At 64.0% G+C, this 55,993-nt stretch carries 54 protein-coding genes (1 of these 54 cut by a window edge); 20 read left to right on the forward strand and 34 right to left on the reverse strand.

Annotation, left to right across the window (positions count from 1 at the left end; genetic code table 11):
• Positions 1 to 480, forward strand: a 480-nt coding sequence (locus tag GJ698_RS30545; protein ID WP_166454935.1) for an anti-sigma factor family protein, incomplete at its 5' end; no start/stop codon positions are given.
• Positions 481 to 492: 12 nt separating this feature from the next.
• Here GJ698_RS30545 and GJ698_RS23310 read toward each other — a convergent pair.
• A complete protein-coding gene (locus GJ698_RS23310) occupies positions 493 to 990 on the reverse strand; it encodes a winged helix-turn-helix transcriptional regulator (RefSeq protein WP_154360261.1) in 498 nt (165 codons plus the stop codon).
• Positions 991 to 1,417: 427 nt separating this feature from the next.
• On the opposite strand from GJ698_RS23310, the gene GJ698_RS23315 reads away from it, so the two are divergent.
• Positions 1,418 to 1,720: a hypothetical protein gene (locus GJ698_RS23315; RefSeq protein ID WP_154360262.1), complete on the forward strand. Its 303-nt coding sequence runs from the start codon at positions 1,418 to 1,420 to the stop codon at positions 1,718 to 1,720.
• Between the two features lie 12 nt (positions 1,721 to 1,732).
• Here the strand turns inward: GJ698_RS23315 and GJ698_RS23320 are convergent, their stop codons facing one another.
• The 3 genes from GJ698_RS23320 to GJ698_RS23330 are packed head-to-tail and all read right to left on the reverse strand — an operon-like array spanning position 1,733 to position 5,775.
• Positions 1,733 to 2,743 (reverse strand): Csu type fimbrial protein, encoded by a 1,011-nt coding sequence (locus GJ698_RS23320; RefSeq protein WP_154360263.1) that lies wholly within the window; start codon positions 2,741 to 2,743, stop codon positions 1,733 to 1,735.
• Positions 2,740 to 5,061, reverse strand: coding sequence for a fimbria/pilus outer membrane usher protein (locus GJ698_RS23325; RefSeq protein ID WP_154360264.1), 2,322 nt, complete (start codon positions 5,059 to 5,061; stop codon positions 2,740 to 2,742). The genes GJ698_RS23320 and GJ698_RS23325 overlap by 4 nt, the downstream gene beginning before the upstream one ends.
• Before the next feature lie 6 nt (positions 5,062 to 5,067).
• Positions 5,068 to 5,775: a fimbrial biogenesis chaperone gene (locus tag GJ698_RS23330; RefSeq protein WP_229260138.1), complete on the reverse strand. Its 708-nt coding sequence runs from the start codon at positions 5,773 to 5,775 to the stop codon at positions 5,068 to 5,070.
• Positions 5,776 to 5,990: 215 nt separating this feature from the next.
• Here GJ698_RS23330 and GJ698_RS23335 point away from each other — a divergent pair, with 215 nt between their 5' ends.
• Positions 5,991 to 6,776 (forward strand): response regulator transcription factor, encoded by a 786-nt coding sequence (locus tag GJ698_RS23335; protein ID WP_154360266.1) that lies wholly within the window; start codon positions 5,991 to 5,993, stop codon positions 6,774 to 6,776.
• On the opposite strand, the gene pnuC is transcribed toward GJ698_RS23335, so the two are convergent.
• The 4 genes from pnuC to GJ698_RS23355 form a co-directional block, all read right to left on the reverse strand.
• Complete coding sequence (pnuC, locus tag GJ698_RS23340) at positions 6,777 to 7,343, reverse strand: nicotinamide riboside transporter PnuC (RefSeq protein ID WP_154360267.1); 567 nt, start codon at positions 7,341 to 7,343, stop codon at positions 6,777 to 6,779.
• Between the two features lie 78 nt (positions 7,344 to 7,421).
• On the reverse strand, positions 7,422 to 9,344 hold the full coding sequence (locus GJ698_RS23345) for a hybrid sensor histidine kinase/response regulator (RefSeq protein WP_166454936.1): 1,923 nt from the start codon (positions 9,342 to 9,344) through the stop codon (positions 7,422 to 7,424).
• A gap of 158 nt (positions 9,345 to 9,502) precedes the next feature.
• On the reverse strand, positions 9,503 to 10,612 hold the full coding sequence (locus GJ698_RS23350; RefSeq protein WP_154360269.1) for a catalase family protein: 1,110 nt from the start codon (positions 10,610 to 10,612) through the stop codon (positions 9,503 to 9,505).
• A gap of 98 nt (positions 10,613 to 10,710) precedes the next feature.
• Entirely contained in the window at positions 10,711 to 11,688 is a 978-nt protein-coding gene (locus GJ698_RS23355) for a DJ-1/PfpI family protein (protein ID WP_166454937.1), read from the reverse strand.
• Between the two features lie 136 nt (positions 11,689 to 11,824).
• Between GJ698_RS23355 and GJ698_RS23360 the strand changes: the two genes are divergently transcribed.
• From GJ698_RS23360 to GJ698_RS23370, 3 genes are all read left to right on the forward strand, one after another.
• Entirely contained in the window at positions 11,825 to 12,880 is a 1,056-nt protein-coding gene (locus tag GJ698_RS23360; protein ID WP_154360271.1) for a sensor histidine kinase, read from the forward strand.
• Positions 12,877 to 13,578 (forward strand): LytR/AlgR family response regulator transcription factor, encoded by a 702-nt coding sequence (locus GJ698_RS23365; protein WP_154360272.1) that lies wholly within the window; start codon positions 12,877 to 12,879, stop codon positions 13,576 to 13,578. The genes GJ698_RS23360 and GJ698_RS23365 overlap by 4 nt, the downstream gene beginning before the upstream one ends.
• Positions 13,579 to 13,665: 87 nt before the next feature.
• Positions 13,666 to 14,892, forward strand: coding sequence for an MFS transporter (locus GJ698_RS23370; protein ID WP_154360273.1), 1,227 nt, complete (start codon positions 13,666 to 13,668; stop codon positions 14,890 to 14,892).
• A gap of 42 nt (positions 14,893 to 14,934) precedes the next feature.
• On the opposite strand, the gene GJ698_RS23375 is transcribed toward GJ698_RS23370, so the two are convergent.
• From GJ698_RS23375 to GJ698_RS23430, 12 genes are all read right to left on the reverse strand, one after another.
• Complete coding sequence (locus GJ698_RS23375) at positions 14,935 to 15,708, reverse strand: enoyl-CoA hydratase (protein WP_154360274.1); 774 nt, start codon at positions 15,706 to 15,708, stop codon at positions 14,935 to 14,937.
• A gap of 56 nt (positions 15,709 to 15,764) precedes the next feature.
• Positions 15,765 to 16,961: an acetyl-CoA C-acyltransferase gene (locus GJ698_RS23380; RefSeq protein WP_154360275.1), complete on the reverse strand. Its 1,197-nt coding sequence runs from the start codon at positions 16,959 to 16,961 to the stop codon at positions 15,765 to 15,767.
• An 11-nt stretch (positions 16,962 to 16,972) separates the two neighbouring features.
• Entirely contained in the window at positions 16,973 to 19,390 is a 2,418-nt protein-coding gene (locus tag GJ698_RS23385) for a 3-hydroxyacyl-CoA dehydrogenase/enoyl-CoA hydratase family protein (RefSeq protein WP_154360276.1), read from the reverse strand.
• Between the two features lie 12 nt (positions 19,391 to 19,402).
• A complete protein-coding gene (locus GJ698_RS23390) occupies positions 19,403 to 21,193 on the reverse strand; it encodes an acyl-CoA dehydrogenase C-terminal domain-containing protein (RefSeq protein ID WP_154360277.1) in 1,791 nt (596 codons plus the stop codon).
• Between the two features lie 37 nt (positions 21,194 to 21,230).
• A complete protein-coding gene (locus GJ698_RS23395; protein WP_154360278.1) occupies positions 21,231 to 21,854 on the reverse strand; it encodes a TetR/AcrR family transcriptional regulator in 624 nt (207 codons plus the stop codon).
• A 217-nt stretch (positions 21,855 to 22,071) separates the two neighbouring features.
• Positions 22,072 to 22,443 (reverse strand): RNA-binding S4 domain-containing protein, encoded by a 372-nt coding sequence (locus tag GJ698_RS23400; RefSeq protein WP_371865425.1) that lies wholly within the window; start codon positions 22,441 to 22,443, stop codon positions 22,072 to 22,074.
• Positions 22,440 to 23,603 carry a cardiolipin synthase ClsB gene (clsB, locus tag GJ698_RS23405; protein ID WP_154360279.1) on the reverse strand — a complete coding sequence of 388 codons (1,164 nt, stop codon included), beginning with the start codon at positions 23,601 to 23,603 and terminating at the stop codon, positions 22,440 to 22,442. Before clsB ends, GJ698_RS23400 begins: the two co-directional genes overlap by 4 nt.
• A gap of 10 nt (positions 23,604 to 23,613) precedes the next feature.
• A complete protein-coding gene (locus GJ698_RS23410) occupies positions 23,614 to 24,429 on the reverse strand; it encodes an endonuclease/exonuclease/phosphatase family protein (protein WP_154360280.1) in 816 nt (271 codons plus the stop codon).
• A 61-nt stretch (positions 24,430 to 24,490) separates the two neighbouring features.
• Positions 24,491 to 24,943, reverse strand: a complete 453-nt coding sequence (nudB, locus tag GJ698_RS23415; RefSeq protein WP_154360281.1) for a dihydroneopterin triphosphate diphosphatase — start codon at positions 24,941 to 24,943, stop codon at positions 24,491 to 24,493.
• 50 nt (positions 24,944 to 24,993) lie between these two features.
• On the reverse strand, positions 24,994 to 26,793 hold the full coding sequence (aspS, locus tag GJ698_RS23420) for an aspartate--tRNA ligase (RefSeq protein ID WP_208023874.1): 1,800 nt from the start codon (positions 26,791 to 26,793) through the stop codon (positions 24,994 to 24,996).
• Positions 26,794 to 26,830: 37 nt separating this feature from the next.
• The gene (locus GJ698_RS23425; RefSeq protein WP_154360283.1) at positions 26,831 to 27,460 is read right to left on the reverse strand and encodes a DUF502 domain-containing protein; all 630 of its coding nucleotides are present in this window, start codon (positions 27,458 to 27,460) and stop codon (positions 26,831 to 26,833) included.
• Between the two features lie 19 nt (positions 27,461 to 27,479).
• Complete coding sequence (locus GJ698_RS23430) at positions 27,480 to 27,767, reverse strand: FmdB family zinc ribbon protein (protein WP_154360284.1); 288 nt, start codon at positions 27,765 to 27,767, stop codon at positions 27,480 to 27,482.
• A 242-nt stretch (positions 27,768 to 28,009) separates the two neighbouring features.
• On the opposite strand from GJ698_RS23430, the gene GJ698_RS23435 reads away from it, so the two are divergent.
• The 3 genes from GJ698_RS23435 to GJ698_RS23445 all read left to right on the forward strand — a co-directional run bounded on the left by GJ698_RS23435 (position 28,010) and on the right by GJ698_RS23445 (position 29,037).
• Positions 28,010 to 28,216: a hypothetical protein gene (locus GJ698_RS23435; protein WP_154360285.1), complete on the forward strand. Its 207-nt coding sequence runs from the start codon at positions 28,010 to 28,012 to the stop codon at positions 28,214 to 28,216.
• Between the two features lie 65 nt (positions 28,217 to 28,281).
• Positions 28,282 to 28,578, forward strand: a complete 297-nt coding sequence (locus tag GJ698_RS23440; protein WP_166454938.1) for a PEP-CTERM sorting domain-containing protein — start codon at positions 28,282 to 28,284, stop codon at positions 28,576 to 28,578.
• Between the two features lie 93 nt (positions 28,579 to 28,671).
• On the forward strand, positions 28,672 to 29,037 hold the full coding sequence (locus GJ698_RS23445; protein WP_307766668.1) for a YXWGXW repeat-containing protein: 366 nt from the start codon (positions 28,672 to 28,674) through the stop codon (positions 29,035 to 29,037).
• Between the two features lie 6 nt (positions 29,038 to 29,043).
• Here the strand turns inward: GJ698_RS23445 and GJ698_RS23450 are convergent, their stop codons facing one another.
• The 8 genes from GJ698_RS23450 to GJ698_RS23485 form a co-directional block, all read right to left on the reverse strand.
• Positions 29,044 to 29,637, reverse strand: coding sequence for a methyltransferase domain-containing protein (locus GJ698_RS23450; protein WP_371865426.1), 594 nt, complete (start codon positions 29,635 to 29,637; stop codon positions 29,044 to 29,046).
• A 5-nt stretch (positions 29,638 to 29,642) separates the two neighbouring features.
• Positions 29,643 to 31,211, reverse strand: a complete 1,569-nt coding sequence (gene ubiB, locus GJ698_RS23455) for a ubiquinone biosynthesis regulatory protein kinase UbiB (protein ID WP_154360287.1) — start codon at positions 31,209 to 31,211, stop codon at positions 29,643 to 29,645.
• A complete protein-coding gene (locus tag GJ698_RS23460) occupies positions 31,208 to 31,816 on the reverse strand; it encodes a ubiquinone biosynthesis accessory factor UbiJ (protein WP_154360288.1) in 609 nt (202 codons plus the stop codon). The genes ubiB and GJ698_RS23460 overlap by 4 nt, the downstream gene beginning before the upstream one ends.
• 78 nt (positions 31,817 to 31,894) lie before the next feature.
• Positions 31,895 to 32,797, reverse strand: coding sequence for a Tim44 domain-containing protein (locus GJ698_RS23465; RefSeq protein ID WP_154360289.1), 903 nt, complete (start codon positions 32,795 to 32,797; stop codon positions 31,895 to 31,897).
• Between the two features lie 14 nt (positions 32,798 to 32,811).
• The gene (ubiE, locus tag GJ698_RS23470; protein WP_154360290.1) at positions 32,812 to 33,546 is read right to left on the reverse strand and encodes a bifunctional demethylmenaquinone methyltransferase/2-methoxy-6-polyprenyl-1,4-benzoquinol methylase UbiE; all 735 of its coding nucleotides are present in this window, start codon (positions 33,544 to 33,546) and stop codon (positions 32,812 to 32,814) included.
• Between the two features lie 41 nt (positions 33,547 to 33,587).
• The gene (locus GJ698_RS23475) at positions 33,588 to 34,868 is read right to left on the reverse strand and encodes an alpha/beta hydrolase family protein (protein ID WP_154360291.1); all 1,281 of its coding nucleotides are present in this window, start codon (positions 34,866 to 34,868) and stop codon (positions 33,588 to 33,590) included.
• A gap of 8 nt (positions 34,869 to 34,876) precedes the next feature.
• Positions 34,877 to 36,142, reverse strand: a complete 1,266-nt coding sequence (locus tag GJ698_RS23480) for an LLM class flavin-dependent oxidoreductase (protein ID WP_154360292.1) — start codon at positions 36,140 to 36,142, stop codon at positions 34,877 to 34,879.
• A complete protein-coding gene (locus GJ698_RS23485) occupies positions 36,142 to 38,376 on the reverse strand; it encodes a TonB-dependent receptor (protein WP_154360293.1) in 2,235 nt (744 codons plus the stop codon). Before GJ698_RS23485 ends, GJ698_RS23480 begins: the two co-directional genes overlap by 1 nt.
• Before the next feature lie 210 nt (positions 38,377 to 38,586).
• Here GJ698_RS23485 and GJ698_RS23490 point away from each other — a divergent pair, with 210 nt between their 5' ends.
• The 4 genes from GJ698_RS23490 (at position 38,587) to GJ698_RS23505 (ending at position 41,371) form a co-directional block, all read left to right on the forward strand.
• Positions 38,587 to 39,639: a LacI family DNA-binding transcriptional regulator gene (locus tag GJ698_RS23490; protein ID WP_154360294.1), complete on the forward strand. Its 1,053-nt coding sequence runs from the start codon at positions 38,587 to 38,589 to the stop codon at positions 39,637 to 39,639.
• Positions 39,640 to 39,647: 8 nt separating this feature from the next.
• Positions 39,648 to 40,553, forward strand: a complete 906-nt coding sequence (locus tag GJ698_RS23495; RefSeq protein ID WP_154360350.1) for a sulfonate ABC transporter substrate-binding protein — start codon at positions 39,648 to 39,650, stop codon at positions 40,551 to 40,553.
• A gap of 67 nt (positions 40,554 to 40,620) precedes the next feature.
• A complete protein-coding gene (locus tag GJ698_RS23500) occupies positions 40,621 to 41,106 on the forward strand; it encodes a PIN domain-containing protein (RefSeq protein WP_154360295.1) in 486 nt (161 codons plus the stop codon).
• Entirely contained in the window at positions 41,093 to 41,371 is a 279-nt protein-coding gene (locus GJ698_RS23505; protein WP_154360296.1) for a hypothetical protein, read from the forward strand. Before GJ698_RS23500 ends, GJ698_RS23505 begins: the two co-directional genes overlap by 14 nt.
• Here the strand turns inward: GJ698_RS23505 and GJ698_RS23510 are convergent.
• The 4 genes from GJ698_RS23510 to GJ698_RS23525 form a co-directional block, all read right to left on the reverse strand.
• Positions 41,368 to 41,820, reverse strand: coding sequence for a gamma-butyrobetaine hydroxylase family protein (locus tag GJ698_RS23510; RefSeq protein ID WP_154360297.1), 453 nt, complete (start codon positions 41,818 to 41,820; stop codon positions 41,368 to 41,370). The genes GJ698_RS23505 and GJ698_RS23510 overlap by 4 nt on opposite strands.
• Positions 41,817 to 42,248: an HIT family protein gene (locus GJ698_RS23515; RefSeq protein ID WP_154360298.1), complete on the reverse strand. Its 432-nt coding sequence runs from the start codon at positions 42,246 to 42,248 to the stop codon at positions 41,817 to 41,819. The genes GJ698_RS23510 and GJ698_RS23515 overlap by 4 nt, the downstream gene beginning before the upstream one ends.
• Positions 42,248 to 46,264, reverse strand: coding sequence for a DUF3683 domain-containing protein (locus tag GJ698_RS23520; protein ID WP_154360299.1), 4,017 nt, complete (start codon positions 46,262 to 46,264; stop codon positions 42,248 to 42,250). Before GJ698_RS23520 ends, GJ698_RS23515 begins: the two co-directional genes overlap by 1 nt.
• A gap of 222 nt (positions 46,265 to 46,486) precedes the next feature.
• Entirely contained in the window at positions 46,487 to 46,978 is a 492-nt protein-coding gene (locus GJ698_RS23525; protein ID WP_154360300.1) for a YqaA family protein, read from the reverse strand.
• Between the two features lie 166 nt (positions 46,979 to 47,144).
• Here GJ698_RS23525 and ilvA point away from each other — a divergent pair, with 166 nt between their 5' ends.
• The 3 genes from ilvA (at position 47,145) to queF (ending at position 50,326) form a co-directional block, all read left to right on the forward strand.
• Positions 47,145 to 48,680: a threonine ammonia-lyase, biosynthetic gene (gene ilvA / locus GJ698_RS23530; protein WP_154360301.1), complete on the forward strand. Its 1,536-nt coding sequence runs from the start codon at positions 47,145 to 47,147 to the stop codon at positions 48,678 to 48,680.
• Positions 48,681 to 48,780: 100 nt separating this feature from the next.
• Positions 48,781 to 49,431, forward strand: coding sequence for a zinc ribbon domain-containing protein (locus GJ698_RS23535; RefSeq protein WP_154360302.1), 651 nt, complete (start codon positions 48,781 to 48,783; stop codon positions 49,429 to 49,431).
• A gap of 61 nt (positions 49,432 to 49,492) precedes the next feature.
• Complete coding sequence (gene queF / locus GJ698_RS23540) at positions 49,493 to 50,326, forward strand: NADPH-dependent 7-cyano-7-deazaguanine reductase QueF (protein WP_154360303.1); 834 nt, start codon at positions 49,493 to 49,495, stop codon at positions 50,324 to 50,326.
• Here the strand turns inward: queF and GJ698_RS23545 are convergent, their stop codons facing one another.
• Positions 50,327 to 51,163, reverse strand: coding sequence for an SDR family oxidoreductase (locus tag GJ698_RS23545; RefSeq protein WP_154360304.1), 837 nt, complete (start codon positions 51,161 to 51,163; stop codon positions 50,327 to 50,329).
• 90 nt (positions 51,164 to 51,253) lie between these two features.
• Here GJ698_RS23545 and GJ698_RS23550 point away from each other — a divergent pair, with 90 nt between their 5' ends.
• The 4 genes from GJ698_RS23550 to rapZ all read left to right on the forward strand — a co-directional run bounded on the left by GJ698_RS23550 (position 51,254) and on the right by rapZ (position 54,814).
• On the forward strand, positions 51,254 to 52,171 hold the full coding sequence (locus GJ698_RS23550; protein ID WP_154360305.1) for an AraC family transcriptional regulator: 918 nt from the start codon (positions 51,254 to 51,256) through the stop codon (positions 52,169 to 52,171).
• A gap of 284 nt (positions 52,172 to 52,455) precedes the next feature.
• Positions 52,456 to 52,938, forward strand: coding sequence for a PTS sugar transporter subunit IIA (locus tag GJ698_RS23555; protein ID WP_154360306.1), 483 nt, complete (start codon positions 52,456 to 52,458; stop codon positions 52,936 to 52,938).
• 55 nt (positions 52,939 to 52,993) lie between these two features.
• Complete coding sequence (hprK, locus tag GJ698_RS23560) at positions 52,994 to 53,929, forward strand: HPr(Ser) kinase/phosphatase (RefSeq protein ID WP_154360307.1); 936 nt, start codon at positions 52,994 to 52,996, stop codon at positions 53,927 to 53,929.
• Positions 53,930 to 53,953: 24 nt separating this feature from the next.
• The gene (rapZ, locus tag GJ698_RS23565; protein ID WP_154360308.1) at positions 53,954 to 54,814 is read left to right on the forward strand and encodes an RNase adapter RapZ; all 861 of its coding nucleotides are present in this window, start codon (positions 53,954 to 53,956) and stop codon (positions 54,812 to 54,814) included.
• A gap of 127 nt (positions 54,815 to 54,941) precedes the next feature.
• Here rapZ and GJ698_RS23570 read toward each other — a convergent pair whose 3' ends face one another.
• A protein-coding gene (locus GJ698_RS23570) for an enoyl-CoA hydratase/isomerase family protein (protein ID WP_154360309.1) crosses the window boundary here: on the reverse strand, positions 54,942 to 55,993 show its 3' portion. 13 nt of this gene lie beyond the right edge of the window; 1,052 of the gene's 1,065 nt are visible here — the last part of the coding sequence; its start codon lies off the right edge, out of view; its stop codon occupies positions 54,942 to 54,944.

A 55,993-nucleotide genomic window follows, 5' to 3' on the forward strand; every position in this document is an offset into this window, starting at 1 on the left:
TGGCTGCTGCGCGGCGCCGCCGCAGAGGCGCCGTTGAGCGCCGCCGCCGAACTGCCGCGCCGCGCCGCGCTGGCGCACGCCGTCTATACGCCCGAGGTGCGCCATCCGGTGGAAGTCGGCGTCGACCAGCAGGCGCATCTGGTGGCCTGGCTGTCGAAACGCCTGGGGGCGCCGCTCAAGCCGCCGCAACTGGGCGCCCAGGGCTATCAGCTGGAGGGAGGCAGGCTCCTGCCGGGCCAGAGCGGGCCGGTGGCGCAATTCATGTACCGCGACGCGGCCGGCACGCGCCTGACCTTATATGTGTCGACCGAGCAGCGGCACAACCACGACACCGGCTTCCGCTACGCGCAGGAAGGCGAGGTGGCGGTGTTTTACTGGATAGATGGCCAATTCGGCTACGCCCTGTCCGGCAACCTGGACAAGGCGGCGCTGGCCAGCCTGGCCAACGCCGTCTACGCCCAGCTGGAGCCGGGCGCGTGACAATCTCACACCTTAGGCGCGGGCCGGCTGGTTGATCTGGATCAGCCGCGAGCGCATGACGTCGGTGGCGGCCGGTCCCGGCGCGAACATATAGTCCTCGTCGTTGATGGCCAGGCCGCTGTTGGCGTCCACCAGCACCTGGTCGGCCGGCTTGCCGGTTTCGCGGCTCACCACCAGCAGGCTGGCCCCTTCCGGCGCCAGGTGGTCGTTGCCCCAAGCAACGAACGCCAGCAGCACCGGTTTGAAGTCGCGCCCCGCCTTGGTCAGCACGTATTCATAGCGCGGCGGACGGGCGCTGTACTGGCGGCGCTCCATCAGCCCGCCCTCGACCAGCCCGGCCAGGCGGCGGGTCAGCATGTTCGGCGCGATCTTCAGGCTCTTCTCGAATTCGTCAAACCGCGTCAGGCCGTAGAAGGCGTCACGCAGGATCAGGATACTCCACCACTCGCCTACTTTTCCCAGGCTGCGAGCAATCGGGCAAGGCATGCTGCCAAAGTCGGTATGTTTCATTTTGCTACTCCTCAATGTAAGGTTTTCAACAAAATCGTCAATGCGCGACGCCGTCAGACCGAGTGACTTGCATGTTCGATGCAAGAAAGTGTGACTTTTTTAGGTGATGGAACAGATGTGACAATGTGTGTATTTTCGATCTTCAATTTCGTCTCCTTTTCTACCCTCTGTTTTTGCTACTTTTCCCTATGAAAACCCCGGTATTTCGCCCTGCTTTTTTACTTCATAAATGGCGCAAAAAATCTCACTCAAAACTCTCCAAAAATCACTTTATTTCCACACGTAAATTTCTGTGTAAAATGTGAACATTCGAGAGATTGTTTTTACGGGATAAAATTCTTCCTGTAGATCAACGACTCAACCTTGTTGGCTACCCCAAAACGTAGCCAACCAACAAGGCTGCGCACCTCAACAACGTGTGTGAAAAATGAAAACTTTTACTAAAGCATTTGCCATCGTTCTGTTTAGCCTGCCACTGCTGGCCAGCGCCGCCGGGAAAATCTCGACCGCGTCCATGCAAGTCAGCTTCGAGGTGAAAGAGTCCTGCAGCGTGCAGACCTCGGCCGCAGCCTCCGCTGCCGCCACCAAAGCCACGCCGGCCGTCGCCTGCCAGCTGAAAAGCCCGTACGCCATGACCCGTACCCAGGCCACCGCCGCCAACAGCAGCACCTCCCAAGCCACCGCCATCCGCCAGGAAACCGCTGCCGGCGAATGGACCATCACCTTCTGATCGTCCTCCTGCTCAGAACTGCACCGTCGCTGTAATCGTGTCCTTGTAATCCCCCGGCGACGGCGTGGACTGCGAGGGCGCCAGACCGAACAAGGTCTGATTCTTGGTTGTACCATTTCCCGTCCCGCTCAAAATCACCGTGCTGCCCGTGCCGTCGCCCAGGCTGGGCCCGTCCAAGGTATTGGACAGCTGGTAATTAATCAATTCCATTGACGCCGGGTTCAGCATCTTGCGCGCACTCATGGTGCCGTTGCCGCCTCCCGAAAACGCAATCTTGTACGCCGTGTTGTTGCTGCACTGGACCGCCAGGTTGGCGGTGGTGCGCACCGCGCTGTTCAGCAGGCTGCTGTTGGGGAAGGCCAGGTTGCCCACATTGATATTGCAGTCATTGATCACCGTGGCCCTCACCTGGAACGGCATGGCCACCGAGGTGCCCAGCGTGCAGTCGCCCAGGCCGGTCAGGAAGAACATATAGCGGAACAGTACGCTGCCGCCGGAGAAGTCCGAGGTGAAGCTCAGGTTGTCCGGCCCCACATTCATGCTCGACAGCGTGGTGTCGGCGTTCAGCTTGGCATACAGGTTGACGTCCTGCGACAGCGAGCCGACGCCGCCGGTCTTGTTGAAGGTGAAGGTGATCAGGTTGGCGGAGGTGGTGGTGCCGGCCCAGCCGCCCCACACCTTGGCGGCGGAATAGCTGGCGTCGGTGTAAATATTGTAGTTGACCGTCTTGGCGCCGTTGGCGATCTGGCGCGGCACCGTCGCCGACGTCGAACTGTTGCCCGAACCGGCGCCCAGGTACAGGCAGACGGTGGCGTTGGGGAACAGCAGCCCGGCGGCAAAGCTGGTCCAGGTGCAGGTGACCTTGAAGTTGGCGCTGGCGTAGGCATCGGTGCTGCTGATCGAACTCACGGTGGGAAACACGATATCGCTTTGCGCCACCGAGCAACTGTCGGCACGCGCCTGTCCGCTGGCCAGCGCCAGCAGCAGTCCCAGTAAAGCCAGACAGTGGCGCAGGCTGATCATTGAATACTCCTGCAGACGAATGGGCCCATGGTGGCCAGGGCGTTGCCCTTGACCGGCGTGTAGCTGAACTCGGCCACGCAGGCCAGGCCGTTGACCGTGGCCTGCACGTGGTTGAGCGCTTGCAGATGGTCGACGAAGGCCATGCCGTCGAAGCCGACCACGCTGTCGCCGCCGCTCTCCAGATGCCTGACCGGCGTGCCCACCGGCAGCGGCTTGCCGTCGGCGTCGTGCAGCACCACGCTGGCCGCCTCGTAGGTTTCAACCGGGAAGCGCACCAGCACGCCGGACTGCCGCGCCGGCACCACCGTCTGGCTGGTGCTGGCGACGCGGGCGTCGAGCGGCAGGCGGGTGGTGTCGATGCCCAGCTGGTTTTGCAGATACGGGCTGAGGTTGGGCACCAGCAGGTAGCCGCTGCTGCTGGTGCGGCCGATCACCTGGTTTTCCTGCAGCACCGGAACGCCCGACACGCCGTCGGTGGACACCAGCGCGAAGCCGGCGCCGACCTGGCGCGCCGCGTGCACGCTGCCGTCCATCAGCACCAGCGCGCCGTTCAGGTCCAGCGAGGTGGTGCGGCTGGTGCCGGTGTCGAAGGTGTAGGCAGTGGCCTGGCCGTAGTTGCCCAGGTAGGTGACCTGCGCCTGACGCAACGGCGCGCCGTTGGTCTTGACCGATTGCAGGCCCCAGCCGAAACCGCCGCTGTAGTCGGCCGAGCGCGCCAATGTCGTGGTGGTGCTGCGCACGTCGTTCTGGCGGCTGCGGCTGACATTGGCCGAGATGCGGTCGCCGAAGCTGCCGCTGACGCTGAAGAATACGCCGCGCGCCTTCTCGTCGCGGAAATCGCGGAAGGCGCTGACGCTCAGGTACAGGCCGAGGCCCAGCGTGGCCGAATAATTCAGCGCCACCACCCGCGCCGGCGCCACCAGCGGCACGCGCTGGCTGATCGCGCTGATGCCCACGCCCTGGCCGCCGAACAGCGCCAGGTTGACATTGATGCGGTCGCTGGCGCGCACCACCGGCGCCCCTTCGGCGGTGCCGAGGTCGCTGTAATTGGCCGAGGCGCGCTGCGATTGCAGGTCCACGCTGAAGCGCGTGCTCAGGTATTGATAGCCGAGCACGGCCTGCGCGCCGCGGTGGTTGCTGTCGCCGCTGCCGCCGCCGCTGGCCGCCACCGAACCGGTGAGCACGCCGGCCTGGCCCATGCGCCACAGCATGCCGCCGCCGCCGTTGATCACGCTGCGGCCGGCCTCGCCGTGCGCTTCCAGGGTGAAGGTGTCGCTGAGGCCGCGCCGCAGCGAGGCGCTGACGGCCGGCGTGCGCGCATAGCTGAACGACTCGGTGGTGTAGTTGCGCCGCAGCACGCCGAGCTCGATCGAGTAGTCGGTCAGGCCGGTGGCCAGCAGCCGCGTGTCGACATACAGCGGCACCGTGGTGCTGACCGCGCGGCCGTTGGCGTCGCGCGTTACCAGCGTGGCCTGGCCGGCGCCGTTGATGCCGGCCACCTGGTTGATGACGAACGGTCCCGACGGCACCGCCGTATCGACCTGGCGCACGCCGTCCACATACAGGCTGACCGCGCTCGGCACCACCGCCGAACCGCCCAGCGAGGCGGCCGGAAAGGTCAGCAGGTCGGGCCGCAGGTCGAAGCTGCGGCGCCATTGCACGCCGCCCATGCGCAGCGAACGGGTCCAGGTCAGCGAGGAGGAGATCAAATCGCCCACCTGCCAGGTTTCCAGCGTGTCCGGATCGGAATGCACCCAGGCGCTGTCGAAGCGGATGAACTGGCGCAACTGGTTGCTGTAATTGAACACGCCGGTGCTGCTGAACACGCCGCCGGCGTTGAAGTAGCGCACCTCGTTGGAGATCGAGGTGCTGCGGTCCTGGCCCAGCCGCGTGTAGGCGTCGTAGTTGATGATGGCGCCCGGCGTGACGGTGGCGGCGCCGGGCTTGCGCACCGTGCGCGCCGAATAGGCGATCGGCGCCCGCAGCGCATCGTCGACGCGCAACGCGATGGTCTGGCGCGCCGGATCGTAGGTGTAGCTCAGGCCCTTGACCTGGTCGAGGTCGAACTCCTGCAGGCCCTCGACCCCGAACAGCTTGGGCTCAAGGTCGAGGTCGCGCAGGTTCTGCACGGAACTGCGCAGACCCGAGCTGCTGCCCCGGGTAAAACGCAATATCAGTCCTGTCGCTTCACCGTTCAAGCTTACCTCCAGAAAAAGCTCTTCGTCCTGCGGTGGCGGCGCCGCCGGCGTCTGCGCCAGCACGCCGCTCATGACCATCCACCATGTCAGCAGCAACCACCAGGGGAACCGGCGCCGCATGCCGGCTTAGTCCACCTTGGCCACGGTACTGGCGCTGGTCGGGCGGGAATTGATGTTGGCCTTGACCGCCAACGTCCCGTTCAGATCGGCGTCGCCAGACGTGGGGAGGCGCCATTCGCGCACCTTACCCGCCAGCACATAACCGAACAGGCCGGCGGCGATTTCAAACTGCTTGCCGGCCGCGTTGCTCAGTTCCAGCGCGCCGATCTGTGCGCGCTGGGTGCCGCTGTTGCGGACTCGCAACATCCAAAAACCATCCTTCTTGAACACCGTCCAGGCCAGCGACGGCGCCGCGCGCTCGTCGGCCGGCAGCACGAACATCGGCACCGAATAGCGCAGCCGGATGTCGACGCCGCTGGCAGGGCCGTTCTCGTCCTTGGGAATCTCGTCGATCAGGATGCGGTAGGTCAGCTCGGCGACCGGCAACTGCTCGCTACGCCGCACCAGGCGGATGATCTGGCTGGTTTTCGGCGCGATCTGGATGATGGGCGGGCTGGCCACCACATCCTGGGTCGGCGTCAGCACGTCGTCGCCGTCTTTCTGTTCCCACAGGAACACCCGCACCTGGCCGTACACCGGCGCTTCGCCCATGTTCTGCATGGTGATGCCGGTGGCGCCCTGGCCCGCGCGCAGATTGATCATCACCGGCGAAATCTGCAGGTTCGCCGCACGCACCGGCCCCGCCAGCGGCAATGCCAGCCAGATGGCGACCATCAGTCCTCCTATCCGTGCGCGCGTCCCAGTCATTGCACCTCCGGTTGCTTACCATCAACACTGGATGGGATTATTCATGATCTAAAAAAAGCCTGCTTTTGAAGGAAGAGACAACTGTTTTGCAAGCGTAGAAATCTATCAAAAATATTTAAAAGATAGGCATAATACGCAACACGGAGTGATAAAACTTTATCAACGAAGTTCCGGGGGACGCAATGCAGACCACCCTTGAAGGCAACCGAAGCAAGATCCTCATCGTGGACGATTCCGCGTTTGAGCAGCGCATGCTGGCAGATTTGCTGAGCGAGATGCCGTACAAAGTCTCGGTCGCTTTCAATGGTCTGCAAGGCTACCAACTGGCGCTGGCCAACCGCCCCGACCTGATCCTGCTCGACGTGCGCATGCCGAATATGGACGGCTACACCGCCTGCCGCCTGCTGAAGGCCAATCCGGTGACGCAGGATATTCCAGTGATCTTCCTCAGCGGCGCCGACGCCGACGACGACCGCATCCTCGGCCTGTCGATCGGCGGCGTCGACTTCGTCTCCAAGCCGTTTTCGCCCGGCGAGCTGACCGCGCGCATCCAGGTGCACCTGAACCTGGCGCGGCGCCAGCACGCGCAGCCGCCGCCCGCCAGCGCCGAGCCGGCCGAAGCGGAAGCCGAAAGCGACCCGGACGCGGTGCTGGTGAACGCCGTCAAGCGCCTGATCGCCGACAACCTGGCGGCGCTGCCGGGGCTGGCCGAGATCGCGCGCAGCGTCGGCACCTACCGCGAGAAGCTGTCGCAGGTGTTCCGCGAACAGACCGGCATGACGGTGTTCGGCTTTATCCGCGAGGAGCGCATCCGCCGCGGCGAGGAATTATTGAAGGACACCGATATCGACGTGCAGGACATCGCCCTGCTGATCGGCTTTAACAACGCCGGCAATTTCGCCACCGCCTTCCGCGAGCGCATGGGCGTCACGCCCACCGCCTACCGCCAGGCGATCCAGAAAAAATAATCAGGCCGTTTGCGCCCGCATCTGGCGGCGCCAGAAGAACCACGACGCCAGCGCGTTGAGCCAGTAGCCGGCGTACAGCGCGGCCGTCAGGTACAGGCCGCGGCTGGCGTACAGCGGCACCGAGACCGTGTTCACCAGCAGCCAGAACGGCCAGGTCTCCAGCCGCCGCCCCATCAGCAGCAGCTGCGCCACCACGCTGAACATCAGCACGGCGGAATCGATGAAGGGCGCGTAGGCGTTGGTGTAGGCCTGCAGCATCAGGCCGTAGGCGGCGGTGGCCAGCACGCCGATGCCGGCCATCCAGCCCAGCGCCGGCGCGCGCGCGCGGGTGATCGGCAGCGGTGCGCCGCCGGCGCCGCGCAGCCATTGCAGCCAGCCGATCAGGCAGGTGACGATGAAGAACAGTTGCAGCGCGACGTCGGCGTACAGGTTGACGCTGTAGAACAGCGCCGCGAACATCGCGCAGCCGACCACGCCCAGCCACCAGGAATGGATGCTGTTGCGCCCCGACAGCACGATGGAAACGGCCATGACGGCGTTGGCGGCGACTTCCAGTGGTGAGATCAACAGCAATCCTTGTGCGGTGAAGTGGGGTGGAAGGTATTCTCGTCCACCCTCGGCGCGAACGCAAGCGTCCGGCGGCGTTTATGCCAGCGCCACCTGCAGCTCGGCGATATTGATCGGCTTCACCAGGTGGGCGGCGAAACCGGCCTGGCGGCTGCGCGTCTTGTCGTTCTCCTGGCCGTAGCCGGACAGCGCCACCAGCTTGAGCGCGGCGCCGCCGGGCAGCTGGCGCAGGCGGCCGGCCAGTTCGAAGCCGTCCATGCCCGGCAGGCCGATGTCGAGGATGGCCACGTCCTGCATGCCGGCGGCGGCCAGCGCGATCGCCTGCACCGGATCGTAGGCCACCTCGGGACGATAACCGAGCGCACCGAGCAGCTCGCCGAGCGAATCGGCGGCGTCCTGGTTGTCGTCGACCACCAGAACCCGCAGGCCGCTGCCCTGGTCCGGCTTCTGCTCCGGCGCGCTGCCGGCCGATGCCGCCGGCGGCGCCGCCTCGACCGCCACCGAATCGGGCAGCGTGATGGTGAAGGTGCTGCCGCGTCCCTCGCCGGCGCTATAGGCGCTGACTTCGCCGCCATGCATCTGCACCAGGTTGCGCACCAGCGCCAGGCCGATGCCGAGACCGCCCTTGGCGCGGTCCAGCTGGCGGTTGCCCTGCACGAACAGATCGAAGATGTGCGGCAGCAGCTGCGGCGCAATGCCGTTGCCGTCGTCGGTGACCTGGATCTGCACCGTGCCACCCTTGATGCGCGTGGCCAGCGTGACATGGCCGCCGGCCGGCGTGTAGCGCGCCGCGTTGCTCAACAGATTGGACACCACCTGCGCCAGCCGCGCCGGATCGCCATGCCAGCGCACGGTGGGCACGTCGACCAGCAGCCGGTGCTGCTTCTGCTCCAGCAGCGGACTGGCCATTTCAATCGCCTTGTTCAGCACATCGGCCAGCGGCACGGTTTCCTTGCGCAGCTCGACCTTGCCGCTGGCGATGCGCGACACGTCCAGCAAGTCGTCCACCAGCCGCACCAGGTGGTCGACCTGGCGCTGGATCACTTCCTGCTCGTGCACGGTTTCGCTGTGGTCGCCGCTGCGCAGTTTCATCAGCTTGAGCGCGGTGACGATCGGCGCCAGCGGATTGCGCAGCTCGTGGCCCAGCATGGCCAGGAATTCATCCTTGATGCGCGACGACAGATTCAGGTCGGTGTTCAGGCGGTCGCTCTCGGCCATCGCCTGCGCCAGCGCGCGGTCGCTTTGCAGCCGGCTCAGCGTGGCGCACACGGTGGCGGTGAACTGTTCCAGGAACTGGCGGTAGGCGCCGTCCAGCGGCAGCCGCGGCGACAGGCGGAACGACAGCGCCAGCTCGTCGCACAATTGCAGCTCGGCGCCGCGCACGGTCAGCATGTCGGCCGGCGGATGGGCCATGGCCTCCTCGCCGATCAGCAGCAGCACCTCCAGCAGGTCGCCGGGATTGTCGCTGACCGAATGCGTGACGGCAGCGGCCACATCGTCTTCGCTGCGGCAGCCGAGCAGGCGGCGGGCCAGCAAATCCAGCGCGTGGCGGCGGCGCTCGGCCAGCACCTTGTCGGTGGTTTCGGTGCACACCACCAGCACGCCGCCAACCTGGTCCTGCTCGTCGAACACCGGCGTATAGGTGTAGCTCCAGAACACATCCTCGATGCGGCCGTTGCGCCAGATCGGCACCAGGCTGTCGGCATACCAGCGCGCTTCGCGGCCGTGGCGCACGGCGTCGATCTGCGGCCCGATGATGGGCCAGATCTCCGGCCAGCATTGCCGACCGGCCTGGCCCAGCGCGGCCGGATGCTTGCCGACGCCGAAGCACGGCACGTAGGCGTCGTTGTAGATCTGTATCAGCTCCTCGCCCCACCACAGGAACATCGGCTGCGCCGAATGCATGACGATGCTGACCGCCGCGCGCAGCGAACCAGGCCAGCTGGCAATCGGCCCCAGCGGCGTATGGTCCCAATCGTGGGCCTGGACGCGATCGCGCATGGGCGTGCCCGCGCCTATGCAGCGCGGCAGGCAGGCCGGCGCATCGGGAAAGGGCGTAAGGGACTGAGCCAACATAAATGCTTCCAGATCAGAAAGCCAAAGTGTAGCAACTGTATCGTACGGTGGCGCACAATACGCCGTCCCTGATTGCTTGCCGCTCAGTGCTCGCGCCAGTGATCGAGATTGCGCGGCTCGGCCAGCGGCGCGCCGTTGCGCTCGGTGCGGAAACGGGCCGAGGCGGCATACACCGCGCGCCGCACGCGCATGATGGAACCGATCGGCCGGAACGCGGCGATGCAGTGCCACGGATTGAACTGCATGCCGTCATCCACCAGCACCGACAGGCCATGCGTCCAGCCGGCCTGCGGCTCGGCCTTGATGCGGGCGACGGCAACCCAGGGCGCCGTCCACTCCACCGTGGAATCCTCGATCGGCATGGCCGCCAGGTCGGTGCACAGCTGCACGCGCAGCTCCCACTCGGCGCTGTGCTCGGTCATGAAATCGACCACCGCGCCGCGCAGGCCGTTGGGCTTGTGTTCCAGGTCCACCGGCTGGCCTTTCAGCGCCTGCAGTGCCGGCGACACCGGCGCCAGCGACAGCTTGGCCATGTAGCGGCCGTACAGGATGGGCGCGGCGGAGAAGAAGGTCTCGCCGAGGATATGCGTTTCCGGATGGCCGCCGAGACCCTTGAGCGCGGCGCTCTCGCCGCCCACCGCCTCCACCGCTTTTTCCACGCCGCGCAGCGCGGCCGACAGCGCCTTCTTCAAACCCGGCGCCTTGTCGGTGGTGGACGCCAGCAGCTTGACGCTGCCGAGGAACTGTTTGGCGCTCGGCGCCTGGAAGGTCGGCCCGTTGACCAGGACAAAGTCCTGGGTCGTGTCGCCCACGCCGTCCGGCAGACGCTCGCCCGGCACGCCGATGACCTTGACCGCCATGCCGCGCGGCGTCGACACCTTGTCGTCGAGCAGATCGCCCGGCGTGGTCGACAGCCGCATCACCACCGGCCAGGCGCCACCGGGATGGCCGAACAGGCCCTGGGCATAATCCGGCGGCACGTTGTCCAGGACGCGCAACTCGCCGCGCAGCAGGCCGTGGCTCTTGGCGTGGACGCCGCGCGGCGCGTGGCCGGTGTCCTTGTCGACGGTGTCGGCGATGCCGCGCATGGCGTCGGTCAGCCCGGCGATGGTGTCCGCCTCGCCCTCCTCCGGCACTTCGTAGGAAGGGTCGTAGGGCAGCGGCTGTACTAAATGTCTGGTGGGGAAATCCATGATGCTCCTCGGCGGTTGGCTCCCGCCATCATGGCTGCCGGCGCGCCGCGCGTCTGTGGCGTGTCGCACCTAGCAAAAAACGACAGTGCCATACAACCCTACAGGTCGCGGGCGCTGAGCGACAACGTCAGCGGATAAGCCACACCGTCCTGGATGAACGTGCCGCTGATGGCGGTGGCGCCGGCTTCCCCGCTGCCGCTGAAGGTGGCGACGCCGTCGCCCACCGCCAGGCTGAAGGTCACCAGATGGTCGGCGGTCTTCACCCTGGTCGGCGCGTCGGCGACGTGCAGCGCCGGAATATCGGTCGTGTAGGTGCTGCTGGCTCCCGTGGTCAGCACGTGCAGCAGGATTTCCGTATCCGGCTTGATCCTGCCGCGCCACAGCTGGCGTTTGACCGGCGCCGTCAGCACCGCCACGCCGGCATTGGTCTTCCAGCCCGTGCCCTGGTATTCCATGTAGTTCGCCGTGCGCTGCGCCTGCTGCTGGCCGAAAAGCTCGGCGACGATGTGCAGCGACAGATCCATGCCGGAGCTCAGTCCGCCGGCCGTGTAGGTGTGCGGATCGGCCTGCACAAAGCGCACTTCGCGCACCAGTTTGACGTCCGGGAATTCTTCGGCGAAGTTACCCAGGTACCAGTGGTGCGTGGTCGCGGACTTGCCGTTCAATAGCCCTGCCCGTGCCAGCTGGAAAGCGCCGGTGCAGACCGACAGCACCGTCTTGCCGTCCGCGTGCTGGCGTTTGAGCCATTCGCGCAGTTCCGGGCCGCCCGACTGCGCACCGACCACCACGATATCCGGCGCCGGCGCATCGGAAAAACCGTAGTCCGGCGTGATGGTCATGCCGGGCCGGCCGCTGCCGGTGGTGTGCAGCGGCGTTTTCGACGGCGCCACCGTGTACAGCTCGAACGGCATGGTCTCCTTGTCGTCATCGAGCATGGTGTCCTGGAACACCTCCCATGATCCGGCGATGTCCATCACATTCGCGCCTTCGTTGATCACGAAGGCTACCTTGATGGTTGCGGCGTTGGCGCCGGCCAGCATCAGCATGGCCAGCAAAAAGGCTGTCACATATTTCATCGTCATTTTCCTGAAGCGTGGAGGATGCACCAGTGTCGCCGCTGACGGGCCGCAGCCGCCAGCGCGCCGGCTGCAGGCGGGCGGCGTTTCGCTGCATTTTTTGCCCGGCCGCGCGATTCTCGTTTATCGTGAGCGCATGAAAACTCTTCCTACACGGTTCTGGGTGGCGGCGGTCTGGTTCGGCCTGGCGCTGTTCGACGCCACGCAGAACGTCTTCCTGATGCGCACGGCCGGCATGCATCACGCCTGGGTGCAGCTGTTCGTCTTCCGTTTTCTGTATTGGCTGGTCTGGGCGCTGGCCACGCCGATGGTGCTACAACAAGGCATGCGCTGCGCCGCGCGCCAGACCGGCGGCTGGCGTCTGCTCGGCGTTCATCTGGCGGCGTGCCTGGCGATCGGCGTGGTTTCGGCAGTGTGGTCGGCAACGCTGGAATACCTGCTGGAGCCGTGGATGACGGCGTCGCGTCCCGCCTGGACGGTGCTGTGGTATCAGCATTTTGTTGGCGGTGTGCTGAGCGATCTGGTGCTGTATGCCACCGCGTTCGCCATCGGCTACGGCCTGCACGCGCGCGAGCGGCTGTTATTGGAGCAGGCGGAGCGCATCAAGGCGCAGCTGGATGGACTGCGGCGGCAGATCGAGCCGCACTTCCTGTTCAACACCCTGAACACCGTCACCGGCCTGGTACGCGAGCACCGCAACGAAGCGGCGGTCGACACCATCGCCGGCCTGAGCGAACTGCTGCGCCGCATGCTGGACGACCCGGACCGCAACCTGATATCGCTGGGCGAGGAGCTGGCCTTCCTCGACAAATACTTCGCGATCCAGAAGATGCGCTTTGGCGAACGCCTGCAATACAGCGTGCAGGCGCCGCCATCGCTGATGTCCGCCAGCATACCGAGCCTGCTGTTGCAGCCGCTGGTGGAGAACGGCTTCAAACACGGCCTGGCGCAGCGCGCGCAGGGCGGCACGATCCGGCTGGCCATCAGCGCCGCCGGCGGCATGCTGGATATCCGCATCTACAACGACGGCCCGGCGCTGCCGACGGGTGACGCGCCGGAGCGCAGCGGCATCGGCTGGTCCAATGTGCGCGAGCGCTTGCGTGGTCTGTACGGCGACCGCCACACGCTGGCGATGCACAACCGCGACAACGGCGTTGAAGTGCACATCGCCATTCCATTGAGCGCAACATGAAAATCCAGGCCCTGATCGTCGATGACGAAGCGCCGGCGCGCAGCAACCTGAAAGCGCTGCTGCGCCAGCATGCCGACATCGAACTGGTGGCCGAATGCGAAAGCGGCGCCAGCGCGCTGGCCGCCATCCGCGCCACCAGGCCGGACCTGCTGTTCCTCGACATCCAGATGCCCGAGTGCGACGGCTTCGACGTGCTGGAAATGCTGGGCAGCGATGCGCCGGCCGCCGTGATCTTCGTCACCGCCTACGACCAGCATGCGCTGCGCGCCTTTGAAGTCGGCGCGCTCGACTACCTGCTGAAGCCTTTCAGCGATGCGCGCTTCAACGCCACGCTGACGCGCGCGCGGGAACGCCTGCAACGCGCACAGCAGCCGCCTGCGCGCCTGGTGCTGAAGAGCGCCGGCCAGGTATTGTTCCTGCCTGTCGCCGACATCGACTGGATCGGCGCGGCCGACTACTACGCCTCGCTGCATGTCGGCGCGCAGACGCACCTGCTGCGCCGCAGCCTGGCCGATCTGGAACAGGATCTGGACCCGGCCACCTTCTGCCGCATCCATCGCTCCACCATCATCAACCTGGCCAGGTTGCAGTCGATCGAACTGGGCGAGGACGGCGAACAGGAAGCCGTGCTGACAACGGGCGTCCGCATGCGCGTCAGCCGCAGCTACCGCAAAGCGCTGATGGATCGCGTTACCTGATCACCCGCGCTACGAGGGCGGCGCCAGCGGCGGCGCGCCAAACATGCTATTGTTGCCGGCTTTTTGCCACTGTTTCGCCTCTCTTCCATGCACTCCGAACCGATTTCCGACACTCCCCTCATCGTCGCGCCGCGCGGCGCCGGCATGGCCAACCTGGCGCTGGCCATCGGCGGCCTGGCCATCGGCACCGGCGAATTCGCCTCGATGACCATCCTGCCCGTGGTGGCGGGCGACCTGCACGCCAGCCTGCCCGACATGGGCCACATGATCAGCGCCTACGCGCTGGGCGTGGTGTTCGGCGCGCCGCTGATCACCATCTTCCTGGCGCGCATGCCGCGCCGCGCGATGCTGATCATGCTGATGTCGCTGTACGCGGTGGGCAACCTGCTGAGCGCGGCGGCGCCGGGCTATGCGTCCTTGATCCTGGCGCGCTTCATCGCCGGCATCCCGCACGGCGCCTACTTCGGCGTGGCGGCGCTGGTGGCGGCGTCAATGGCGGTACCGGAGAAGCGCGCGCAGGCCGTGTCGCGGGTGCTGATGGGGCTGACCATCGCCAACATCTTCGGCGTGCCGCTGGCGACCTGGCTGAGCCAGGGCTTCGGCTGGCGCTCGACCTTCCTGGTGGTCGGCCTGCTGGGCGTGACCACGGCGCTGATGGTGCGCCGCTACGTGCCGTGGATTGCACCCGGCGACGCCAGCCCGCAGCGCGAGCTGGGCGTGTTCCGCCGCCTTCAGGTGTGGGTGACGCTGCTGATGGTGTCGGTCGGCTTCGGCGGCCTGTTCGCGGTCTACACCTATGTGACGCCGACCTTGCTGGAAGTGACCAAGGTGTCGCCGGCACTGGTGCCGGTGCTGCTGGCGATGATGGGCGTCGGCATGACGGTGGGGAATGTGGTGGGAGGCTGGTTCGCCGACCGCTCGCGCCTGTGGACCATCTTCGGCGCGCTGGTGTGGAATGCGGCGGCGCTGGCGGCGTTCTACTACACCAGCAGCAATGTGTGGGCGGTGGCCTTGAACCTGTTCGCCATCGGCTGCGGCATCGCCGTGTGCCCGGCGGTGCAGACGCGCCTGATGGACGTGGCGGGTGACGCGCAGACGGTGGCGGCGGCGCTCAACCACTCCGCCTTCAACTGCGCCAACGCCGCCGGCGCCTGGTGCGGCGGGCTGGCGATTGCCCACGGCATGAGCCTGCAATCGACCGGCCCGGTGGGCGCCATGCTGGCCCTGGGCGGCATCGTGGTGCTGGGCGTATCGGTGCTGCTGGAGCAGCGCCGGCCCGCCCCAGCCATCGCTACATGGGGCGGTTCGCTCTGATCTGTGTCAATGCACGTCCCCTTCAATTTCCCACACTGAGCATCACTCGAACTGCGTGAAGTCCGGCTTGCGCTTCTGGAAGAAGGCCATGAAGGCTTCTTTGGCTTCCGGCGACGACAGCATGGCGCTGAAGTGTTTGTTTTCTTCGGCGATGGCTTGCGCGGTGGGTGCGGTGCGGGCGGCTTTCATCAGGGCCTTGGTGGTGCGGATCGAGCTGGCGGGCAAGGCGACCAGCTTGGCGGCCTGACCTTCGGCGAAGGCGCGCAGTTCTTCCACCGGCAGCACTTTCGAGATCAGGCCCATGTCCAGCGCTTCCTGTGCACCGAAGGCTTCGCCCAGCATCAGCTTTTCGGCGGCGCGCGGGTAGCCGGCGATTTGCGTCAGCAGCACGCTGGAGCCGAATTCCGGGCACAGGCCCAGCTGCGCGAACGGCATCGAGAACCTGGCGTTGTCGGCCGCGTAGACCAGGTCGCAGTGCATCAGCAGCGTGGTGCCGATGCCGACCGCGTTGCCCGACACCGCCGCCACCACCGGCTTGCTGGCGCCGCTCAGGGCCATCATGAATTTGTACACGGAACGGTCTTCAATCGCGCCGCTGCTGGGCGCGTTTTTCATGAAGTCTTCCAGGTCGTTGCCGGCGGTGAAAATCTCCGGTTTGCCGACCAGCAGAATCGCGCGGACGGCAACATCGGTTTCGGCGGCGGTCAGCGCGTCGGCCATCGATTGGTACATCGCGGCGGTGATGGCGTTCTTGCGCTCGGGACGGTTGAATTCCAGCGTCAGGATGCCGTTTTCAATACTGCTCAAAATTTCCATGTCTGTCTCCAAAATGAAAGGGCGCCGCAGCGCCCTTTTTTATCGCGGTGTTGTAATTACACGCGCTCGATGATGCCTGCCGCGCCCATGCCTGCGCCGACGCACATGGTGACCATGCCGTACTTCAGGTTGTTGCGACGCAGTGCGTGCACCACGGTGGCGGCACGGATCGCGCCGGTCGCGCCCAGCGGGTGGCCCAGGGCGATCGCGCCGCCCATCGGGTTCACTTTGGCTGGATCCAGGCCCAGGTCGCCGATGACGGCCAGCGCCTGTGCGGCAAACGCTTCGTTCAGCTCGATCCAGTCCAGCTGGTCCTGGGTGATGCCGGCGGCTTTCAGCGCTTCCGGAATCGCGAACTTCGGACCGATGCCCATGATTTCCGGTGGCACGCCCTTGACGGCGAACGACGAGAACTTGGCCAGCGGCGTCAGGTTGTGCTCGCGCAGGATCTTCTCGGACACCACCAGCAGCGCGCCGGCGCCGTCGGACATCTGCGAGCTGTTGCCGGCGGTGACCGAACCTTTGGCGGCGAACACCGGCTTCAGCTTGGCCAGGGTTTCCATGCTGGTTTCCGGACGCGCGCCTTCGTCGGTATCGACGGTGCGGGTCTTGACCTTGATTTCACCGGTGGCCAGGTCTGGCGTGCGGGTGATGATCTCGACCGGCGTGGTCTCGTCCTTGAAGAAACCGGCCTGCTGCGCGGCGATGGCGCGGCGGTGCGATTCCACCGAGAACGCGTCCTGCGCTTCGCGCGACACTTTCCACTGTTCCGCCACTTTCTCGGCGGTCAGGCCCATGCCGTAGGCCATGCCGACGTTTTCGTCGGTGAACATGTTCAGGTTCATCGATGGGTGGTGGCCCATCATCGGCACCATCGACATCGACTCGACGCCGCCGGCCAGCATGACATCGCATTCGCCAACGCGGATGCGGTCAGCCGCCATCGCCAGGGCGGTGATGCCCGAGGCGCAGTAACGGTTGATGGTGACGCCGCCGACGGTCTTCGGCAGGCCGGCCAGCAGCACCGATTGACGGGCGATGTTGAAGCCCTGCTCCGCTTCCGGGAACGAGCAGCCGATGATGGCGTCGGTGATCAGCGCCGGGTCCAGGCCTGGGGCCTGCGCCAGCGCCGACTGGATGACGCGCACCAGCAGGTCGTCCGGACGGGTTTTGTTGAACATGCCGCGCGGCGCTTTGCCGATGGGAGTACGGGTAGCGGCGACGATGTATGCGTCTTGAACTTGTTTGCTCATTGTCTTATTCCTTAGTTGCGGACTGGCTTACCGGTTTGCAGCATGCCCATGATGCGTTCCTGGGTCTTCGGATGGTTCAGCAGCTCCAGGAAGGCCTTGCGTTCCATGTCCAGCAGCCACTGCTCGCTCACGAAGGAGCCTTGGTCGATGTCGCCACCGCTGACGATCTGCGCGATCATGTCGCCCAGCTTGAAGTCGTGCGCGGAAATGAAGCCGCCGTCACGCATATTGACCAGTTGCGCCTTGATGGTGCCCCAGCCGTAGCGGCCGGTGACCTGGATCGGCGCCTTCAGCGGCGCGCGGTAGCCCTTGTCGAACATGGCGCGCGCTTCGGTCTTGGCCACGTACAGCAGTTCGTACGGGTTGAACACGATCACGTCGTCTTCTTTCAGGTAGCCCATGGCCTGTGCTTCCAGCGCCGATTTCGACACGTTGGCGGTGGCCGCGTTGGTGAAGCCGGTTTTCAGGAATTGCAGGATGTCGGTGCCCTTGGCTTCCTTGTAGGCGCGTTGTGCCGCCTCTTTCAGGCCGCCGCCGGCAGGGATCAGGCCCACGCCCACTTCCACCAGGCCGATGTACGATTCGATCAGCGCCACGCGCTTGGACGAATGCAGCGCCATTTCGCAGCCGCCGCCCAGGGCGATGCCGGCAACCGCCGCCACCACCGGCACGTTCGAATATTTCATCGCCATGAAGGTGTCTTGCAGTTCCTTGATGATCGGGTCGACCGCCTTGGCGCCGCCGCTCATGAAGGCTGGCAGTGCCGATTGCAGGTCGGCGCCGGCCGAGAACGCGCCGCCGTCGGCCGCGTCCGCGCTCCAGATCACCAGGCCCTTGAAGTTCTTCTCGGCTTCCGCCAGCGCTTTCTTGAAGCCGGCGATGACGCCCGGGCTGATCACGTGCAGCTTGGTTTTCAGCGAGATCACCAGGATGTCGTCGCCCGAGTGCCACAGGCGCACGTCGTCGTCTTCATGCACGGTGGTGCCGGCGGTGCGGCCGGTGGCTTCGCCCGAACCCAGTACCGGTGCGCGGAATTCCTGGCGCTTGTAGACCGCCAGTTCCGAACGCGGCACGAACGATTTCGACACGGCCGACCAGGAACCTTCAGGGGTGTGGACGCCGCCTTTTTCAGCGACCGGACCTTCGAACACCCAGGCTGGCAGCGGTGCGTTGCACAGTGCGTGGCCGGCGTCGATGTCTTCCTTGACCCACTGGGCGACTTGCGTCCAGCCCGATGCCTGCCAGGTTTCGAACGGGCCGACGGTCCAGCCGAAGCCCCAGCGCATGGCGAAGTCGATATCGCGCGCGTTGTCGGCGATGGTGTCCAGGTGCACGGCGATGTAGTGGAAGGCGTCGCGGAAGATCGCCCACAGGAACTGCGCCTGCGGATTGGTCGATTCGCGCATCGCTTTCATCTTCTTGACCGGATCCTTTTCCTTCAGGATGCGGGCGACGATGTCGGCGGCCTTGGCGCCGCCGGCGACGTATTCACCGGTGGCGAAGTCCAGGCGCTGGATTTCCTTGCCTACTTTTTTGTAGAAGCCGGCGCCGGTCTTCTGGCCCAGCGCGCCCTGCTCCACCAGCTTGGCCAGCACGGCCGGGGTTTTGTAGACGGCGGCGAACGGGTCGTTCGGCAGGTAGTCCTGCATGGTCTTGATCACATGGCCCATGGTGTCCAGGCCGACCACGTCCGCAGTGCGGAAGGTGCCCGACTTGGCGCGTCCCAGCTTGGCGCCGGTCAGGTCATCGACCACGTCCACCGACAGGCCGAATTTCTCGGCTTCGTGGACAATGGCCAGGATGCCGAACACGCCCACGCGGTTGGCGATGAAGTTCGGGGTGTCCTTGGCGCGGACCACGCCCTTGCCCAGGGTCGAGGTCAGGAAGCCTTCCAGCTGGTCGCTGATTTCCGGCTTGGTGAACTCGGTCGGGATGATCTCGACCAGGTGCATATAGCGCGGCGGGTTGAAGAAGTGCACGCCGCAGTAGCGCGATTTCAGGTCGGCGTCGAAGCCTTCGGACAGCTTGGTGATCGACAGGCCCGAGGTGTTCGAGGCGAAGATGGCGTTTGGCGCAATGTGCGGCGCGACCTTTTTATACAGGTCATGCTTCCAGTCCATGCGCTCGGCGATGGCTTCGATGATCAGGTCGCACTCGGCCAGCTTGGCCAGGTCGTCTTCGTAGTTGGCCACTTCGATCAGCGCGGCGTGGTCCTTGTTGCCCAGCGGTGCAGGCGACAGTTTCTTCAGGCCTTCGATGGCTTTCAGCACGATGGCATTCTTGGGCGTACCGCCGGAGACATGCTCCGGCTTACCCGGCAGGTCGAACAGCACCACAGGCACCTTGGCGTTGACGCAGTGGGCGGCGATTTGCGCGCCCATCACGCCGGCGCCCAGCACGGCTACTTTTTTAACGATGAAATTGGTCATTGTCGTTTCCTCTTAGAACAGGTCGGCGTCGAGTGCCATCAGGTTGGCGGAGCCCGAGCGCGCCTGACGGATCAGGGTTGCGGTTTCCGGTTGCAGGCGGGCGAAGTAGAAACGCGCGGTCGCCAGCTTGGCTTTGTAGAAGGTGTCGCTGCTGTCTTGTTTTTCCAGCGCGATCTTGGCCATTTGCGCGAAGAAGTAGCTGTACACCAGGTGACCGACAACGCGCAGGTAAGGCACGGCGGCGGCGCCCACTTCGTCGGCGTTCTGGAAGGCCTTCATGCCGATTTCCATGGTCAGCTTGGTGACCTTGTCGCCCAGTTCGCCCAGCGGCGTGATGAATTCGCTCAGGTTTTCGTCCAGGCCGTTTTCTTCCACGAACGATTTGATTTTCTCGCCGAACTTGCGCAGCTTGGCGCCGTTGTCGCCCAGGATCTTGCGGCCCAGCAGGTCCAGCGACTGGATGGTGTTGGTGCCTTCGTAGATCAGGTTGATACGGGCGTCGCGCACGTACTGTTCCATGCCCCATTCGGCGATGTAGCCGTGACCGCCGAACACTTGCATCGCTTCCGAGGTGGCGATCCAGGCGTTGTCGGTGATGAAGGCCTTGACGATCGGGGTCAGCAGTGCGACTTCGTCGGCGGCTTCCTTGCGCACATCTTCGTCAGGGTGGTGCAGTTCGCGGTCGATCTGCAGCGCGACGTACGAGGTGAAGGCGCGCGCGCCTTCAGCGTAGGCGCGGCCGGTCAGCAGCATGCGGCGCACGTCGGCGTGGACGATGATCGGGTCGGCTGGCTGCTCCGGATTTTTCGGGCCGGTCAGCGAGCGCATCTGGATGCGGTCCTTGGCGTAGATCACGGCGTTCTGGTACGCCACTTCGGTCAGACCCAGCGACTGCATGCCGACGCCCAGGCGGGCGGCGTTCATGAACACGAACATGGCGTTCAGGCCCTTGTTCGGCTGGCCGATGATCCAGCCCTTGGCGCCGTCCAGGTTCATCTGGCAGGTCGAGTTGCCGTGGATGCCCATTTTTTCTTCGATGGCGCCGCAGGTGATCGGGTTGCGTTCGCCGACCGAGCCGTCTTCCTTCGGCAGGTACTTCGGCACCAGGAACAGCGAAATGCCTTTCGAGCCTTCCGGTGCGTCCGGCACGCGGGCCAGCACCAGGTGCAGGATGTTTTCCGACATATCGTGTTCGCCGGCCGAGATGAAGATCTTGTTGCCGGTGATTTTCCACGAGCCGTCGTCCTGCGGGATGGCTTTCGAGCGCAGCATGCCCAGGTCGGTGCCGCAGTGCGGTTCGGTCAGGCACATGGTGCCGGTCCATTCGCCCGACACCAGTTTCGGCAGGTAGGTTTTTTTCTGCTCGTCGGTGCCGTGTTCTTTCAGGCACTCGTAGGCGCCGTGCGACAGGCCCGGGTACATGGTCCAGGCCTGGTTGGCCGAGTTCAGCATTTCGTAGAACGAGTTGTTCAGCACCACTGGCAGGCCCTGGCCGCCGTATTCAGGATCGCAGGCCAGTGCCGCCCAGCCGCCTTCGACGTACTGCTTGTACGCTTCCTTGAAGCCTTTTGGCGTGGTCACGGTATGGGTGGCGGCGTCGTGCTTGCAGCCTTCGCGGTCGCCGGAGTGATTCAGCGGGAACAGCACGCCGGCGGTGAACTTGCCGCCTTCTTCCAGCACCTGGTTGATGATGTCGGCATCGACTTCGCTGTAGTCCGGCAATGCTTTCAGTTCATCTTCCACTTTCAGGAACTCGTGCAGAACGAATTGCATATCCCGGATTGGCGCGACGTATTGACCCATTTTTTTCTCCTGATGACTACTTTAGTGTTTGAATTAATTAATTGGCTTGTGCAAGCACCGCTGCCGGTGTTTGCGGATTGCGATACGTCTCGATCAGGCGTACAAAGCCGGTGCCGGCGCGCTCCAGGCTGCCCGGAATGCGCAGGAAGCGCGCATCGTGGTGCAGGGCCAGGATCAGGCCGTACATCTCGTACACCAGCTGCTGCGGGTCGGTGTCTGCCTTCAGGTCGCCGCATTCGACGCACTGCTTCACGCAGCGCAGCAGCGCCCCCTGCCAGGCGCCCACCATGGCCATCAGCTCTTCGCGGATCGGGCCCGGACGGTCGTCATATTCGACGGCGCCGCTGATGTAAATGCAGCCCGAGGCCACTTCCACGCTGACCCGCTTGACCCAGCGCGCAAACATCGCCTTCAGGCGCTGGATGCCGCGCGGTTCCTTCACGCTGGGGAAGAACACTTCCTGCTCGAAACGATGGTGATACAGCTTCAGCACTTCCAACTGCAAATCTTCACGCGATCCGAAATGCGCGAACACGCCGGATTTGCTCATGTTCATCTTATCTGCCAACAATCCAATGGTCAGACCTTCCAGACCATCACGGCTGGCCAGGTCCAGCGCCACGTCCAGGATTGCCGCGCGGGTTAGCTCGCCTTTGCGCATAAATTTAGTTGAGGTATTAATAAGATTGCATCCCAGTGTAAAAAGTCATTGGAGAGAAAGGAATATTCTGCGCCACTTAAATTTACTCTGTGTGAAAAGAATTGCGAACGCTCGTACTATTATCCACTTGGGGGTGAATGTCAAACAGTACCTTTAGAGGTGGCGTTCTATTGCTGCGGCGCAGCAATAGAAGCGGTAATGCAGGCGGGAAACTAAGTCAGAGTTTCCCGAGTTGACGGCGGTCGCGCTTGGTGGGACGGCCCTTGAAATCGGCGCTTGGTTCGCGGAACATGCGGCGGTTTTCCGCCACGGCGGCGCGCCGGGCCACGCTGACGTCGGTTTCCTCGTACAGGTTGCGGGCGATCGGCGCGGCGGCGCGCACGTCCGACAGGCCCATCACATCGACTTCCCACTGATCGGAGCCGTTGTCGATCTCCAGCACGTCGCCGATGCGCACATTGCGCGCCGGCTTGGCGCGGTCGCCATTGACGGTGACCTTGCCGCGGTCCACCGCTTCCGTCGCCAGCGAACGGGTTTTAAAGAAACGTGCGGCCCACAGCCATTTATCCAGTCGTACACCTTCGCTCACGCGTATTTCCCCACAGCGAACACCCGCATTAGTAACTTGTAGAACACAAACGCAATTTCGTAGCCGATCCGGCGCACATGACCGACGTGCTTGAAGTCATCATAGGTAATCACCTTGCCTTCGGCAATGGCTTCCTCGATGTGGCAGCGCAGGCTCTGCGAAAAAGCCGCATCCTTGATGACCACATTGGCTTCCTGGTTCAGGAACAGGCTCAGCCCGTCCACATTGCTGGAACCGACTGTGGCCCAATCGTCGTCGATGACGGCGACCTTGGCGTGCAGTTGCGTCTTGTGATATTCCACCACTTTGACGCCGGCCGCAAGCAGCTTCGGATAGAAAGAATGCGCCACCGCGTCCTGCAGCCAGATTTCGCCGACGCCGATCAGCAGCACCACCTCGACGCCGCGCTCGGCCGCCTTGGCCAGCGCCTGGCGGAACTTGCGGCCCGGCGCGAAGTAGGGATTGGCCAGCAGCACGCTCTTGCGCGCGCGGCCCAGCGCGTACAGGTAGGCGCGCTGAATGGTCTGGCGGTTGCGCCAGTTGTCGCGCACCACGAAGCCGGCCTGCACCGCGTGCGCGGCGGCGATCTTCTCGACCTTGCGCAGGTCGCGGTACAGGCCGATACGCTTGATCAGGCCCAGCTTGCCCAGGCGGCGCCACTGCGTGACGGCCTCGGTCTGGATATCGGCCACCAGCGGGCCGCGCACCTGCACCGCGAAGTCCCAGCGCGGCGCCGACAGCGCCTTGTTGTGGTCGTAATCGCAGAACATGTCGTCGTTGATGTTGATGCCGCCGACGTAGGCCACGTTGCGGTCGACCACGCAGATCTTGCGGTGCGTGCGGGTGATGCCGCGCTTGAACCAGGGATTGAACATGCGGTGCTCGACGCCCTTGGCCAGCAGCAGTTCGTGCATGCTGTTGACCTGGCGCCGGCCGGTGCCCCACCAATCGGTGATCATGCGCACCTGCACGCCGCGCTGGGCGGCGTTGATCAGGGCGTTGAGCACCAGCTTGCCGGTGTCGTCGGCGGCAAAGATATAGGTTTCAAAATAGACTTCGTACTGCGCGGCGTCGATGGCCGCCACCAGCGCCGGGAAAAAGTCGGTCCCGGTGTGCAGCAGGGTGACTTCGTTATCGGCGATAAAATTCACTGGGCGCATGGGCAAGCGCTCACGCCAGCGTCAGCGAGGCAACGATGGGCGCGTGGTCCGACAGCTTGGCCCACAGGCTGCCGTGCATCACTTCCGCCGTCTCCACCTTGAAACCGCGCACGTAGATGCGGTCCAGCCGGAAGAACGGCAGGCCGGCCGGGAAAGTGCGCGCCGGATTGACGCTGGATTTGCGGCGCAGGGTGCGCAGCACGCCGTCCAGCGCCGAGCTGGAGCCGATTTCATCGAAGGCCTCGACCACGCCCAGCGCGTTGCGCAGCTCGTCGCTGAGGGTGTTGCGCCAGTCGTTGAAGTCGCCGGCGATGACCACCGGCTCGCCGTTCGGCGCCGATTCGCGCACGGCCGAAATCAGCGCCTGGGTCTGGCGGCGGCGGCTGCCTTCGAACAGGCCGAGGTGGACCACGTAGCAATGCACCGGCCCCTGCGGCGTCTGCAGCACGCAGTGCAGGATGCCGCGCTGCTCGTAGGCGTGGTCGGACACATCGTGATTGGCCTGGTTGGCGATCGGGAAAGCGCTGAGCAGCGCGTTGCCGTGGTGGCCATGGTCGTAGACCGCGTTCATGCCGTAGGCCGCGTGCAGGTGGCGCGATTCGCCGGCAAAATATTCATGCTGCGCCGCAGCGGGCCAATGCTTGTGGCCCAGCTGCTCGGCGCCGTACTTGGCGGCCTTGAGGTCGTGTTTGCCCTGCACTTCCTGCAAAAAAACCACATCCGCATCGAACATGCCGATCGCCTGCTTCAGCGCCAGCACACGCGGTTCCGCACGAATGCTGGAAACGCCCTTGTGGATATTGTAGGTAGCGACTCGGATCTTCATGCGGCCCATTTTACTCCCGAGATCGCATTTCCGGGCGTGCGCCTGCGCACATAGCGGGCCGCTAGCGGATCTGGCGCGGGAGCTGGAGGATGACTTCGGCGTTGGAGGAGGAGAAGCAGCGGTCGGCGGCTTCCAGCCAGGGCAGCCAGGCGTGGTTGATGTGTTCGCGCGGACTGAGGGTGATGGCGATGTCGCGCGGGACTTCGACGCTGAAGACGTGCTCGGTGTTCTGCGTCACACCCGGCGCGTAGCGGTGGCGCCACATGGGATAAATCTCGTAGATGTTGGACAGCTGCCAGTCGCGCAGCACGATGCGCTCGCCGTCGGCGACGATGCCGGTTTCCTCGAACAGCTCGCGCGCGGCGGTGGCCGCCAGCGGCTCGTCCGGCGCGTCCAGCGAACCGGTCACCGACTGCCAGTAGCCCGGCTTGTCGGCGCGCTCGATCAGCAGCACCTGCAGGTCGGCAGTGTGAATCAGCACCAGCACCGATTCGGGAATCTTGTAAGGCTTCATGCGATAAGGATAAAAGAAAAGGCGCCGCAGCGCCTTTTCCATATTGCTGCTTAGCCGGCCACTTTCGGCTCGGCGGTGCGCAGACGGATGTGCAGTTCTTTCAGCTGCTTCTCGTCCACTTCCGACGGCGCGTGGGTCAGCAGATCCTGCGCGCGCTGGGTTTTCGGGAAGGCGATCACGTCGCGGATCGAATCGGACTTGGTCATCAGCGTCACGATACGGTCCAGGCCGAATGCCAGGCCACCGTGCGGCGGCGCGCCGTATTGCAGCGCGTCCAGCAGGAAGCCGAACTTCAGGCGCGCTTCGTCGGCGTCGATCTTCAGTGCGCGGAACACTTTCGACTGCACGTCTTCGCGGTGGATACGGATCGAACCGCCGCCCAGTTCCCAGCCGTTCAGCACCATGTCGTAGGCCTTGGCGATGCAGGCGCCCGGATTGGTTTCCAGCCAGTCTTCGTGGCCGTCTTTCGGCGCGGTGAACGGGTGGTGGGTCGCGGTCCAGCGGTCCGACTCTTCGTCGTATTCGAACATCGGGAAGTCGATCACCCACAGCGGCGACCAGACGTCGTCGAACAGGCCGGCGGCCTTGCCGAATTCCGAGTGGCCGATCTTCACGCGCAGCGCGCCGATGGCGTCGTTGACGATCTTGGCCTTGTCGGCGCCAAAGAAGATCAGGTCGCCGTCTTCGGCGCCGGTCAGTTCCAGCACCTTGGCCAGCGCGGCGTCGTGCAGGTTCTTGACGATCGGCGACTGCAGGCCGTCACGGCCCTTGGCTTTCTCGTTGACCTTGATGTAGGCCAGGCCCTTGGCGCCGTAGATGGCGACGAACTGGGTGTAGGCGTCGATTTCCGAACGCGGCATGTCGGCGCCCTTCGGTACGCGCAGACCGACCACGCGGCCGTTCGGCATGTTGGCGGCGCCCGAGAACACCTTGAAGTCGACGTCCTTCATGACGTCGGTCAGTTCGGTGAACTGCAGCTTGACGCGCATGTCCGGCTTGTCCGAACCGTAGCTGCCCATGGCCTCCGAGAAGTTCATGACCGGGAACGGGTTAGGCAGGTCGACGTCCATGGTGTTCTTGAACGTTTTGCGTATCATGTCTTCGAACAGATCGCGGATTTCCTGTTCGCTCAGGAACGAGGTTTCGCAGTCGATCTGGGTGAATTCCGGCTGGCGGTCGGCGCGCAGGTCTTCGTCGCGGAAGCACTTGGTGATCTGGTAGTAACGGTCGAAGTTGGCGACCATCAGCAGCTGCTTGAACAGCTGCGGCGACTGCGGCAGCGCGAAGAAGCTGCCGGCGTTGACGCGCGACGGCACCAGGTAGTCGCGTGCGCCTTCCGGGGTCGACTTGGTCAGCATCGGGGTTTCGATGTCGATGAAGCCCAGCTCGTCCAGGTACTTGCGCACTTCCATGGTGACCTTGTAGCGCAGGCGCAGGTTGTTCTGCATCTGCGGACGGCGCAGGTCCAGCACGCGGTGGGTCAGGCGGGTGGTTTCCGACAGGTTGTCGTCGTCCAGCTGGAACGGCACGGCCACGGAGGCGTTCAGCACTTCCAGTTCGGAGCAGATCACTTCGATCTTGCCCGATTTCAGGTTGTTGTTGACGGTGCCTTCCAGGCGGTCCTTGACCACGCCGGTAACGCGCAGGCAGAACTCGTTACGTACGGCTTCGGCGGCTTTGAATACTTCAGCCTGTTCCGGATTGCATACGATCTGCACCAGGCCTTCGCGGTCGCGCAGGTCGATGAAGATCACACCGCCGTGGTCGCGACGACGGTGTACCCAGCCGCACAGGCTGACGGTTTGGCCAAGCAGCGCTTCAGTGGTGAGGCCGCAGTAGTGAGTACGCATTGAGGACATGTTTATTTCTCGGTTCAGGTTAAGTTACTCAGTTAATCTTGGTTTCATCCAGGACGATGGTTTTCGGCGCGTCTTCCGGCGCCACCACGCCCATCGAAACGATGTACTTCAGGGCGGCATCGACCGACATGTCGAGTTCCACCACATCCTTCTTGGCCAGCATCAGGAAAAAGCCCGAGGTCGGATTCGGCGTGGTCGGCACGTAGACGCTGACGTACTCGCCGACCAGGTGGTTCTTCACGTCCCCGCCCGGCGCGCCGGTCAGGAAGGCGATGGTCCACGAGTTCTGGTGCGGATACGGTATCAGCACCGCCTTGCGGAACGCATTGCCGGACGACGAGAACAGCGTGTCGGACACCTGCTTGACGCTCGAATACAGCGAGCTGACCACCGGAATCCGGGTCAGCAGTTTTTCCCACAGCTTGACCACATAGTTGCCGACCAGGTTGTTGGTCAGCAGGCCGGTCAGGAACACGATGACGATGGTCAGCAAGGTGCCCAGGCCAGGAATATCGAAGCCGATCAGGGTACGCGGCTGCCAGCGCTCCGGCACGAACAGCAGGGACTGGTCCATGGTGCTGATCACCAGGTTCAGCACCCAGGCGGTGATCGCCAGGGGCACCAGGATCAGCAAGCCGGTAATGAAATATTTACGCATCGAAATCCTTCTTGTTGACTCAGGTATCGCTGGAGCCGCCCGATGGCGTCGGCGTCGGTGCGGGAGTCGGCGCAGGCGCCGGCGACTCGCTCGTGGACGGCGCGGTGCCGGTGGCCGGCGGCGTGCCGCCGCGGAAATCGGTCACATACCAGCCGGAACCCTTCAACTGGAAACCGGCAGCGGTCACTTGCTTCTTAAACGACTCCTTGCCGCACGACGGGCAGACAGTCAGCTGCGGGTCGGAAATCTTCTGCAAGACATCCTTGGCAAAACCGCAGGCCTCGCAGCGGTACGCGTAGATCGGCATCAATTACTCCGCAAAAATCATCAAAACCCTGAATTATAAAGCCTTTTGCCGGCCATCTGACTGTTTCCTGTGGTTACGCCAACTTGGCTAATCGTTTTCATAGCAAAAAACTATTCGCTAATTGTCTCTCGGCATGTTTTAATGCAATCCTACAAGCGCTGATTTCCCAATCCCTGAATCGCCGCATCGTTAGCCGTCCCTGACGCACGACGCTCCAACTCTTTGATTCTTTGGGAAATACCATGAAAAAATACCTGTACGCCGGCGTCCTCGCCGCATGCCTCAGCGCTCCTGTCTTCGCCGCCAACAGCAAGTTCGTCGCCCAATCGCCGGAAGAACCGTTGCATAAACGTTCGGTGTTGTTGTGCATGGCGGTGCTGGTCGGCCTGCATTATTTGCGCCACCTGCCTGGCGTGCCGGCCCGCCGTCCAGCCAACACCGAAGTGTGATGCGCGCCGCAGCGCTCCTCCTGTGCGGCGCGCTGCTGGCCGCCGGGCCGGTGTCGGCGGTGGCCATGCGCGCGCACGAGTTCATCGACGCCGACCAGCGCGTGCCGGTGACCTTGCCGTCCGACCGCGCCACCGAGGTCATCAGCATGACGCCGGCGCTCGACGCGGCCGCCGTGCTGACGCCCGCCCCGGAGCAGCCTCTGGCCGCGCAGCAGCAGCCCCAGGCGGTGCTGCCGCCGGCCGCCAGCCCGGTGCCGGAGCCGTCCGGCTGGGTGCTGATGGTCTTGGGCATGCTGTTGCTGTTTCTGGTACAACCCAGGAAAACCGAGGAAAGTTTCTCCATCCGCCTGGATTCGCGCTGAACCGCACGCCGGGCCGATAAGCGGCCGCTCGCACAGACAACGCCGGCAAAGTTCCTTATAACGGTAAACACACCGTTAAAGGAGGAGTTCATTATGATGAAGAAACTACTGCTTGCCGCCGCCATCGCGGCTTCCGCTGGTACGTTCAGCGTGCCGGCATCGGCCGCCGTGATCGTGGTGCAGACCGCGCCGCCGCCGCCGCGCGATGAAGTGGTGCCGCCGCCACGCCACGGCTATGTGTGGGCGCCGGGCTACTGGGACTGGCGCAACAACCGCCACGTCTGGACCAAAGGCCACTGGGAGCGCGAGCGCCGCGGCTATGTCTACCATCAACCAGCCTGGGTCGAGCGTGACGGCCACTGGGAAATGTCGCGCGGCAGCTGGGCTCGCGGCGACAACGACCACGACGGCGTGCCGAACGGCCGCGACGACCATCCCAACAATCCGCGCCGTAACTAAGCCGGCCTAGCGCCGGCGCCACGCCATCCAGCGTTCCTTGCCGGCAAACACCGGGATGGAGTCGCTGACGGCGTCGTCGGCGATGCAGTCGAAGTCCGCGCGCAGCAAGTCATCCAGCTGCGCGCGGCTGATGCCGAACGGCGGCCCCTTGGGCGCCTCGTCAAAGAAGAAATAACCTGCCAGCAGCGCGCCCGGCGCCAGCAGCTGCGCCCAGCGCGCCGCCACTTGCGGCCACATGGCGCGCGGCATCGCGCACAGGAAGGCGCGTTCGTAGATCAGTTGCAGCGGCCGCTCCGGCTGCCACGCAAAGAAATCCGCCTCGACCACCCGCGCCGCATGCACGCCGGCCGCCTGCCTGCCTTGCGCCACGGCCGCAGGCGAGAAATCGATGGCGGTCGCATCCCAGCCCTGCCCTGCCAGAAACGCCAGTTCGTAGGCCGAACCGCAGCCCGGTATCAAGGTGACCAGCGGCCCGCTGCCGGCGGCGAAGTCGCGCAAGGCTTGCGGCACGCCGCCCTTATCCCACGGCGTGAAGTTGCGCGCGAAGCGCTCATCCCAGAACGCCGGCGACAACGGATCGCGCTGCTGGAAATCCGCCACGGCGCTTACAGCAGGTGATGGAAACGGTGGTACAGCTGGAAGCCGGCCACGCCCAGCGCCACGGCGCCGACCACGTAGATCACCAGGCTCAACAGGCGGTTGGTACGCTGCTGTTCGCTGATCAGCACTTTGATCAGCTCGGTATTATCGTTGGGCCGCTCGGCATGGCGCTCCAGCGCCTGGTGCACCAGGCGCGGCAGCTGCGGGAAGATGTGGGCATAGCGCGGCGCCTCGGCCTTCAGGCGCTGCATGAAGCCCTTGACGCCGACCTGCTCGCCCATCCAGTTTTCCAGGTAGGGCTTGGCGGTTTTCCACAGGTCCAGGTCCGGGTCCAGCTGGCGGCCCAGGCCTTCGATGTTGAGCAGCGTCTTTTGCAGCAGCACCAGCTGCGGCTGCACTTCGACGTTGAAGCGGCGCGAGGTCTGGAACAAACGCAGCAGGATCTGGCCGAACGAGATGTCCTTCAGCGGGCGGTCGAAGATCGGTTCGCAGCAGGCGCGCACCGCCGATTCCAGTTCGTCGACGCGGGTTTCTTTCGGCGCCCAGCCGGACTCGATGTGCGCCTCGGCCACGCGCTTGTAGTCGCGGCGGAAGAAGGCCAGGAAATTCTGCGACAGGTAATCCTTGTCGTAATCGGTCAGCGTGCCGACGATGCCGAAGTCCAGCGCAATGTAGCGGCCAAAGGTTTCCGGCTCGATCGATACCAGGATATTCCCCGGATGCATATCCGCATGGAAGAAGCCGTCGCGGAACACCTGCGTGAAGAAGATTTCCACGCCGTCACTGGACAGTTTTTTCAGGTCCACGCCGGCCGCTTCCAGGCGGTCGATCTGCGACACCGGAATGCCGTGCATGCGCTCCATGACGATCACGCTGCTGGAGCAGTAATCCCAGTACATCTCCGGCACCAGCAGCAGCTGGGAGTCGGCGAAGTTGCGGCGCAGCTGGCTGGCGTTGGCGGCTTCGCGCATCAGGTCCAGCTCGTCGTGCAGATACTTGTCGAACTCGGCGACCACTTCCTTCGGCTTCAAGCGCTTGCTGTCGGCCCAGACGTTGCCGATCCACTCGGCGGCGATGTGCATCAGCGCCACGTCCTCGTCGATCGACTTCTTCATGCCGGGACGCAGCACCTTGACCGCCACCTGGCGGCCATCCTTGAGCGTGGCGAAGTGCACCTGCGCGATCGAGGCCGAGGCCACCGGCGTGCGTTCGAAGGTGGCGAACAGTTCATCCGGATGGGCGCCCAGCGATTTGCGGATCTGCGCGATGGCCAGGTCGGAATCGAACGGCGGCACGCGGTCCTGCAGGCGCGACAGCTCGATCACCAGGTCGGCCGGAATCAGGTCGCTGCGGGTCGACAGCACCTGGCCGAACTTGACGAAGATCGGTCCCAGTTCCTCCAGCGCCATGCGCAGCCGCACGCCGCGCGGCGCCGACAGGTCGCGCCAGAAAAACACCGTGTCGATCAGCTTGGTGATGCGCGGCTTCTTCAAGCCGGAGATGGCGATTTCGTCGAGGCCGTAACCTACCGATACCCGCAGAATTTTCAGCAGGCGCAAGAATTTCCGCATCATTGTGATCCCAGTTTCTGTTCCAGTTTGGCGAGGCGCTTGGCGGCGCGCTCGACGTCGTCGCGCAGGCGGGTGACGTCGGCCGAGTAAGCTTCCACGGTCTGCGGCCGCACCAGCACCTGTTTTTCGTCGAGCAGGAATTCGGCGACGTTTTCGGCGAGTTTCTGATGGCCGGCCTTGACCGCTTCAAACGCGGCCTTGGCGCCGGAGACGGCGCGCACGGCGGCGATCGGCCCCACCACTTTTTCCAGGTCGTTCTCGGCTTCCCAGCGCAACGACTTGCTCAGGCTGGAAATGGCGTTGGCGAATTCGGCGTCGCCTTCGATCTGCACGTAGGAGAAGGCGCGGTCGCGGTTTTGCGCAATCAGCGGCAGGTCGGACAGCTTGACGCGGATGGTGACGCGGGCGGCCTCGTCAACCGGCGCCGGTTCCAGATAGCCGTCGGCGGTCACGCGCAGGCGCAGCGCGACCGAGCCGGCGTCGATGCTGGCGGTCTTGCCGGCGTGGCGCTGCAACTCCTGGCGCGCCCACGGCTCCTGCGCCAGCAAATGGTTGATGGCGGCGCTGGCGGGCGCCGCGGAGAAACTGCCTGGATTCAATGAAATCATGTTCTAGCCGTTGAAAACAAAACCGCCCGGTAACGGGCGGCCTTGATCTTACCAGTTTTACCGGAACAAGCCGGTTGATTACGCCAGTTGCTGAATACCAGCCAACAGCCAGCCGCTCGAACCGTTGACCGGCTTGGCCAGGTTCCACACTTCGTGGAACGGCTCGGCCAGCGCATCCGGCGCAGGCTTGATCATGCCGGTGAACTTGACGCTCGCCAGGTATTCGGTGTCGCTGGTCTCGATGCCCAGCAGCTCGGCGTCGATGCTGACCACGTCGGTGTAATCGGCCACGGTGCGCTCGGTGATCTGCAGCTTCATCTCGGCAAACACTTCCGGCGTGGTGAATTCGCGGATATCGGCCACGTCGCCCTTGTCCCAGGCCGCTTGCAGGCGGATGAAGTTGCCCTTCGCCACGCGCAGGAAGCTTGCCTGGTCGAAGTCGGCAGGCACGCCCCACTGCTGGTGCGCAGGCTGGACCGGCGCGGCCGGTTGCAGACGCGAGCCGATTTCCGGCGTGGCCGAACCGCCTTGCGCCGGCATCGGGTAGACATTCTGGCTGCCGCCGAACGCGGCAGGCGCGGCCGATGGCTGCGACTTGCCGCGAATCAGGCGGAAGAGGAAGAACACCACGCCCGCCAGCAAGGCCAGCATGATGATCGAGCCGATGGCGCCGCCCAGCGCGCCACCCAGGCCGAAGTGCGAGAACAAGGCGCCCAGGCCCAGGCCCAGCAGCGCGCCGCCCAGGATGCCCTTCCAAGGGCTGGGACGCGGCGCCACCGGCGGCGGCGTATTCGGCGCTGGCGCCGGAGCGGCCTGGCGCGGCGCTTGCTGCGGCGCCGGCTGGGCCGGCATGCGGTTGACGTTTTGCGACTGGCGGCCAATCGAACGGCCGCCGCCGGCTGGACGCGCGGTCGCTTCCGCCAGCATCGACATGGCGGAAACGGCGATCATTGCGCCAATCAGGATTTTCTTCAGGTTCATGGTCTTTCCAGTCATTACATTTTGATACCGGTGTGTAAAGCGGCCACACCTGCCGTCAAGTTGTAATACGTTACGCGTTCCAGGCCAGCTTCTTCCATCATGGTTTTCAGCGTTTCCTGGTCCGGGTGCATGCGGATCGATTCCGCGAGGTAGCGATAGCTTTCGGCATCGCCGGCGATCTTCTGGCCCATCCACGGCAACACCTTGAACGAGTAGATGTCGTAGGGCTTTTGCAGCGGCTCGGCCACTTTCGAAAATTCCAGCACCAGCAGCTTGCCGCCCGGCTTCAGCACGCGGCGCATTTCTTTCAGCGCCTGATCCTTGTGCGTCATGTTGCGCAGGCCGAAGGCGACGCTGACGCGGTCAAAGTAGTTGTCCGGGAATGGCAGTTTTTCGGCGTCACACAACAAGGTGGGGGTCAACAGGCCGCGATTCAAGAGGCGGTCGCGGCCGACGCGCAGCATCGACTCGTTGATGTCGGTCAGCCAGACCTCGCCGGTCGGGCCGGCCTGCTTGGCGAACACCTTGGCCAGGTCGCCCGTGCCGCCGGCGATATCCAGGCATTTGAAGCCGGGGCGCACGGCCGCGTTGGCGATGGTGAAAATCTTCCAGATGCGGTGCAGGCCAGCCGACATGACGTCGTTCATGATGTCGTACTTGGCGGCGACAGAATGGAAAACCTTGGCAACTTCGCGGACTTTATCTTCTTCCGCGACGGTTTTGTAACCGAAGTGAGTGGTATTGGTCATGGTATGCAGGCCTGTTAATTTGCCTGCATTATACAAGACCCTTATTGCGGAACGAGGTGAAGCCACTCCAGTCCGACGGCAGCGCGCTTGGGGAAGCCCTTCCACAGGCCCGGATCGGGCTTGATGGTGCCGTCCGCCCCCAGCGGCGGTAGTTCCAGATAAGCCTGCAATGGCTGTTTTTTAAGCTGGATACCCAGAAAAGCGGTCACAAAATGCTGGTTGATGTTGTTGATGCGGCGGCTGTCCCACACCGGCTCGGAATAGGCCATGAAGTCGTCGAAGTTGCTCCACGCGGCCGGCGACGGCGGATTCGGCGCCGAATTGTGGCGGCCGCCGACGTAAGTCAGCAGGTAGCGGTCGGCATGCACCGTGCCCTGGAACAGCTTGAGCACGCCGTCCTGGTAGCCTGCCACGTCGTCCTGGTCGCCGCTGATGAACAGGATGGGCGTGCGGACCTTGGCCAGGCCGGCCTCGTCCCACACCTTGTGCGCGCCACCCCATGGCGCGAACGCCACCACCGCCTTGATGCGTGGATCGCGCGCCGCTTCGTATTCCGCGTTGCCCTGCTGGTTGACGGCCAGCGCGCCGCCCGGCACATACGCCACCGCCGAAGCGCTGATGCCGGCGCCGATGGTGTTCAACGCGCCGTAGCCGCCCATCGAGTAGCCGATCAACGCGGTGTTGTCCGCATCGACCACGCCGGCCAGAAAATTGCCGCTGCCCGGCTGGGCCCATGCGGCGACCGTATTCAGCACGAACAGGTCGTCAAGGCGGCGGTTCAGCAGCGTGCTGGGAAAGCCTGCCTTGTCGGCGCGCATGGATTCGGGATGGTCGATGGCGACCACGACGTAGCCCTTCGACGCCAGGTTCTCGGTCAGGTAGCTCATTTGCAGGCGCGAGCCGGGGTAGCCGTGCGAAACGATCACCAGCGGGTAGCGGCCGCCCTGCCCTGCGGCTGGCGCGGCGTCCCGGGCGGCGCGGCCGTTGAACTGGAACGGCGTGTTGGGCCGCGCCGGATCATTGGCGCCGGAACCCAGCACGTCGGTGTAGACCGTATGTTCTTTCTGGCCGGCGGCCAGGCGCGCCGGATACCAGACTTCCAAGGTCAGCTTGCGGCTGTAGCGCGGATTCGGCTGCCCGGCGCTGATGTGCAGGATATCGAGTTGGTCCTTGTGTTCCGCCACCAGCGTGCGCACGCCGACTTGCAACGGACCGCGCGCCGCCAGCTCCGGCGCATCCGGACGCATATCGCCGTAATAGTCCTGCGCGCCTACCGGCACCGCGACCAGGGCCGCCACCAATACCAACATCCTGCCTATCATGCCTTCTCCTATAAACCTAAATGAGAGCGCAAGGTGCTGCCCGCGTACGCGGTGCGGAACAAGCCGCGCCGCTGTAACTCGGGAATCACCAGCTCAAGAAAATCATCCAGCCCACCAGGCAGCGCCGGCGCCATGAAATTGAAGCCGTCCGCCGCGCCTTGCTCAAACCATTGCTGCATCTGATCCGCCACCGCTTCCGGCGTGCCGACCACGGTGAAGTGTCCACGTCCGCCGGCGATGCGCTCGTACAGCTGGCGTATCGTCAAATTTTCGCCCTGCGCCAGATCGGTCAGCAACTGCTGGCGGCTGCGCTGGCCGTCCTGCGTTTCCGGCAGATCCGGCAAGGGGCCGTCCAGCGGATAGCCGGACAAATCGAAATTGCCGATCATCCGCCCCAGCAGCGCCAGGCCGGCTTTCGGTTCGATCAGCGCCTGCAGCTGCGCGAACTTCGCATCCGCTTCCGCCTGCGTGCGGCCCACCACCGCGAATAGTCCCGGCATGATCTTCAGCGACTCGGGCTTGCGGCCTTTCGCTACCACCCGCTGTTTCAGATCGCTGTAGAACGCCTGCGCCTTGGCCAGCGACGGCTGCGCGGTGAACACCATCTCCGCCGTTGCCGCCGCCAGATCGCGTCCGGTCTCGGAACTCCCCGCCTGCACCACGACCGGCCGTCCTTGCGGACTAGGCGCCACATTCAGCGGCCCCGCCACGGCGAAATGCTCGCCGCGATAATTCAGCTTATGCAGCATGGCCGGATCGTAAGGCAGCGCGCCGCGCTTGTCGTTGACGAACGCACCGGGTTCCCAACTATTCCACAGTCCTGTGACAACCTGATGAAATTCCCGCGCCCGCGCATAGCGGTCGGCATGCGCCACGTGCTGTTCGCGGCCGAAGTTGGCCGCTTCCGCCGCGTTATCCGAGGTGACCAGGTTCCAGCCTGCCCGGCCATCCGACAGCAGATCCAGCGATGCGAACTGGCGCGCCACCGTGTACGGTTCGTTATAGGTGGTGGTGGCGGTGCCGATCAGGCCAATCTTCTCGGTGGACGCGGCCAGCGCCGACAGCAGCGTCAACGGCTCCAGCGACGGCGCGCCGGTCAGCGCCACGCTGTCCGCAAAGAACACCGCGTCCAGGCAGGCCTTCTCCGCGTTGCGCACCTGTTCGCGGAACACCTTGAACGGATTCGATTCCAGATCGGTATCCGGATGCCGCCACGCTGCGACGTGGTGGCCATAGCGCATCATGAATGCGGCGATACTCAACTGCCTGGACATCAGAACTCCTTGCGGGCGGTGATGCCGAAGTAGCGCTCATCGTCGCGCGGCACGGCGCGGGTGACGTAGCCCGTCGAGGTGACCAGGTTGGTGGCATACGATTTGTTCGCCAGATTCTTGCCCACCAGCGCAATGCGCCAGCCGCCCACCGGCGACGACAGCGCCACACTCGCATTGACGACGCCATACGCACCCTGGATCGCATCCGGCGACTGGAACAGGTCGTACTGCGTCTTGGCCTGCCAGGTGTAGTCCGCGCCCAGGTCGACAATCAGGCCATTCTGCAAAGGCAGCGCGTAGTTGGCGCGGGTGAAGGACTTCCACTTCGGCGAGAACGGCAACGGCTGGCCATTCAGGTTGCAGGATGCGGCAGCGGCGGCCGGGCAGTTGAAGCTGTCGATCTTCGCGTCGGTGTAGGCCAGCGATTGCGTCAGCGTCAGTTCGCGGGTCGGACGCGCACTCAGGTCCAGTTCAACGCCCTTGGTCGAAACATCGCCGGCATTGATCAGGCGCGTGACGACGGCGCCAGCCACGGTGTCATAGAAATTGGCCTGGTAGTTCGAGTACTTGGTGTTGAACACGGCGATGTTGGCGGTCAGCTTGCGGTCGAAGGCGCTGGCTTTCAGGCCCAGTTCAAACGAATCCGAGGTTTCCGGCTTCAACGCCAGCGTATCGCGGCTCAACATGTTGAAGAAGACGTTGTAGGCAGGGCCCTTGTAGCCGCGCGAGTAGGTGGCATAGGTGTTCACATCGCGCGCGATGTCGTATTGCAGGCCAACGCGGCCCGAGTAGCCATCCTCGCTGGTGGAGCCAGTGCTTTGCGTGGCAGGCTGCACGCCGGCGAAGGCCACGGTCTGCGTCGAGGTCCGAGCGTGGTCGTAGGACAGGTCATCCCGCGTCCAGCGCGCGCCGGCAATGGCGCGCCAGTTCGCAGCGAAGTTCAGGGTGCTTTCGCCGAACAGCGAGTAGTTGTCGTTCTTCACGCCATAGTCCGCGCGGCCGGAATTGATGGCCGCGCCGTTGTTGACGATGCGCTGATACACCTCGCGGTCCTTGCCGTGCAGGTAGTATGCGCCGACCACGTAGTCCGCAAACTGGTCCTTCGGCGAAGCGAGGCGCAGCTCCTGCGAGGCCTGGCTGAATTCCACCGTGCCGATGTCGCGCGTGGCCGGGAACGCCGCCGTGACGCGCGATGCTTCCGCCGCGTTGCCGATGGCCGAGGTGCTGGTGTACTGCGTGTTGTCCCAGTCGCGCACCGCCGTGATGGAGGTCAGCGTGTAGCCGTTGAAGCGGTAGTCCACCTGCGCCGACAGGCCTTTGTTCTTGTCGCGGATATCGCTCGGGATGTCGGTATTGACCTGGCGGTTCTCGGCGCCGGCCACTACCGGCGCGATGCCCGCATTGAACGCGGCCGCCGTCGATTTGTAGGCGGTGAAGGTTGGCGACGACGTCGAACGCAGGTAGTCGGCGATCAGCGCGATATCCAGATCCCTGGTCGGCGTGAGGTCGACGCGGGCGCGCACGCCTTTGCGGTCGTAGCCATTCAGCTTGCCGCCGCCGGCGTGGACGTTGTTCACGTTGCCGTCATAGTCCGCATACAGGCCGGTGACCGAAGCGCTGACCACGCCCGGCTGGATGGCGCCGGAGACGCCGGCGCGCACGCGCTTCTCATTGCCCTCGTACCAGGAAGCATCGACAAAGCCGGTGGTTTCCTGCGTCGATTTGCGGCCGATCACATTCAGCACGCCGGACGAGGCGTTCTTGCCGAAAAGCGTGCCTTGCGGGCCGCGCAGGATTTCAATGTGCTCTATGTCCAGCAGGTCCAGCGTGGCCTGGCCGGGACGCGCATACACCACGCCGTCGATCACGGTGGATACCGTCGGCTCGACGCCAGGCGAGGTGGAGATGGTACCGATACCACGCACGAAGATGGTGCTGTCCTTGTTGCCGCCCTGCTGGCGGAAGGTCACGCTCGGCACTTCCTGCACGATGGTGTCGATGCTGGTGCGGTTGGCGTTGTTCAGCGCATCGCCGTCCAGCACCGATACGGCCACCGGCACCGATTGCAGCGAAGCGTTGCGGCGCGTGGCGCTGACCGTCACGCTGGGCACGGCGGCGCTGTCGTCGCGACTCTTGAGCGGCGTTGGATCGGTCTCCTCGGCGCCTGCATACGCTGTCGCCACCAGCAAAGCGCCGACGGTCAGCGCGCCAAAAATTTTCTTATTGCTCTTCATGCTGTGATCCCTTGATTTGAAAGCGCTCCTTGCGCCGCATGTGTCTTATTCGGAAAACCTGCTTTGATCGGCGAAGAACCAGCTTAGTGTGCGTCAGGTGCTTCGCTACAATTAAGTGGTACCGGTACCCTTTTTTTAGTGTCGTGGCGACCCGGTTTGAAGTCAAAGAATTAAAAAAATCATCGATATGTCTTTTCGGAATATGCGTACATGAGCGAACCAACAGCACCACGAAAACGCCGCGGATCGGGCCGGGCCACCATTCACGATGTGGCCCGGCTGGCGGAAGTGGGATCGATTACGGTGTCGCGCTACTTCAGCGAACCGGGACGCGTGGCGGCCAAGCGCAGCGCGCGCATTGCGGCGGCGGTGAAGGAGTTGGGCTATGTGCCGAACCTGGCTGCGGGCGGCCTTGCATCCTCGCGTGCGCGCATTGTCGGCATGGTGATCCCGAATATCTCCGGTCCTATCTTTGCCAATACGATTCAGACGTTCAGCGATACGCTGAATCGCCATGGCTATCAGCTGCTGCTGGCGTCCAGCTACTTCTCGGCCAGGCAGGAAGAAAGCGCGGTGCGCGCCTTCCTCGGCTGGAATCCCGCCGCGCTGGCGGTGGTGGGCCGCTTCCACAACCGCGCCACCGAGAAGCTGCTGACCACCGCCGGCATCCCCGTCGTCGAGACCTGGGACTACCAGCCGCGCCGCAAGCCGATCCAGGTCGGCTACTCGAACAACGCGGTGGGCGAACAGGCGGCGCGCTACTTGTACGGCAAGGGCTATCGCCGCATCGCCTTCGTGCAGAACAGCCTTGCCGGCGACTTGAGCGCGGTGGATCGCAGCGACGGCTATGCAGCCGTGATGCGCGAGCATGGCCTGGAGCCGATCATTTATGCGCCGACGGCGGAGGCGCCGTTCGATGCGGGCAAGCAGGCGATTGAAGCACTGGCGCTGGCGCCGCCGAGACGCAGCAAGCCGGTGGAGGCGATCATCTTCGCCAACGACAATCTGGCGGCGGGCGCCTTGCTGGCTGGCCAGCGCGCGGGCCTGAAGATACCGGAGCAATGCGCAATTGTCGGCTTTGGCGACTACGCCTTCTCGCCGTTGCTGCTGCCCAGCCTGACCACCATCCGTCCGCCGGGCCGCGAGATCGGCGAGATCGCCGCGCTGCGCATTCTTGAACAACTGGGCGTGCTGCCCGCATCGACACAGGATTCGCGTTTGAATCTGCTGGCCTGCGAATTGATAGAGCGCGAGAGCGCATAAGGACGATGATGAAGAAATGGATTTGCTTGTTGCTTGTGGCGCCGCTGCTGTCGTCGGCCGCTGAAGTACGTATCGGTTTCCAGAAAAGCGCCGGCCTGCTCAGCATGATGAAGACGCAGGGCGCGTCGCTGCCCGGTCATACGATCAAATGGATCGAGTTCCCCGCCGGCCCGCAGATGCTGGAGGCGCTGAATGCGGGCAGTATCGATTTCGGCAGCACGGGCGCGCCGCCGCCGGTGTTTGCGCAGGCAGGCGGCGTGGATCTGCTGTACGTGGGCGCGGAGCCGGCGCCGGTGAACAGCGAGGCGATTATCGTGCCGAAGGATTCGGCGCTACGCACGGTAGCGGATTTAAAGGGCAAGCGCGTGGCGTTTCAGAAGGGATCAGGTTCGCACTTTCTGCTGGCTTCCGCGTTGCAGAAGGTGGGCCTGAAGTTCAGCGATATCACGCCGATCTTCCTGTCGCCATCGGATGCGCGGGCGGCGTTTGTCGGTGGCGGGATTGATGCGTGGGTGGTGTGGGACCCGTATCTGGCGTCGGCGCAGAAGGCCTACCAGGCGCGCGTGTTGAGCGACTATACCGGGCTGCCGCTGGCCAACGGTTTCTATCTGGCGTCGCGCAAGTTCGCCGAACAATCGCCGCAACTGGTATCGGCGTTGCTGGAGCAAGTGAAGCTGACTGGCAAATGGGCCGGCGAGCATCCGAAAGAAGTCATCACGCTGCTGACGCAGCAGACCGGCGTGCCGGCCGACATTGTGGCGACGTGGATGGGCCGTTCGCGCTTCGGCGCCACGCCCGTCACGCCGGACATCGTCGCCAACCAGCAGCGCGTGGCCGACCTGTTCTACCAGCAGAAGCTGATCCCAAAACAAGTCAACATCGCCAGCCGCGTCTGGGCCTGGCAACCGAAGTAAGTTTGATCCACCTAAAGCCTCCGGCCGCTGAGACGCCCACACTGGCAGCTCAGCCAGCGAGGGCATCATGCCAACGATCTATCTTGAAACCTCCGTCATTTACCATCTGACCGATCCGCCAAGCACCAACCCCATCACGCGCGCCTGCCAGTTGCTCACCCAGCAGTGGTGGGAAATGCGTATGGACGCACAACATACTTATGTATCGGATTATGTAATCGATGACATCAACGCCGATGATGCGCTACGCGCCGCCAGCCAGCTGAAGAAAGTCGCATTTCTCAACAAGCTACCGAGATCAAAACGGGCCGACAACATCGCGGAACTTTTGGTTTTGGGCGGAGGTCTAATAGCCAAATCGAAAAATGCCGCTGCGCATATTGCATGCGCAGCGGCACACCGCGCGGACATCTTATTAACATGGAATTGCACTGATATCGCCAATGCCTATAAGTTGCCGTTGCTTCGTGATTTGGTGCAGGCAAAAGAGGAGTTCATGCCGCAGCTGATTACGCCTTTTGAACTAATGGGGAATATTTATGAAGATCTATAACGTGGAAATTCCACCAGATCTGGAAATCCCGGAACTGGACGCCAAGACCAAAGCCGCAATCGATGCGTTTCATGAAGAAAATGTGCGCGACCAGCGTGAGAAGGAAGAACGCATGAAGAGCTTGCCTGAATGGCAGAACAAACCGGTTGTATATCCCTACGGTCCGCCGCGTCCTCCCAGCATCAATGTGCAGGCATTAAGGCAACTACCGCCCCATACACGGGCGATCTTTGCCTATCTTCACCGCGACGAGATTACATATTAGGACTTGCAGCCGCAGCTGCCGCTGCCGCAACCGCCGCCGCTGCTTTTCGGCGCGGTCGATGGGCCGGTCAGGGACATGCCGGTTTCGCGGCCGCTGTCGCCTTCGAAACCGGAGGCGTGCAGGCGGTCCATATAGCCGGCCCACAGCACATCTTTCTCGCTGCCCAGCTTGTACAGATATTCCCAGGTGAAGATGCCGGTGTTGTGGCCGTCCGAGAACGTCGGCTGCACCGCGTAATTGCCGACCGGCTCGATGCCGGCGATGCCCACTGCACGCTTGCCAACCTGCAGCACTTCCTGTCCAGGACCGTGTCCCATCACCTCCGCCGACGGCGAATACACGCGCAGCAGCTCGAACGGAATCGAGAACGATTTGCCATCATCAAATTCCACGTCCAGAATTTTGGACATATTGTGGACGGTCAGGCCGGTAGGGACAGGTTTGCTCATAATGCTTTCACTTTCTTGACGATTGCCGCATGCAATGCCGGCAACAGCGCGCGACGCGCCGCCAGCACCTCCGCCGGCGAAGCACGCAGCGCCACAGCCCAGGTCGGGTTGGGGAAATGTGCATCGTCGCGGTAACGCGGGATAACGTGCCAATGCACGTGCGGCGTCATATTACCAAAACTGGCCAGATTAATTTTTTCAGGCGCCAAAACCTCACGCTGCGCGGACTCGACCGCCCACACCACGTCCATCACGCGCACGCGGTCCGCCGGCGCCAGATCGGTCATTTCCTTGACGTGGGCATTCCACACCACGCGCGTGAAACCGGGATATTCCGTCTCGTTCACCGCCACCACCGACACCCGGTCATCGGACCAGATCAAGGCGGCGCCCGGCGCCGCCAGCAGCTTACACAGATCGCAAGCCATTACACCAGCACCCGCTCGATGCCGCCGTCGTTGGCGCGTTTCACGTACTCCGGCATCCAGTTTTCGCCCAGCAGATGCTTGGCGATCTCCACCACGATGTAGTCGGCGGTGGTGCCGGCGTCTTCGCTGTAGCGCGACACGCCGCCCAGGCAGGCCGGGCAGCTGGTCAGGATCTTGACTTCGCCGTCGAAGCCATCGGCGCGCAGCTTGTCGGCGCCCTTGATGACTTCCTCTTCCTTGCGGAAGCGCACCTGCGTCGAGATGTCCGGACGCGCCACCATCAGCGTGCCCGAGTCGCCGCAGCAGCGGTCGTTCTTCTCGATCTTGACGTTGTCGTGCGTCTGGATCAGCGAGTTGACGGTCTTGGTCGCTTCCTGCAGCTTCATCGGCGTGTGGCATGGTTCGTGGTACATATAGCGTGTGCCGGTCACGCCTTCCAGCTTGACGCCCTTCTCGTTCAGATATTCGTGAATATCCATGATGCGGCAGCCAGGGAAGATCTTGTCGAACTCGTAGGTCGCCAGCTGGTCGTAGCAGGTGCCGCACGAGACCAGCACGGTCTTGATGTCCAGATAGTTGAGCGTATTCGCCATGCGGTGGAACAGCACGCGGTTATCGGTCATCATCTTGTCGGCCTTGTCGTACTGACCCGAGCCGCGTTGCGGATAACCGCAGCACAAATAGCCCGGCGGCAGCACCGTCTGCACGCCCACTTCCCACAGCATGGCCTGGGTTGCCAGGCCCACTTGCGAGAACAGGCGCTCCGAGCCGCAGCCAGGGAAGTAGAACACCGCTTCCGTATCGGCCGTGGTGGTCTTCGGATTGCGGATAATCGGGATGACCTTGTCGTCCTCGATGTCCAGCAGCGCGCGCGCGGTTTTCTTCGGCAGGTTGCCCGGCATCTTCTTGTTGATGAAGTGGATCACCTGCTCGCGCACCGGCGGCTTGCCGACGGTCGGCGGCGGCGCCTTGGTCTGCTTCTTGGCGAATTTCTTCAGCAAGTCATTGCCCAGGCGCTGCGCCTTGTAGCCGATGCCGATCATCGCCGCGCGGGTGGCGTTGATGGTGGCCGGATCGGTGGCGTTCAGGTAGAACATGGCCGCCGCCTTGCCCGGGTTGAAGGTCTTCTTGTCCATCTTGCGCAGCAGGTTGCGCATGTTCATCGACACGTCGCCGAAGTCGATATTGACCGGACAGGGCGTCACGCACTTGTGGCAGACGGTGCAGTGATCGGCCACGTCCTCGAATTCTTCCCAGTGCTTGATCGAGATGCCGCGGCGGGTCTGCTCTTCGTACAGAAAGGCCTCGATCAGCGACGAGGTCGCCAGGATCTTGTCGCGCGGCGAGTACAGCAGGTTGGCGCGCGGTACGTGGGTAGAGCACACCGGCTTGCACTTGCCGCAGCGCAGGCAGTCCTTGACGCTGTTGGCGATGGCGCCGATATCGCTCTGCTGCATGATCAGCGATTCATGGCCCATCAGGCCGAACGACGGCGTGTAGGCGTTGCTCAGGTCGGCTTCCATGCCGTCCAGGTTCAGCAGCTTGCCCTTGTTGAAGCGGCCTTCGGGATCGACGCGCAGCTTGTAGTCGCGGAACGGGCCGATTTCGTCCTCGTTCAGGAACTCCAGCTTGGTGATGCCGATGCCGTGCTCGCCCGAAATCACGCCGTCCAGCGAACGCGCCAGCGTCATGATGCGCGCGACGGCCTGGTGCGCCAGTTGCAGCATCTCGTAGTGATCCGAGTTGACCGGCAGGTTGGTGTGGACGTTGCCGTCGCCGGCGTGCATGTGCAGCGCCACGAACACGCGACCGCGCAGCACGCGCTTGTGGATGGCGGTGGCTTCGTCGAGGATCAGCTTGTAGGCGGCGCCGTTGAAGATCTGGCGCAGCTGCGCGCGGATTTCCTGTTTCCACGTGACGCGGATGGTGCGGTCCTGTACCACGTCGAACAACGTGGCGTCCGGCTGGGTTTTCAGGCGTTCTTCGAACACCGGCAGCAGGCGGTCCATGCCGTGATCGGCCAGTTCTGCGGTGATCGCCGCCAGCGGCTTGTCCAGCTCGGCTAGCAGATAGGTCCAGCGCGCATGCACCTGCGTCAGCAGCGCTTCCGCCTGCTGCTGGCGGTCGCCCAGCATTTCGGCGTCGCCGACACTGTCGTCCGCATCGTCGCTCTTGCCGATCGGCAGATTGCCGGCGGCGAAGAAGGCTTGCAGTTCATCGACCAGTTGCAGCTTGTTCTTGATCGACAGCTCGATGTTGATGCGCTCGATGCCGTCGGTGTACTCGCCCATGCGGTTCAGCGGAATCACCACGTCTTCATTGATCTTGAAGGCGTTGGTGTGCTTGGCGATGGCGGCGGTGCGGGCGCGGTCCAGCCAGAATTTCTTGCGCGTTTCCGGGCTGACGGCAACAAAGCCTTCGCCGACGCGGGTGTTGGCCAGGCGTACCACTTCCGAGGCGGCCAGCGCCACGGCGTTTTCATCGTCGCCGACGATGTCGCCGAACAGCGCCATCTTCGGCAGCACGCCGCGTTTCGATTTGGTGGCGTAGCCGACCGCGCGCAGGTAGCGCTCGTCCAGATGCTCCAGGCCGGCGAGGCGCAGCGTGGCGAATTCTTCGCCTTTGGCTGGCAGGCCGTCCAGGTAATCCTTGATTTCCACGATCGATGGAATCGCATCGCGCGCCTGGCCGAAGAACTCCAGGCAGACGGTGCGGGTGAACTTCGGCATCTTGTGCAGAATCCAGCGGCCCGAGGTGATCAGGCCGTCGCAGCCCTCTTTCTGGATGCCCGGCAGGCCGGCCAGGAATTTGTCGGTGACGTCCTTGCCCAGTCCTTCCTTGCGGAACACGCGGCCGGCGATTTCCAGGATCTCGGTCTTGAACGGCGCGCCTTTGGCTTCGCCCTTCGCGCTCGGATGGGTCCACTCCAGCTGGAAGCGGGCCAGCGGCGTATCGTGGATCTTCGACAGGTTGTGGTCGAGGCGGGTGACCTCCAGCCAGTCGCCGTTCGGATCGACCATGCGCCACGAGGCCAGGTTGTCCAGCGCGGTGCCCCACAGCACGGCCTTCTTGCCGCCCGCGTTCATGGCGATGTTGCCGCCGACGGTGGACGCGTGCGCCGAGGTCGGATCGACCGCGAACACGAAGCCGGCTTTCTCGGCCGCTTCGGACACCTTGTTGGTGATGACGCCGGCGCCGGTGTAGATGGTCGCGTAGTCTTTCTGCAGGCCGGGCAGCACCTTCATCTCGACCGCGCCGATGTTGAGCAGCTTCTCGGTGTTGATGACGGCCGACATCGGCGTCAGCGGAATCGCGCCGCCGGTGTAGCCGGTGCCGCCGCCGCGCGGGATGATGGTCAGTCCCAGCTCGATGCAGCCTTTGACCAGGCCGGCCATTTCCTCTTCGCCGTCCGGCGTCAGCACCACGAACGGATACTCGACGCGCCAGTCGGTGGCGTCGGTCACGTGCGAGATGCGCTTCATGCCGTCGAAGCAGATGTTGTGCTTGTCGGTGTAGCGGCCCAGCACCTTGTAGGTGCGCTTGCGCAGGTCGTACACCTGTTTGAATTCTTCGCCGAAGTCGGCCACGGCCTTGCCGGCGGCGCGCAGCAGCTTGGCGACATTGGCGCTGCGCTGACGCGCGGCTTCGTCGGTCTGCGCTTCACTGTCGTCGACGGTCAGGCGGCGCTTGTCCACCTCGGCCAGGCGGTGATGCAGCGCGTTGATCAGTTCCTGGCGGCGTTTCGGGTTATCCAGCAGGTCGTCCTGCAGATAGGGATTGCGGCACACCGCCCAGATATCGCCCAGCACCTCGTACAGCATGCGCGCCGAACGGCCGGTCTGGCGCGCGCCGCGCAGCGCATCCAGCAAGCTCCACGACTCCTCGCCCAGCAGCCGGATCACGATCTCGCGATCGGAAAACGACGTGTAGTTATAAGGAATTTCCCGCAGGCGCGTGGCCTCCGGACCGTGAGGCGTTTCCGCCAGCAAAGCTTGAATTTGTGCAGGGGCGTTCATTATGCGATTTGGATCGATTTGAATCGTGAGCAGCAACCGGGAGGACCATTCTAGCCTATTGCGGCGCACCACGCGGGAACAGCCGCAGCGCCCGGCGCGGCGAAAAACCGGCAAATATTCGAAAACAGACCACCTTAGGCGCAATAAAATGCCAATCCAACCTGCCTTGCTGAATGAAATTTATGCATAAGCTTATGCGGCAAGAGGATAACTTGCACCAAATTAGCCCAGCATTTGTCCGATTCGGTGCCACACGCCGTCCGGCACGTACAACAGCAGCGTGGTCATGGTGAGGTAGCGCAGCAGTTTGCCGATGGCCATGTAGGCCAGGCTGGGCCAGAACGGCAGCCGCAGCCAGCCGCCCAGCGTGCACAGCGGATCGCCGATGCCGGGCACCCAGGCCAGCAGCATGGTCTTGGCGCCGTAGCGCTCCAGCCAGTGGAACCAGCGGCTCTTGCGTTCCTTGGCAAAGCTCTGCTTGGCCTGCCAGCCCATGTAGTAATCGATGGCGCCGCCCAGCGTGTTGCCGACAGTGGCGACGCCGATCACGCTCCAGAACATCGCCGGGTTAGCCTTGATGACGGCAAACACCGCCGGCTCCGAGCCCAGCGGCACCAGCGTGGCCGAGACCAGGCTGATGATGAACACCGATGTCAGCCCTACCTCCGGCGCAGCCAGGACATGCAGCAGCCAGGTAATTGCAGATTCGATCATCGGTTTCTTTGGGATACTTGAAAGGTGTCCATTATAATGATTCGCACACCGCACGATTGAACAGCCCGATCCCAGCCCACCCGCCAGGGATCAGCGCCCCTGCTCCACCCGGTCACCCGCCGGATAGTTAGCATCGAAGCCCTCCGAATCACTTTGCTTGCATACCATGACGACCGACTATCTGAAGAAAGTACTGACCGCGCGCGTCTACGACGTCGCTGATGAAACCCCGCTGGAACTCGCACCGACCCTGTCGCAGCGTGTCGAGAACCGAATTTATTTCAAGCGCGAGGACATGCAGAGCGTGTTCAGCTTCAAGATTCGCGGCGCCTACAACAAGATGGCCCATCTGACCGACGCCCAGCGCAAGCGCGGCGTGATTTGCGCCTCGGCCGGCAACCACGCCCAGGGCGTGGCGCTGTCCGCCGCCCGCATGGGCTGCCGCGCCGTCATCGTGATGCCGACCACCACGCCGCAGGTGAAGGTGGATGCGGTCAAGGCGCGCGGCGGCGCCGACGTCGAAGTGGTGCTGCACGGCGAGTCCTACACCGACGCCTACAACCACGCGTTGACGCTGGAAAAAGAACAGAAGCTGACCTTCGTCCACCCGTTCGACGATCCGGACGTGATCGCCGGCCAGGGCACCATCGGCATGGAAATCCTGCGCCAGCATTCCGGTCCGATCCACGCCATCTTCGTGCCGATCGGCGGCGGCGGCCTGATCACCGGCATTGCCGCATACGTCAAGCAGATCCGCCCGGACATCAAGATCATCGGCGTGCAGTCGCTGGATTCGGACGCCATGGCGCGCAGCCTGAAGGCCGGCGAGCGCGTCACGCTGACCGATGTCGGCCTGTTCGCCGACGGCACCGCCGTGCGCCTGGCCGGCGAGGAAACCTTCCGCCTGGCGCAGCTGTACGTGGACGATGTGATCCTGGTCGATACCGACGCCATCAGCGCCGCCATCAAGGATGTGTTCACCGATACGCGCAGCATCCTGGAACCGTCAGGCGCGCTGGCCATCGCCGGCGCCAAGGCCTATATCGAACGCGCCGCGCTGACCAAGGATCCGATCAAGAACGAAACGCTGATCACCATCGCCAGCGGCGCCAATATGAACTTCGACCGCCTGCGCTTCGTGGCCGAGCGCGCCGAGCTGGGCGAAGCGCGCGAGGCGCTGTTCGCGGTGACCTTGCCGGAGCAGCGCGGCAGCTTCAAGCGCCTGTGCCAGCTGGTGGGCGCGCGCAACGTCACCGAGTTTACCTACCGCATCAGCGACAAGGACGATGCGCACGTGTTCTGCGGCGTGCAGATCGCCGACCGCAACGAATCCGGCGCGCTGACCCGCCGCTTCGAGGAGCACGGCTTCAAGGCGCTGGACCTGACCCATGACGAGCTGGCCAAGACCCACTTGCGCCATCTGGTCGGCGGCAAGAGCGCGCTGGCGGACAACGAGCTGCTGTACCGCTTCGAGTTCCCGGAGCGTCCCGGCGCGCTGATGCGCTTCCTGGATTCGATGGCGCCGAACTGGAATATCTCGCTGTGCCACTACCGCAGCCAGGGCGGCGACGTCGGCCGCATCGTCATCGGTCTGCAGGTGCCGCCGGAGGAAATGAGCGACTTCGCCCAGTTCCTGGCAACCCTGGGCTACCGCTACTGGGATGAAAGCCTGAACCCGGTCTACAAGCTGTTCCTCGGCTGACCTCACCTTGCGTTGGGGGTAAAACCCCGCGCACGGTTGAAAGCACCTCCGCCACAATCTTAATATAATTGCATCTGGTTATCTTAAGGGCGGGAGAGCCATGTCGACCGATATGCAGTTTTCAAGCAACTACCAGGATCTCAGCAATTCCTCCGGCGTCGACGCCGGCTTCCAGTTCGAGTTCTACTGCCAGCGCTGCAACGACCGCTGGCGCACCCGTTTTGAACCCTACCGCAGCGGCCAGGCCTCGGGCTGGGTGCAGAAAGGCGCCAGCCTGTTCGGCGGCCTGCTCGGCAGCGCCAGCAGCGTGCTGAACGGCGTGGCCGAAGCTGGCTGGCACAGCGCCCGCGACGACGCCTTCACCGGCGCCGTGGCCGCCGGCAAGGCCCACTTCAACCGCTGCGGCGATTGCCACCGTTACGTGTGCAGCCCGTGCTTCGACAGCGCCAACGGCCTGTGCTTCAATTGCGCCCCCAACGTCAACGTCGCCATCACCCGCGCCCGCGCGCAGGGCGAAGTGCAAGGCGCGTCCGAACTGGCCACCGAGGAAGGCAAGACGCGCGGCGCGCAGCGCAACGTCACGCAAACGATGCAGCTGGTGTGCCCGGAGTGCCGCACGGAGACCCACGGCGCCAAGTTTTGCCCCGAGTGCGGCCATAAGACCGCGCAGCAGGTCGCGTGCAGCGCGTGCTCGACCATGCTGGAACCGGGCACCAAGTTTTGCACAGATTGCGGCCAGCGCCAGGCGTGAGCGCAGCCCGAGTGCCGCGCCCGCGTTACAATGACGCTTACTCCATTTCGCTCCACGCACCATGACCAATTCCGCCGACCAGTCCCCGCTGGGGAAAACCTCCGCCTACCGCACCGATTACGCGCCGGAACTGCTGTTCCCGATTCCGCGCCAGGGCAAACGCGACGAGCTGGGCTTGTCGGGCACGATGCCGTTCTTCGGCGTCGATATCTGGAACGCGTATGAAATCTCGTGGCTGAACCAGCGCGGCAAGCCGCAGGTGGCGATCGCCCGCGTGACCTTCCCGTCCGATTCGCCGAACATCATCGAATCGAAGTCGTTCAAGTTGTACCTGAACTCCTTCAACCAGACCAAGCTCGACAGCGTGGCCGCGCTGAAGATGCTGCTGCAACAGGATCTGTCCGATGCGGCCGGCGCCAGCGTTCACATCACGCTGACCCAGCCGGAAGAATTCGGCATGATCGCCATGGGCGAGCTGGACGGCCTGCTGCTGGACCGCCTCGACATCGAGGTCGACAACTACAGCCCGTCGCCGGACATCCTGAAGGCCGCGCTCGATGAAGAACCGGTGGAAGAAAAGCTGGTCTCTCACCTGCTGAAATCGAACTGCCTGGTCACCGGCCAGCCGGACTGGGCCAGCGTGCAGATCCACTACAGCGGTCCGCAGATCGACCAGGAAAGCCTGCTGAAATACCTGATCGGCTTCCGCGAGCACAACGAATTCCACGAGCAGTGCGTGGAACGCATCTTTGTCGACATCCTGCGCCAGTGCCAGCCGCAGCAGCTGGCGGTGTACGCGCGCTACACCCGTCGCGGCGGGCTGGACATCAACCCGTGGCGCAGCAACTTCAGCACCGCGCAGAAACCGCCGAACCTGCGCGGCGCCCGCCAGTAATCAGACCGGAAAGTCGGTCGAGAAGGCCAGGTCTTTCTGCGCCTCCAGTTCCGCCAGCCGCGCCGACAGCGCGCGCTGCATGGCGGTATAGGCATCGCTGCCCAGCGCCAGCCGTTTTGGCGCCGGCTGCTGGTCCACGCTGGCAATCATGAGTTCCACCATCCTGGCCGGATCGCCCGGCGGCACCGCCTTGCGCTCTTCGAGCATGCGGCGCGCCATGCTGGCCGGCGTGCCGTCGTAGGCGGCGATGCGCGGCGCCAGTTGCGAGCTGCCGTAGCGAAACTCGGTGCGCGCCCCGCCCGGCTCGACGATGGTGACGCCGATGCCAAAGCCGGCCACCTCCTGCTGCAAGGCGTCGGCAAAGCCTTCGATGCCCCACTTGCCGGCGTGGTACAGCGACGCGCCGGGAAACGCCGCCTGCCCGCCGACGGTGGAGATTTGCAGGATGCGGCCGCCGCCCTGCGCGCGCAGATGCGGCAGCACCGCGCGCGCCACCTGGATCGAGCCGATCAGGTTGGTCTGGATCTGCTGCGTGATCTGCTCGTCGGTCACTTCTTCGGCCGCGCCGAACAAGCCGTAGCCGGCGTTGTTGACCACCACGTCGATGCGGCCCAGGGCGGCAACCGCCGCATTGACCACGCGGCGGATGGCCGGCGTGTCGGTGACGTCGAGGCGGTCCAGCCACAGCTGGTCGCCGTAGCGCGCTTTCAGGTCGTCCACGCTGGACAGTGTGCGGACGGTGCCGGCCACGCGCTCGCCGCGCGCCAGAAGTTGCTCGGTCATATGGCGGCCGAAGCCGCTGCTGATGCCGGTGATCAGCCAGGTACGTTGTGTCATGGGTAGCTCCTGTGAAAACATCACGATAGCGTGCGCCACCCAGACTTTGAATGCTTGAAAGTCGGTCTTTCATGCGTAATAATCCAAACCATGCAAGATGATCCCCTGTCAGATGTCCTGCGCCTCGTCAGCGCGCATTCGGTGGTTTCCGGCGGCCTGGCCGCTGGCGGCGCGTGGGCAATCGCCTTTCCCGCCGTCGGCACCATCAACTTTTTCGGCATCCTGCGCGGCAGCTGCTGGCTGATCCACGAAGGCGAAGCGCCGCAGCGCATCGGCGCCGGCGACATCTTCCTGCGCTCGGCGCATCGCAGGCTGGTGCTGTGCAGCGATCCGGGCGCCACGCCGGTCGACCTGTACACCGTGGTGGCCAACAAGGCGAACGGCGTCAGCCAGATCGGCGACGGCGACGATTTCTTCATGCTTGGCGGTAAAGTCGCGCTGGATGCGGTCAGCGGCAAGCTGCTGCTCGACGCCTTGCCGGCCACGCTGCACATCGGCGCCGGGACGCCCCACGCCGCCGGCATGCAATGGCTGCTGCAACAGATCGTGCAGGAGCAGGCCACCGCCCTGCCCGGCAATGCGGCGGCCTCGGCGCAGCTGGTACACCTGCTCTTCATCCAGATTCTGCGCGCCCACGTGGCTGACGCCGGACCGGGCGCGGCCAGCTGGCTGCGCGCCGCCAGCGACCGCCGGCTGGCGCCGGTGTTGAGCATGCTGCATGCGGAGCCGGGCCGCGGCTGGCAACTGGCCGAGCTGGCCGACGCGGCCGGCATGTCGCGCGCCAGCTTCGCCGCGCATTTCAAGGCGGTGGCCGGGGTGGCGCCGCTGGCCTACCTGGCGCAGTGGCGCATGCGGCTGGCAGAGCGCGCGCTGCGCAGCGAAGCGGTCACCATCGCCGTACTGGCGCAGCGGCTGGGCTACAGTTCCGAAAGCGCGTTCAGCAATGCCTTCAAACGTTTGATTGGCGTCGCCCCCAAACACTACCGAAACGCCCAATCAGGCGTATGATGTGATCTACAACGCCTGTTGCTACGCCAGCCGGCGGTTGCCGGCGCGAAAACGACAAAAAACGGCGAAAAGCCCCGGCATCTGGCGAAAAACCGGCATTTTTCACGATTTCTAATCAGAAATAGCGATTCTTTCTTTAGTGCATTTTTAACAGCCTGTGGCTGCGCCCGGTTCGGGCATAAACGCAACGTCGGCATGAGCGATTTCATGTTACATGGCGCAGAAACCAGCCTATAATTCTGCTCGCGTGCCACCCTTGTGCGGTGCAACATTACATTCGTATTATGAATAACCTGAGCAAAATACTCTCTCTGGAGAACGTGCTGCTGGATTTGGAAGTGTCCAGTAAAAAGCGCGCTTTCGAGCAAGCTGGTCTGATCTTCGAAAACAACTGCGGCATTGCCCGCTCCACCGTCTCGGACAATCTGTTCGCGCGCGAGCGCCTCGGCTCAACCGGCCTGGGCCATGGCGTCGCCGTGCCGCACGGCCGCATCAAGGGCATGAAGAGCCTGAAGTCGCCGCTGGCTGCGTTCGTACGCCTGGCCGAGCCGATTCCGTTCGAGTCGCCGGACGGCAAGCCGGTCAACCTGCTGTTCTTCCTGCTGATTCCGGACCACGTGACCCAGCAGCACCTGGAGATCCTGTCGGAGATCGCCGAGATGTTCTCGGACGACGCCTTCCGCGTGGCGCTGAGCACCGACGACGATCCGAAATCGGTGCATTCGCGCATCATCAACTGGCTGCCCAGCCTCCAAGCCGCTGGCTGACGTCTGACAATAGGTTAAACTAAGGACAGTTCAACCTATTCGATAAAGACGCCCCATGCTGCAAACTCCGCTGACGATACAAAGGCTTTACGACGACAATCGCGAAAGTTTGCAGCTTGGCTGGTTCGCCGGCTTCCCCGGCGGCGAACGCCTGATCTCCGGCGACGTCGCTTCGGCCGCCGACCAGGTGGGCCACCTGAACACCATCCACCCGGGCCGTATCCAGGTCTTCGGGCATCAAGAGATCAACTACTACCAGCGGCTGAAATCGCTGACGCGCGCGCACGTCATCGGCGAGCTGATCGCTGGCGGGCCGCCGGCGCTGATCATCGCGCAGGGCCTGGAAACGCCGCCCGACATTCTCGCCATTTGCGACGAGAAAAATATTCCGCTGTTCTCGACGCCGCTGCCGGCCGCGCAGGTGATCGACTTCCTGCGCGTGTACCTGTCGAAGAAGCTGGCGCAACGCATCATCATGCACGGCGTGTTCATGGACGTGCTGGGCGTGGGCGTGCTGATCACCGGCGATTCCGGCCTCGGCAAGAGCGAGCTGGGCCTGGAGCTGATTTCGCGTTCGCACGGCCTGGTGGCCGACGATGCGGTGGAGTTCTCGCGCATCGCGCCGAACATGATCGAGGGCCGCTGCCCGGCGCTGCTGCAGAACCTGCTGGAAGTGCGCGGGCTGGGCCTGCTGGACATCAAGGCCATCTTCGGCGAGACGGCGGTGCGCCGCAAGATGCGCCTGAAGCTGATCGTGCACCTGGTGCGCCGTGGCGCCTCCGACGAGGAAGTGGAGCGCCTGCCGTTCCAGTTCCCGACCGAGGATGTGCTGGGCCTGCCGATCCGCAAGGTGGTGATCCCGGTGGCGGCCGGCCGCAACATCGCGGTGCTGCTGGAAGCCGCCGTGCGCAACACCATTCTGCAACTGCGCGGCATCGACACGCTGCAGGAGTTCATGGAGCGCCAGAGACAAGCCATGAGCGGCGACTAGCCCACGATGGTATCATCGTAGATTATGCGCATCGTCCTCATCACCGGCATCTCCGGCTCCGGCAAATCCGTCGCCCTCAACGTCCTGGAAGACACGGGACACTACTGCGTCGACAACCTGCCGCCCGCCCTGCTCTCCAGCCTGGTCAAGACCTTGACGGAAGAAGGTTTGCAGGCGCTCGCCGTGGCGGTTGACGCCCGCAGCGCCGAATCGCTGGCCTCGCTGCCGGTCGACGTGCAGCGCCTGCGCGAGCTGGGCCACGACGTCAAGGTGATGTTCCTGACTGCGAACACGCACTCGCTGGTGGCGCGTTTCTCCGAGACGCGGCGCAGCCATCCGCTGTCGCACGAACTGCGTCCAGGCCAGAATCCAGGCGCGCGCCGCACGCTGATCGAATGCATCATGGAAGAGCGCGAGCGGCTGTCGGCGATCGAGCAGCTGGGTCATGTGATCGACACCTCCGAACTGAGCGCCAACAAGCTGCGCGCCTGGGTCAAGGACCTGGTGCTGACCGAGCATGCGCCGCTGACCTTGTTCTTTGAATCGTTCGCCTTCAAGCTGGGCGTGCCGATGGACGCGGATTTCGTGTTCGACGTGCGTGCGCTGCCGAATCCCTACTACGACCTGGCGCTGCGTCCGCTGACGGGCCGCGACGCGCCGGTGATCGACTTCCTCGACGCCCAGCCAAGCGCGGGCGAGATGCTGAACGACATCCGTACCTTCGTGGAGAAATGGCTGCCGTCCTTCAAGACGGATAACCGCAGCTACCTGACGGTGGCGCTCGGCTGCACCGGCGGCCAGCATCGCTCGGTGTACATGGCCGAAAAGCTCGCCGCCTACTTCCACCCCACCGAACGCGTCGTCCTCCGCCACCGCGAACAATAAGGGGGAGCTGCGGAGCGCAGTGAAAGCGCACGCTTATTTTGCCAGCGCATGCTTTCACCCCCAACCGGCGCGCCGCCGCCGGGGTCTGACCCCGTACGGGGTCAGACCCCTTTGTGGCCCTGCGGGGTTATAGGTAGCGTAGCGGGTGCGCGTACTCAGGCCAAACCGGCTGAAACATCCCCAGCACCATTTCTGTCGTGACTTCTTCGAGCGTGGCCGGCCGCCACTGCGGCGCGTTATCCTTATCGACCACCAGCGCGCGCACGCCTTCGATAACTTCACCGTTCTCAAAGTTGCGACGTACGAGCGCGCGTTCCATGCGCAAACAATCGGCGACATCAAGCGCAGCACCACGTTTGATCAGCTCATGCGTAACCGACATCATCAGCGGCGAGCGCGTCGACATGACTTGCAGCGTCTTCGCGGCAAACGCACCGTCATCAGCTTTCAACGACGCGACAATGGCCGGCACGGAACCGGCGCCGAAATGGCGGTCAATGTCGGCACGGTCGACGGCCAGCTGGCTGTCGCCGGCGTTGTGCGCGGCGGCGTAGGCGGCAAGCGCGGACACAAGCCCGGCGCCAGGCGTGGTGGACAGCAAAGCATCCAATGCTGCCCGATCCACCATCGGCGCATAGTGATCCGCCAGGCCGGCATACAGCGCATCAGCCGCATTGATCGTCACCCCGGTCACGCCAAGGTAGTAACCCAGCGCACCCGGCGCGCGCGACAGGAAATAGCTGCCGCCCACATCCGGAAACAAGCCGATATTCACTTCCGGCATCGCCATTTTGGTTTTATCCGTGACGATGCGCACGCCGCCCTGCGCGATGCCCATGCCGCCGCCCATCACCACGCCATCCATCAGCGCGATGTAAGGCTTGGGATAAAAATGCACTAAATGATTTAGCGAATATTCCTCGGTAAAGAAATCCTCCAGCAGCGCGCTGCCTCCCTGCGGCGTCGACCGCCCCACGTCGTGGAAGAAACGGATGTCGCCGCCGGCGCAAAAAGCCTTCTCGCTGCCGCTGCGGATCAGCACGGCGGCGACGGTGTCGTCGTCGCGCCAATCCAGCAGCACGCGCGTGATCGCGCGCACCATCTCCAGCGACAGGGAGTTCAAGGCCTTCGGCCGATCGAGCACGATCAAGCCGGTGCCGTTGCTGATACTGGTGTGGA

Source organism: Duganella aquatilis, from assembly GCF_009674565.1.
In the GTDB taxonomy this organism is placed as follows: Bacteria; Pseudomonadota; Gammaproteobacteria; order Burkholderiales; family Burkholderiaceae_D; genus Rugamonas; species Rugamonas aquatilis.

Coding starts and splice junctions, on each gene's coding strand:
- GJ698_RS23380 (WP_154360275.1), bottom strand. CDS start 16,961: ATGAGCAAACAAGTTCAAGACGCATACATCGTCGCCGCTACCCGTACT.
- GJ698_RS23350 (WP_154360269.1), bottom strand. CDS start 10,612: ATGGATTTCCCCACCAGACATTTAGTACAGCCGCTGCCCTACGACCCT.
- GJ698_RS23505 (WP_154360296.1), top strand. CDS start 41,093: ATGAAGATCTATAACGTGGAAATTCCACCAGATCTGGAAATCCCGGAA.
- GJ698_RS23525 (WP_154360300.1), bottom strand. CDS start 46,978: ATGATCGAATCTGCAATTACCTGGCTGCTGCATGTCCTGGCTGCGCCG.
- rapZ (WP_154360308.1), top strand. CDS start 53,954: ATGCGCATCGTCCTCATCACCGGCATCTCCGGCTCCGGCAAATCCGTC.
- GJ698_RS23360 (WP_154360271.1), top strand. CDS start 11,825: ATGAAAACTCTTCCTACACGGTTCTGGGTGGCGGCGGTCTGGTTCGGC.
- GJ698_RS23440 (WP_166454938.1), top strand. CDS start 28,282: ATGCGCGCGCACGAGTTCATCGACGCCGACCAGCGCGTGCCGGTGACC.
- ubiB (WP_154360287.1), bottom strand. CDS start 31,211: ATGATGCGGAAATTCTTGCGCCTGCTGAAAATTCTGCGGGTATCGGTA.
- GJ698_RS23395 (WP_154360278.1), bottom strand. CDS start 21,854: ATGCGCAAAGGCGAGCTAACCCGCGCGGCAATCCTGGACGTGGCGCTG.
- GJ698_RS23535 (WP_154360302.1), top strand. CDS start 48,781: ATGTCGACCGATATGCAGTTTTCAAGCAACTACCAGGATCTCAGCAAT.
- GJ698_RS23370 (WP_154360273.1), top strand. CDS start 13,666: ATGCACTCCGAACCGATTTCCGACACTCCCCTCATCGTCGCGCCGCGC.
- GJ698_RS23435 (WP_154360285.1), top strand. CDS start 28,010: ATGAAAAAATACCTGTACGCCGGCGTCCTCGCCGCATGCCTCAGCGCT.
- GJ698_RS23460 (WP_154360288.1), bottom strand. CDS start 31,816: ATGATTTCATTGAATCCAGGCAGTTTCTCCGCGGCGCCCGCCAGCGCC.
- GJ698_RS23500 (WP_154360295.1), top strand. CDS start 40,621: ATGCCAACGATCTATCTTGAAACCTCCGTCATTTACCATCTGACCGAT.
- GJ698_RS23320 (WP_154360263.1), bottom strand. CDS start 2,743: ATGATCAGCCTGCGCCACTGTCTGGCTTTACTGGGACTGCTGCTGGCG.
- GJ698_RS23545 (WP_154360304.1), bottom strand. CDS start 51,163: ATGACACAACGTACCTGGCTGATCACCGGCATCAGCAGCGGCTTCGGC.
- nudB (WP_154360281.1), bottom strand. CDS start 24,943: ATGAAGCCTTACAAGATTCCCGAATCGGTGCTGGTGCTGATTCACACT.
- GJ698_RS23555 (WP_154360306.1), top strand. CDS start 52,456: ATGAATAACCTGAGCAAAATACTCTCTCTGGAGAACGTGCTGCTGGAT.
- ubiE (WP_154360290.1), bottom strand. CDS start 33,546: ATGACCAATACCACTCACTTCGGTTACAAAACCGTCGCGGAAGAAGAT.
- GJ698_RS23495 (WP_154360350.1), top strand. CDS start 39,648: ATGAAGAAATGGATTTGCTTGTTGCTTGTGGCGCCGCTGCTGTCGTCG.
- GJ698_RS23515 (WP_154360298.1), bottom strand. CDS start 42,248: ATGGCTTGCGATCTGTGTAAGCTGCTGGCGGCGCCGGGCGCCGCCTTG.
- GJ698_RS23490 (WP_154360294.1), top strand. CDS start 38,587: ATGAGCGAACCAACAGCACCACGAAAACGCCGCGGATCGGGCCGGGCC.
- GJ698_RS23355 (WP_166454937.1), bottom strand. CDS start 11,688: ATGAAATATGTGACAGCCTTTTTGCTGGCCATGCTGATGCTGGCCGGC.
- GJ698_RS23480 (WP_154360292.1), bottom strand. CDS start 36,142: ATGTCCAGGCAGTTGAGTATCGCCGCATTCATGATGCGCTATGGCCAC.
- GJ698_RS23365 (WP_154360272.1), top strand. CDS start 12,877: ATGAAAATCCAGGCCCTGATCGTCGATGACGAAGCGCCGGCGCGCAGC.
- GJ698_RS23485 (WP_154360293.1), bottom strand. CDS start 38,376: ATGAAGAGCAATAAGAAAATTTTTGGCGCGCTGACCGTCGGCGCTTTG.
- GJ698_RS23335 (WP_154360266.1), top strand. CDS start 5,991: ATGCAGACCACCCTTGAAGGCAACCGAAGCAAGATCCTCATCGTGGAC.
- aspS (WP_208023874.1), bottom strand. CDS start 26,793: ATGCGTACTCACTACTGCGGCCTCACCACTGAAGCGCTGCTTGGCCAA.
- GJ698_RS23330 (WP_229260138.1), bottom strand. CDS start 5,775: ATGGTCGCCATCTGGCTGGCATTGCCGCTGGCGGGGCCGGTGCGTGCG.
- GJ698_RS23430 (WP_154360284.1), bottom strand. CDS start 27,767: ATGCCGATCTACGCGTACCGCTGCGAGGCCTGCGGTTTTGCCAAGGAT.
- GJ698_RS23475 (WP_154360291.1), bottom strand. CDS start 34,868: ATGATAGGCAGGATGTTGGTATTGGTGGCGGCCCTGGTCGCGGTGCCG.
- ilvA (WP_154360301.1), top strand. CDS start 47,145: ATGACGACCGACTATCTGAAGAAAGTACTGACCGCGCGCGTCTACGAC.
- GJ698_RS23550 (WP_154360305.1), top strand. CDS start 51,254: ATGCAAGATGATCCCCTGTCAGATGTCCTGCGCCTCGTCAGCGCGCAT.
- hprK (WP_154360307.1), top strand. CDS start 52,994: ATGCTGCAAACTCCGCTGACGATACAAAGGCTTTACGACGACAATCGC.
- GJ698_RS23390 (WP_154360277.1), bottom strand. CDS start 21,193: ATGGGTCAATACGTCGCGCCAATCCGGGATATGCAATTCGTTCTGCAC.
- GJ698_RS23310 (WP_154360261.1), bottom strand. CDS start 990: ATGAAACATACCGACTTTGGCAGCATGCCTTGCCCGATTGCTCGCAGC.
- GJ698_RS23445 (WP_307766668.1), top strand. CDS start 28,672: ATGATGAAGAAACTACTGCTTGCCGCCGCCATCGCGGCTTCCGCTGGT.
- GJ698_RS23325 (WP_154360264.1), bottom strand. CDS start 5,061: ATGCGGCGCCGGTTCCCCTGGTGGTTGCTGCTGACATGGTGGATGGTC.
- GJ698_RS23465 (WP_154360289.1), bottom strand. CDS start 32,797: ATGAACCTGAAGAAAATCCTGATTGGCGCAATGATCGCCGTTTCCGCC.
- GJ698_RS23385 (WP_154360276.1), bottom strand. CDS start 19,390: ATGACCAATTTCATCGTTAAAAAAGTAGCCGTGCTGGGCGCCGGCGTG.
- GJ698_RS23345 (WP_166454936.1), bottom strand. CDS start 9,344: ATGCGCGATCGCGTCCAGGCCCACGATTGGGACCATACGCCGCTGGGG.
- GJ698_RS23520 (WP_154360299.1), bottom strand. CDS start 46,264: ATGAACGCCCCTGCACAAATTCAAGCTTTGCTGGCGGAAACGCCTCAC.
- GJ698_RS23315 (WP_154360262.1), top strand. CDS start 1,418: ATGAAAACTTTTACTAAAGCATTTGCCATCGTTCTGTTTAGCCTGCCA.
- GJ698_RS23510 (WP_154360297.1), bottom strand. CDS start 41,820: ATGAGCAAACCTGTCCCTACCGGCCTGACCGTCCACAATATGTCCAAA.
- GJ698_RS23375 (WP_154360274.1), bottom strand. CDS start 15,708: ATGGAAATTTTGAGCAGTATTGAAAACGGCATCCTGACGCTGGAATTC.
- queF (WP_154360303.1), top strand. CDS start 49,493: ATGACCAATTCCGCCGACCAGTCCCCGCTGGGGAAAACCTCCGCCTAC.
- GJ698_RS23410 (WP_154360280.1), bottom strand. CDS start 24,429: ATGAAGATCCGAGTCGCTACCTACAATATCCACAAGGGCGTTTCCAGC.
- clsB (WP_154360279.1), bottom strand. CDS start 23,603: ATGCGCCCAGTGAATTTTATCGCCGATAACGAAGTCACCCTGCTGCAC.
- GJ698_RS23425 (WP_154360283.1), bottom strand. CDS start 27,460: ATGCGTAAATATTTCATTACCGGCTTGCTGATCCTGGTGCCCCTGGCG.